The sequence below is a fragment of the Ralstonia sp. RRA genome, from assembly GCF_037023145.1.
In the GTDB taxonomy this organism is placed as follows: domain Bacteria; phylum Pseudomonadota; class Gammaproteobacteria; order Burkholderiales; family Burkholderiaceae; genus Ralstonia.
In genome coordinates this window covers 336525-392470 of record NZ_CP146091.1, presented here as the reverse complement: position 1 = coordinate 392470, position 55946 = coordinate 336525, and the positions used below count along the sequence as shown (strand labels likewise).

General features: G+C 64.5%; 58 protein-coding genes (1 of these 58 only partly in view). 32 read left to right on the top strand and 26 right to left on the bottom strand.

From position 1 onward, the window contains the following. Positions 1–160: 160 nt before the first annotated feature. From V6657_RS01970 to V6657_RS01950, 5 genes are all read right to left on the bottom strand, one after another. On the bottom strand, positions 161–742 hold the full coding sequence (locus V6657_RS01970) for a YqaA family protein (protein ID WP_048933979.1): 582 nt from the start codon (positions 740–742) through the stop codon (positions 161–163). A gap of 57 nt (positions 743–799) precedes the next feature. Further along, on the bottom strand, positions 800–2047 hold the full coding sequence (locus V6657_RS01965; protein WP_048933978.1) for a nucleoside recognition domain-containing protein: 1248 nt from the start codon (positions 2045–2047) through the stop codon (positions 800–802). Between the two features lie 43 nt (positions 2048–2090). After that, the gene (locus V6657_RS01960) at positions 2091–3026 is read right to left on the bottom strand and encodes an ion channel (RefSeq protein WP_048933977.1); all 936 of its coding nucleotides are present in this window, start codon (positions 3024–3026) and stop codon (positions 2091–2093) included. Positions 3027–3116: 90 nt separating this feature from the next. Next, positions 3117–3659 carry an AidA/PixA family protein gene (locus V6657_RS01955; protein ID WP_048933976.1) on the bottom strand — a complete coding sequence of 181 codons (543 nt, stop codon included), beginning with the start codon at positions 3657–3659 and terminating at the stop codon, positions 3117–3119. Positions 3660–3771: 112 nt separating this feature from the next. Continuing rightward, positions 3772–4275, bottom strand: a complete 504-nt coding sequence (locus V6657_RS01950; RefSeq protein ID WP_048933975.1) for an inclusion body family protein — start codon at positions 4273–4275, stop codon at positions 3772–3774. 678 nt (positions 4276–4953) lie between these two features. Between V6657_RS01950 and ilvA the strand changes: the two genes are divergently transcribed. The 3 genes from ilvA to V6657_RS01935 all read left to right on the top strand — a co-directional run bounded on the left by ilvA (position 4954) and on the right by V6657_RS01935 (position 8881). Then, on the top strand, positions 4954–6474 hold the full coding sequence (gene ilvA / locus V6657_RS01945) for a threonine ammonia-lyase, biosynthetic (protein ID WP_021196469.1): 1521 nt from the start codon (positions 4954–4956) through the stop codon (positions 6472–6474). A 20-nt stretch (positions 6475–6494) separates the two neighbouring features. Further along, on the top strand, positions 6495–7331 hold the full coding sequence (gene queF, locus V6657_RS01940) for an NADPH-dependent 7-cyano-7-deazaguanine reductase QueF (protein ID WP_048933974.1): 837 nt from the start codon (positions 6495–6497) through the stop codon (positions 7329–7331). Positions 7332–7555: 224 nt separating this feature from the next. After that, positions 7556–8881, top strand: coding sequence for an acetate kinase (locus V6657_RS01935; protein WP_048933973.1), 1326 nt, complete (start codon positions 7556–7558; stop codon positions 8879–8881). A gap of 29 nt (positions 8882–8910) precedes the next feature. On the opposite strand, the gene V6657_RS01930 is transcribed toward V6657_RS01935, so the two are convergent. From V6657_RS01930 to V6657_RS01910, 5 genes are all read right to left on the bottom strand, one after another. Beyond that, a complete protein-coding gene (locus V6657_RS01930) occupies positions 8911–9471 on the bottom strand; it encodes a hypothetical protein (protein ID WP_048933972.1) in 561 nt (186 codons plus the stop codon). A 27-nt stretch (positions 9472–9498) separates the two neighbouring features. Next, positions 9499–10110 carry a cysteine peptidase family C39 domain-containing protein gene (locus V6657_RS01925; protein ID WP_248694715.1) on the bottom strand — a complete coding sequence of 204 codons (612 nt, stop codon included), beginning with the start codon at positions 10108–10110 and terminating at the stop codon, positions 9499–9501. Positions 10111–10231: 121 nt separating this feature from the next. Continuing rightward, a complete protein-coding gene (locus tag V6657_RS01920; protein ID WP_048933970.1) occupies positions 10232–10672 on the bottom strand; it encodes a hypothetical protein in 441 nt (146 codons plus the stop codon). 126 nt (positions 10673–10798) lie between these two features. Continuing rightward, positions 10799–12094 (bottom strand): hypothetical protein, encoded by a 1296-nt coding sequence (locus V6657_RS01915; RefSeq protein ID WP_048933969.1) that lies wholly within the window; start codon positions 12092–12094, stop codon positions 10799–10801. Between the two features lie 714 nt (positions 12095–12808). Continuing rightward, positions 12809–14536: an AMP-binding protein gene (locus V6657_RS01910; protein WP_048933968.1), complete on the bottom strand. Its 1728-nt coding sequence runs from the start codon at positions 14534–14536 to the stop codon at positions 12809–12811. 232 nt (positions 14537–14768) lie between these two features. Here V6657_RS01910 and V6657_RS01905 point away from each other — a divergent pair, with 232 nt between their 5' ends. Beyond that, positions 14769–15278: a gluconokinase gene (locus tag V6657_RS01905; RefSeq protein ID WP_048933967.1), complete on the top strand. Its 510-nt coding sequence runs from the start codon at positions 14769–14771 to the stop codon at positions 15276–15278. Positions 15279–15292: 14 nt separating this feature from the next. Here V6657_RS01905 and V6657_RS01900 read toward each other — a convergent pair whose 3' ends face one another. The 3 genes from V6657_RS01900 to V6657_RS01890 form a co-directional block, all read right to left on the bottom strand. Then, the gene (locus V6657_RS01900; RefSeq protein ID WP_048933966.1) at positions 15293–16105 is read right to left on the bottom strand and encodes a hypothetical protein; all 813 of its coding nucleotides are present in this window, start codon (positions 16103–16105) and stop codon (positions 15293–15295) included. A gap of 65 nt (positions 16106–16170) precedes the next feature. Continuing rightward, complete coding sequence (locus tag V6657_RS01895) at positions 16171–17133, bottom strand: alpha/beta hydrolase (protein WP_048933965.1); 963 nt, start codon at positions 17131–17133, stop codon at positions 16171–16173. A 100-nt stretch (positions 17134–17233) separates the two neighbouring features. Then, positions 17234–17926 carry a TetR/AcrR family transcriptional regulator gene (locus tag V6657_RS01890; RefSeq protein WP_048933964.1) on the bottom strand — a complete coding sequence of 231 codons (693 nt, stop codon included), beginning with the start codon at positions 17924–17926 and terminating at the stop codon, positions 17234–17236. A gap of 33 nt (positions 17927–17959) precedes the next feature. On the opposite strand from V6657_RS01890, the gene V6657_RS01885 reads away from it, so the two are divergent. From V6657_RS01885 to V6657_RS01870, 4 genes are all read left to right on the top strand, one after another. Beyond that, positions 17960–19069, top strand: coding sequence for a DUF2855 family protein (locus tag V6657_RS01885; RefSeq protein ID WP_048933963.1), 1110 nt, complete (start codon positions 17960–17962; stop codon positions 19067–19069). A 145-nt stretch (positions 19070–19214) separates the two neighbouring features. Continuing rightward, positions 19215–19649 carry a YeeE/YedE family protein gene (locus tag V6657_RS01880; RefSeq protein WP_048933962.1) on the top strand — a complete coding sequence of 145 codons (435 nt, stop codon included), beginning with the start codon at positions 19215–19217 and terminating at the stop codon, positions 19647–19649. Between the two features lies 1 nt (position 19650). Continuing rightward, positions 19651–20064: a DUF6691 family protein gene (locus tag V6657_RS01875; RefSeq protein WP_048933961.1), complete on the top strand. Its 414-nt coding sequence runs from the start codon at positions 19651–19653 to the stop codon at positions 20062–20064. A gap of 52 nt (positions 20065–20116) precedes the next feature. After that, a complete protein-coding gene (locus V6657_RS01870) occupies positions 20117–20926 on the top strand; it encodes a c-type cytochrome (RefSeq protein WP_048933960.1) in 810 nt (269 codons plus the stop codon). Positions 20927–21035: 109 nt separating this feature from the next. Here V6657_RS01870 and V6657_RS01865 read toward each other — a convergent pair whose 3' ends face one another. Then, positions 21036–21869: a hypothetical protein gene (locus tag V6657_RS01865; RefSeq protein ID WP_048933959.1), complete on the bottom strand. Its 834-nt coding sequence runs from the start codon at positions 21867–21869 to the stop codon at positions 21036–21038. A 144-nt stretch (positions 21870–22013) separates the two neighbouring features. After that, complete coding sequence (locus tag V6657_RS01860; protein ID WP_048933958.1) at positions 22014–22595, bottom strand: SEL1-like repeat protein; 582 nt, start codon at positions 22593–22595, stop codon at positions 22014–22016. Between the two features lie 294 nt (positions 22596–22889). On the opposite strand from V6657_RS01860, the gene V6657_RS01855 reads away from it, so the two are divergent. Continuing rightward, on the top strand, positions 22890–23471 hold the full coding sequence (locus V6657_RS01855) for a TetR/AcrR family transcriptional regulator (protein ID WP_048933957.1): 582 nt from the start codon (positions 22890–22892) through the stop codon (positions 23469–23471). Positions 23472–23484: 13 nt separating this feature from the next. Here the strand turns inward: V6657_RS01855 and V6657_RS01850 are convergent, their stop codons facing one another. Next, the gene (locus V6657_RS01850; protein ID WP_048934173.1) at positions 23485–24255 is read right to left on the bottom strand and encodes a glycosyltransferase family 2 protein; all 771 of its coding nucleotides are present in this window, start codon (positions 24253–24255) and stop codon (positions 23485–23487) included. Between the two features lie 43 nt (positions 24256–24298). Beyond that, positions 24299–24559 (bottom strand): phosphopantetheine-binding protein, encoded by a 261-nt coding sequence (locus tag V6657_RS01845; protein WP_021196449.1) that lies wholly within the window; start codon positions 24557–24559, stop codon positions 24299–24301. A 528-nt stretch (positions 24560–25087) separates the two neighbouring features. Between V6657_RS01845 and V6657_RS01840 the strand changes: the two genes are divergently transcribed. From V6657_RS01840 to V6657_RS01795, 10 genes are all read left to right on the top strand, one after another. Next, positions 25088–25729: a membrane protein gene (locus V6657_RS01840; RefSeq protein ID WP_048933956.1), complete on the top strand. Its 642-nt coding sequence runs from the start codon at positions 25088–25090 to the stop codon at positions 25727–25729. Between the two features lie 33 nt (positions 25730–25762). After that, positions 25763–27478, top strand: a complete 1716-nt coding sequence (locus V6657_RS01835; RefSeq protein WP_048933955.1) for an AMP-binding protein — start codon at positions 25763–25765, stop codon at positions 27476–27478. After that, positions 27475–28437 carry an acyl-CoA synthetase gene (locus V6657_RS01830; protein ID WP_048933954.1) on the top strand — a complete coding sequence of 321 codons (963 nt, stop codon included), beginning with the start codon at positions 27475–27477 and terminating at the stop codon, positions 28435–28437. The genes V6657_RS01835 and V6657_RS01830 overlap by 4 nt, the downstream gene beginning before the upstream one ends. 32 nt (positions 28438–28469) lie before the next feature. Next, positions 28470–29024 (top strand): outer membrane lipoprotein carrier protein LolA, encoded by a 555-nt coding sequence (locus V6657_RS01825; RefSeq protein WP_248694716.1) that lies wholly within the window; start codon positions 28470–28472, stop codon positions 29022–29024. Continuing rightward, complete coding sequence (locus tag V6657_RS01820) at positions 29024–31492, top strand: MMPL family transporter (protein ID WP_048933952.1); 2469 nt, start codon at positions 29024–29026, stop codon at positions 31490–31492. Before V6657_RS01825 ends, V6657_RS01820 begins: the two co-directional genes overlap by 1 nt. Beyond that, positions 31489–32352 (top strand): polysaccharide deacetylase family protein, encoded by an 864-nt coding sequence (locus V6657_RS01815; protein ID WP_048933951.1) that lies wholly within the window; start codon positions 31489–31491, stop codon positions 32350–32352. Before V6657_RS01820 ends, V6657_RS01815 begins: the two co-directional genes overlap by 4 nt. A gap of 74 nt (positions 32353–32426) precedes the next feature. Beyond that, entirely contained in the window at positions 32427–33659 is a 1233-nt protein-coding gene (locus tag V6657_RS01810) for a beta-ketoacyl-[acyl-carrier-protein] synthase family protein (protein WP_048933950.1), read from the top strand. Then, positions 33656–34486 (top strand): beta-ketoacyl synthase chain length factor, encoded by an 831-nt coding sequence (locus V6657_RS01805; RefSeq protein WP_048933949.1) that lies wholly within the window; start codon positions 33656–33658, stop codon positions 34484–34486. Before V6657_RS01810 ends, V6657_RS01805 begins: the two co-directional genes overlap by 4 nt. Then, positions 34483–34956, top strand: a complete 474-nt coding sequence (locus V6657_RS01800) for a hotdog family protein (protein WP_048933948.1) — start codon at positions 34483–34485, stop codon at positions 34954–34956. The genes V6657_RS01805 and V6657_RS01800 overlap by 4 nt, the downstream gene beginning before the upstream one ends. Positions 34957–35030: 74 nt before the next feature. Continuing rightward, on the top strand, positions 35031–35249 hold the full coding sequence (locus V6657_RS01795) for a hypothetical protein (protein ID WP_248694717.1): 219 nt from the start codon (positions 35031–35033) through the stop codon (positions 35247–35249). 76 nt (positions 35250–35325) lie between these two features. On the opposite strand, the gene V6657_RS01790 is transcribed toward V6657_RS01795, so the two are convergent. The 3 genes from V6657_RS01790 to V6657_RS01780 form a co-directional block, all read right to left on the bottom strand. Next, positions 35326–35808, bottom strand: a complete 483-nt coding sequence (locus V6657_RS01790) for a hypothetical protein (protein ID WP_048933946.1) — start codon at positions 35806–35808, stop codon at positions 35326–35328. A gap of 154 nt (positions 35809–35962) precedes the next feature. After that, positions 35963–36871, bottom strand: coding sequence for an OmpA family protein (locus V6657_RS01785; RefSeq protein ID WP_082170208.1), 909 nt, complete (start codon positions 36869–36871; stop codon positions 35963–35965). A gap of 266 nt (positions 36872–37137) precedes the next feature. Further along, positions 37138–37296, bottom strand: a complete 159-nt coding sequence (locus V6657_RS01780) for a hypothetical protein (RefSeq protein WP_171017953.1) — start codon at positions 37294–37296, stop codon at positions 37138–37140. Positions 37297–37594: 298 nt separating this feature from the next. Here V6657_RS01780 and V6657_RS01775 point away from each other — a divergent pair, with 298 nt between their 5' ends. From V6657_RS01775 to V6657_RS01765, 3 genes are all read left to right on the top strand, one after another. Next, positions 37595–37873, top strand: coding sequence for a metal/formaldehyde-sensitive transcriptional repressor (locus V6657_RS01775; RefSeq protein WP_048933944.1), 279 nt, complete (start codon positions 37595–37597; stop codon positions 37871–37873). Between the two features lie 7 nt (positions 37874–37880). Then, positions 37881–39185, top strand: a complete 1305-nt coding sequence (gene dmeF / locus V6657_RS01770; RefSeq protein ID WP_048933943.1) for a CDF family Co(II)/Ni(II) efflux transporter DmeF — start codon at positions 37881–37883, stop codon at positions 39183–39185. 128 nt (positions 39186–39313) lie between these two features. Continuing rightward, complete coding sequence (locus tag V6657_RS01765; protein ID WP_048933942.1) at positions 39314–40267, top strand: hypothetical protein; 954 nt, start codon at positions 39314–39316, stop codon at positions 40265–40267. A gap of 240 nt (positions 40268–40507) precedes the next feature. Here the strand turns inward: V6657_RS01765 and ssb are convergent, their stop codons facing one another. After that, a complete protein-coding gene (gene ssb / locus V6657_RS01760; protein WP_048933941.1) occupies positions 40508–41068 on the bottom strand; it encodes a single-stranded DNA-binding protein in 561 nt (186 codons plus the stop codon). 46 nt (positions 41069–41114) lie between these two features. Next, positions 41115–42278 carry an MFS transporter gene (locus tag V6657_RS01755; protein WP_048933940.1) on the bottom strand — a complete coding sequence of 388 codons (1164 nt, stop codon included), beginning with the start codon at positions 42276–42278 and terminating at the stop codon, positions 41115–41117. Between the two features lie 223 nt (positions 42279–42501). Here V6657_RS01755 and uvrA point away from each other — a divergent pair, with 223 nt between their 5' ends. Beyond that, the gene (gene uvrA, locus V6657_RS01750) at positions 42502–45366 is read left to right on the top strand and encodes an excinuclease ABC subunit UvrA (protein WP_048933939.1); all 2865 of its coding nucleotides are present in this window, start codon (positions 42502–42504) and stop codon (positions 45364–45366) included. A 94-nt stretch (positions 45367–45460) separates the two neighbouring features. Here uvrA and V6657_RS01745 read toward each other — a convergent pair whose 3' ends face one another. Continuing rightward, on the bottom strand, positions 45461–46147 hold the full coding sequence (locus V6657_RS01745; RefSeq protein WP_048933938.1) for an SDR family oxidoreductase: 687 nt from the start codon (positions 46145–46147) through the stop codon (positions 45461–45463). 282 nt (positions 46148–46429) lie between these two features. Between V6657_RS01745 and V6657_RS01740 the strand changes: the two genes are divergently transcribed. After that, positions 46430–46915, top strand: a complete 486-nt coding sequence (locus V6657_RS01740; protein ID WP_048933937.1) for an adenosine-specific kinase — start codon at positions 46430–46432, stop codon at positions 46913–46915. Between the two features lie 48 nt (positions 46916–46963). Here V6657_RS01740 and V6657_RS01735 read toward each other — a convergent pair whose 3' ends face one another. Together V6657_RS01735 and V6657_RS01730 are read right to left on the bottom strand one after the other, a co-directional pair. Further along, a complete protein-coding gene (locus V6657_RS01735; RefSeq protein ID WP_048933936.1) occupies positions 46964–47584 on the bottom strand; it encodes a LysE family translocator in 621 nt (206 codons plus the stop codon). 42 nt (positions 47585–47626) lie between these two features. After that, positions 47627–48235: an adenine phosphoribosyltransferase gene (locus V6657_RS01730; protein ID WP_048933935.1), complete on the bottom strand. Its 609-nt coding sequence runs from the start codon at positions 48233–48235 to the stop codon at positions 47627–47629. 119 nt (positions 48236–48354) lie between these two features. On the opposite strand from V6657_RS01730, the gene V6657_RS01725 reads away from it, so the two are divergent. Both V6657_RS01725 and V6657_RS01720 read left to right on the top strand, forming a co-directional pair. After that, entirely contained in the window at positions 48355–48933 is a 579-nt protein-coding gene (locus V6657_RS01725) for a DJ-1/PfpI family protein (protein ID WP_048933934.1), read from the top strand. Positions 48934–48975: 42 nt separating this feature from the next. After that, the gene (locus tag V6657_RS01720; protein ID WP_048933933.1) at positions 48976–49380 is read left to right on the top strand and encodes a ribbon-helix-helix domain-containing protein; all 405 of its coding nucleotides are present in this window, start codon (positions 48976–48978) and stop codon (positions 49378–49380) included. Between the two features lie 10 nt (positions 49381–49390). On the opposite strand, the gene V6657_RS01715 is transcribed toward V6657_RS01720, so the two are convergent. Next, positions 49391–51370 carry a monovalent cation:proton antiporter family protein gene (locus V6657_RS01715; RefSeq protein ID WP_048933932.1) on the bottom strand — a complete coding sequence of 660 codons (1980 nt, stop codon included), beginning with the start codon at positions 51368–51370 and terminating at the stop codon, positions 49391–49393. Positions 51371–51691: 321 nt separating this feature from the next. Between V6657_RS01715 and V6657_RS01710 the strand changes: the two genes are divergently transcribed. The 6 genes from V6657_RS01710 to V6657_RS01685 all read left to right on the top strand — a co-directional run. Next, positions 51692–52675 (top strand): KpsF/GutQ family sugar-phosphate isomerase, encoded by a 984-nt coding sequence (locus V6657_RS01710; RefSeq protein WP_048933931.1) that lies wholly within the window; start codon positions 51692–51694, stop codon positions 52673–52675. Between the two features lie 16 nt (positions 52676–52691). Then, a complete protein-coding gene (locus V6657_RS01705; RefSeq protein WP_048933930.1) occupies positions 52692–53279 on the top strand; it encodes an HAD family hydrolase in 588 nt (195 codons plus the stop codon). Positions 53280–53283: 4 nt separating this feature from the next. Further along, complete coding sequence (gene lptC / locus V6657_RS01700; protein ID WP_048933929.1) at positions 53284–53916, top strand: LPS export ABC transporter periplasmic protein LptC; 633 nt, start codon at positions 53284–53286, stop codon at positions 53914–53916. Positions 53917–53989: 73 nt separating this feature from the next. Further along, positions 53990–54580: a lipopolysaccharide transport periplasmic protein LptA gene (gene lptA / locus V6657_RS01695; protein ID WP_048933928.1), complete on the top strand. Its 591-nt coding sequence runs from the start codon at positions 53990–53992 to the stop codon at positions 54578–54580. A 28-nt stretch (positions 54581–54608) separates the two neighbouring features. Further along, a complete protein-coding gene (lptB, locus tag V6657_RS01690) occupies positions 54609–55397 on the top strand; it encodes an LPS export ABC transporter ATP-binding protein (protein ID WP_048933927.1) in 789 nt (262 codons plus the stop codon). A gap of 131 nt (positions 55398–55528) precedes the next feature. Beyond that, positions 55529–55946, top strand: the 5' end (the start) of a protein-coding gene (locus tag V6657_RS01685) for an RNA polymerase factor sigma-54 (protein ID WP_048933926.1). 1091 nt of this gene lie beyond the right edge of the window; the window shows 418 of its 1509 coding nt (coding positions 1–418); it begins with the start codon at positions 55529–55531; its stop codon lies off the right edge, out of view.

Below are 55946 nucleotides of genomic sequence, written 5' to 3'. Positions count from 1 at the left end.
AAGCCGCGCGGTCTTTAAAGGGCGATTGTACTGCAAGCTTCAACGTTGATGCATTGCAGCAACGGTATCCCTGCCAGGAGCATGGGCGCGAAAAGCGCCGCGTTTTCAATGGCTTGCGAAAACATTGACCCGAGAGAGTGACCCAAAAGTCATGTAAACGTCACATCAGGAGGCCCTTGATCCAGCCGAAGATGCCCTGCCAGAAGCTGTCGGGCAGGTACATGAGCGCGGTGGTCATGGCCACGTAGCGCAGGAACTTGCCAATGGCCATGTACATCACGCTGGGCCAGAACGACAGGCGCAGCCAGCCGGCGAGCGTGCAGAGCGGATCGCCAATGCCCGGCAACCACGACACCAGCAGCGACACGGGCCCGATGCGGCGCATCCAGCGGAAGTACTTTTTATCCAGCGGCGGCTCACGGTGGCGCTGCGGGTGCGCCACGTGCTGGGTGTGCTCCGCATCGTGCTGGCGGCGGCGACGCGCGAGGTGGTACTTCACCAGGGCCAGCTTGGCCGCATAGCCCATCCACCAGTCCACCACACCGCCCAGCGTGTTGCCGATGGTGGCCACGATGATGGCCGGCCAGAACATGTCAGGGTTGAGCTTGATGTAGGCGAAGACCGCAGGCTCAGAGCCCAGCGGCAGCAGCGTCGCTGAAACGAAGCTGACGATGAAGATGGCGGGCAGCCCTACGTTGGGCAGAGCCAGGGTGGTGAGAAGCCAATTGATCGACTGTTCCATGTGGTCGATTGTAGTGGGCGCGCTACCGTGAGGTCCCTTGGGGGCCGCCCTACTGCGTCAGCCGAAGAACAGATAGGCGATGAACACGGCGCCGATCAGTCCGATCAGATCGGCCCACAGCCCGCAGGCCAGCGCGTAGCGCGTGTCCTTGATGCCGACGCTGCCAAAGTACACCGCCAGCACGTAGAACGTGGTTTCGGTGGAACCCTGGATGATGGCGGCCAGCTTGCCCTGGAAGGAGTCGACGCCGTAGGTGGTCATCACGTCCACCATCAGGCCCCGCGCGCCGGCGCCGGAGAGCGTCTTCATCAGCCCCACGGGCAGCGCCGGTACAAAACGCGTGTCGATGCCGAGATGCGAGAACACGGCCGAGAGCCCCTGCATCAGCACATCCATGCAGCCGGCTGCGCGAAACACGGCGATGCCTACCAACACCGCCACCAGGTACGGCACGATGCCGATGGCGACCTGGAAGCCGTCCTTGGCGCCATCCACGAAGGTCTCGTAGACGTTGATGCGGCGAATTGCCCCGCACGCCAGGAATGCCACCACGATGGCGAGGATGGACCCGGCGCCGATCAGCCCGATCCAGGCCGCCATCTGCTGCGGCGGAAACTGGTGCAGCCAAGCAAACATCAACCCCATCGCCACGACAAAGCCGCCGAAATACGCCAGCAGCGTCGGCTTGAACAGGTTGATGCGCTGGTACCACGCCACCGCCGCGATGCCCGCGCAGAAGCCAATGAAGGTGGACAGAAGCGTTGGCAAAAAGATGTCTGCCGCGTTGAAGCCGACCAGCCCCTGCTTGACCGCCATGGCCTGTCGGATGGCGATGACGGACGTCGGCACCAGCGTCACGCCCGCCGTGTTGAGCACCACGAACATCAGTTGGGCGTCACTGGCGCGCTGCGGCTGCGGGTTGACCTGCTGCAGCTCGCGCATGGCCTGCAGGCCGAGCGGCGTGGCGGCGTTGTCCAGGCCCAGCACGTTGGCCGACACGTTCATCATCATCGCGCCGTTGGCCGGGTGGCCGGCGGGTACAGAGGGGAACAGATGCCGCATCAGCGGGTTCACCAGCCGGGCAAACAAGTCGACCACCCCGGCACGTTCGCCCACGCGCATGATGCCCAGCCACAGCGCCATCATGCCGGTCAGGCCGAGCGCGATCTCGAAGCCGGTGCGTGCGGCATCAAACATGGCGGTCAGCATGCGGGAGAAAACGTCCATATCGCCCTGCACGACCTGTACGCAGGCCGTGACGAAGGCAACGAGGAAGAAAGCCAGCCAGACGAGGTTCAGAGCCACAGGGGTTGTGCGTTGGCGCGTTGAGGTGATTCGGACAAGCCGCTCATTGTGCCTGGGCCGGCTCCTCGGCTGGCACATCCACCGGCACGATCTTGTGGAAGTTGTCGTAGTTCACATGCGTGACACCGTTCTCGTCATCACGCATCAGGTCGACGTAGCGGTAGCCCCAGCGGATCTCGTCGTGTCGCCAGGCGTTGCGGGCCTGCAAGGTTTGCGCGGCGGTTTCGTCCGAGCCCGAGATGGTGAGCATCAGCAGTGCATCGCCGGCAGCGAGGGACTCGGGGGTGGCGTTGTACAGCGGGCTCGTCTCGTCGATCACGTGCATCATGACCCAGCCGAGCAGGAAGATCGGATGCTCGCTGCGCTCCAGATGCAGATCGCGGATGCGGTAGATCGAGTAGCCCTCGGGCGAGCGCTCATCCTGCAGCAGACGCAGCTTGGCGGTGGCCTCGGCGATGACGTTCTGGCGCGCATTGGCCGCCCGCACCATCAGCGTCATCTTGCCGTTGAGCGGCCGCACGACGGCGTTCTGCGCAAACATGATCTTGGCGCGCGGGCGCGAGAACCGTGCAAACACCAGCCCCGTTGCCATGGCGATGCCCGACATGCCGATGAAGATCTCCAGCGTGGCGATGACGTGTGCGTACAGCGTCTGCGGGTGCATGTCGCCATAGCCCACGGTGGCGAGCGTTTCGACACTGAAGAAGAACGCCCCCGCAAAGCCTGCTGGCGATTGATTGGCGATGGCCGCGTCGCCCAGCGAATACAACCCCGCAAACACGGCGTTGAGGGTCAGGAAGAGCCCCGCCAGGATGCCGAAGAAGGTCGACCAGTTGACCTCCAGCGCATGGTGATAGATATCGCGCCAGCCCAGCGACGGCATGCCATAAGCGATGACCTGCTGGGTGCCGGACCAGACTTTGCGGCCCCGGCGCCCGCCCGTGCGCGGCAACCGGGAAAAGAACGCCTTGGTGCCCATGATGCCCTGCCCTCCCCCGTGATGGATCGCGGGGCAGTGTACCGACTGCAACGCCCGGCACACAAGGCGCGGCGGCCAGCACTCGCCGGCTCAGGGCGCGGTGACGTCGACGACGATGCTCCAGCGGAAGCAACCGATGGTTTCGCCGGCACGGTCGGTCAGGATGGCATCAAGCTGGGCGTCTACCGTGCCATGCGCACGCACGCGGCTCTGCCAGTAGTAGTCGATCGCGGGGCGGCGCACGAACGCGCCGGTCTCGCTGGAAGGCGGCACCGTCAGCTCCACATCGTCTTTGATGACCAATCTGGCATCCGACAGCACATCTTCATCCGCCGGATGAAAACCCGAGACCACGGCAAGATGTTCTGCGCGCATGGCCAGCGTGGACGAGCGCAGACGCACGTGCGCCCCCACGGGCGCAATGATCCGCAGGCGGCCGTCATTGCGGGCGGTCAGTTCATCCACAGCGGGCGCGAGCAGGTAGCAGCCGTCAGCGTCGGTCAGCGTTGGCGCCTCTGCACGCAAGCTCGCGTCGGGATGGCGGGCGAGCAGCATGGACGTGTCGAACACGAGCAGCACATCCACCACGGGGGCAGATGCGTCATGGTGGGAAGACGGTTCCGAGACAGACATCGTCGCTCCTGGCACAAAGGCGCGAGCGCAGCCGCCGCACTGGCGGGCTGCGTCTCGCATGAACGGAACGGCGCCGCAGGACTCGACACGAGATGCGGCGCACAGTCCATGCTTAGGCGTTGCGGATGGTGATGAACGGATCCCACTGATAGCAGCCGCACAGTGCGCCGCTGCGGTCCACGATCATGAACTGGAAGTGGTACGTCACGTGGCCCACCTTGAGCGTGTCGCAGGTCCAGTAGAAGTTCGACACCTTCTGCGTCTTGTACTTGCTCGGATCCCCCGGGTTCGGCACAGGCACCACCACTTCAGCCTCGCGCAGTGCCGGCGGCGAGATCAGGTCGCCGCCCTGATTGCCGACGAACTTGTAGAAGATGCAGCTCTGCTCGAAGCTCAGCGACAGCGACGTCTCGCGCCAGCGGATCACGTCACCAACGGCCGCCGCGATGTTCAGCTCGCCGCCCGCCTGGCCGCTGATGGCCTGGCCTTGCGTGACCGTCATGTAGACGTAACGGGCGTCGATGTTGGGCGGATTGCCCTGGCTGTTGTTCTTGCCGTACTGCTTGAGAATGGCTTCCGTATCAATGCTGACCAGCACATCGGTAATTCGAGACATGGCTGCTCTCCTGAAAGGGAGGGTTGGTTGGCGCCGGAATTTCACGCCGGCTCGTGAACAACTCCGCTGCAATTCGATTCAGAAGGCAAAAGCGTCCCCGCGCCGATCAAAATCAACGCAAATCCCTGGACTCTGAATCGAAGAGTTTCTGTGCTCGCCTGCCTATGCGGAAAAACAGCGCGCCGCGCGGCCGGTCATGGTGTGTCCTGCACTGCAATGACGAGGGGAGCGCTGCGGTTCCCGCGCAGCCGAGGGCTTTGCCCCGCAAAATCGCCAGGTGCCGTGGTGTCTCCTGGGCGCCACTGGCGATACCCCGCCCCGTCTACAGTTGCTGCTGTGAATCGATTGATTGCTTTGAATCCCCCTGGTTCATTATCCCGTCACTTAACATCGGAACGATTATGTGCACTGATTTGCAGCCACCTGACATCGATTAACCAGAAGACTGCATCGGCAAAATCATATTAATCAGCGCTCCGGCCGATTACCCACAGCAAATCAAAAAATCGATGCTGTTATTTTCTAAGCTCAGACGTAATTCGCATCAAACTCGGCACCCCATCCAGTAGGGGCGCTGCACCATCGGCAGCAAGCGTGCGGCTGCTTTGCCTAGACATGCAGGCAAGAAGGCGCGTGTTAGGCTTACGGGCTCTCCCCACGTCCAACCCGGTCCGCACCATGGCCATCGATTACCTCAAGAAGATCCTGACCGCGAAGGTCTATGACGTCGCGCTGGAAACCGAGCTCAAGTTCGCGCCCAACCTGTCGGCGCGCACCGGCAACCGCGTCTACCTCAAGCGAGAAGACGACCAGCCGGTGTTCTCGTTCAAGCTGCGCGGCGCCTACAACAAGATGGCCTCGCTCACGCCGGCCGAGCGCAAGCGCGGGGTGATTACGGCATCGGCCGGCAACCACGCGCAGGGCGTGGCCTTCAGCGCGGCCCGCATGGAATGCAAGGCCGTGATCTGCATGCCGGTGACCACGCCGCAGCTCAAGATTGACGGCGTGCGTTCGCGCGGCGGTGAGTGGGTCGAAGTCGTGCTGCACGGCGAGAGCTATTCCGATGCGTACACGCACGCCGCCAAGCTGCAGGAAAAGCACGGCTATACCTTCGTGCACCCGTTCGATGATCCTGAGGTGATTGCCGGCCAAGGCACCATCGCCATGGAAATCCTGCGCCAGCACCCCGCACCGATCCACGCCATCTTCTGCTCGATTGGCGGTGGCGGGCTGATCTCGGGCATCGCGTCCTACGTGAAGGCCGTGCGGCCTGACATCAAGGTGATCGGCGTGCAGAGCGTGGATTCCGACGCGATGGCGCGTTCGGTGGCTGCAGGCAAACGCGTGGAACTGAAGGACGTGGGTCTGTTTGCCGACGGCACCGCCGTCAAGCTGGTGGGCAAGGAGACCTTCCGCATCACGCGCGAGTTGGTCGACGAGATCATCACCGTGGATACGGATGCCATCTGCGCGGCGCTCAAGGATGTGTTCCAGGACACTCGCAGCCTGCTGGAGCCCTCGGGCGCGCTGGCGCTGGCTGGCCTCAAGCAATATGCCGAGACCCACAAGCTGAAGAACGAAGCGCTGGTGGCCGTGGCCAGCGGCGCCAACATGAACTTCGACCGCCTGCGCTTCGTGGCTGAACGCGCCGAGGTGGGCGAGGCACGCGAAGCCGTGTTTGCCGTGACGATTCCGGAAGAGCGCGGCAGCTTCAAGCGCTTCTGCGAGCTGGTCGGCTGGTCGCGCAACGTGACCGAGTTCAACTACCGCATTGCCAGCAAGGACGCCGCGCACATCTTTGTGGGCGTGCAGATCGCGTCGCGCGCAGAAGGCGACAAGATTGCCGACAACTTCCGCAAGCACGGCTTCCCGACGCTGGACCTGTCGAACGACGAACTCGCCAAGCAGCACATCCGCTACATGGTGGGCGGACGCTCGCCGCTGGCCGAGAACGAACACCTGTACCGCTTCGAGTTTCCGGAGCGGCCGGGCGCGCTGATGAAGTTCCTCTCCAGCATGAGCCCGAACTGGAACATCAGCCTGTTCCACTACCGCAACCAGGGCGCGGATTCGAGCAACATCCTCGTCGGCATCCAGGTGCCGAAGAACGAGAAGCGCGAGTTCAAGGCGTTCCTCACCACGCTGGGCTATACCTATTGGGACGAGAGCGAGAACCCGGTCTACAGCTTGTTCCTCTGATCGCCCGCGGAGCCTTTGTCATGAGCAACCAACCTGAACACTCGCCGCTGGGCAAGACGTCTGCCTACAAGACGGAGTACGACCCCAGCCTGCTGTTTCCCATTCCGCGCCAGGGCAAGCGCGACGAGATCGGCCTGCCCACCGGCAGCGCGCTGCCGTTCTTTGGCGTGGACCTGTGGAACCTGTATGAACTGTCGTGGCTGAACCTGCGCGGCAAGCCGCAGGTGGCCATCGGCACCGTGATCGTGCCGGCGGATTCGCCCAACATCATTGAATCGAAGTCGTTCAAGCTGTACCTGAACTCATTCAATCAGACCAAGGTGGCCTCATACGAGGCGCTGCAGCAGTTGATCCACCACGATCTGTCGGAAGCCTGCGGCGCACCGGTGCAGGTGCGTATCGTGCCGCAAGAAGAGTTTGCACGGCAGAAGATGCACGAGCTTGACGGCCTGCTGCTCGATCGCCTGGACATCGAAACCGATGTCTACCAGCCCACGCCCGAACTGCTGCATGCGGACGAAGAAGAGAGCCCGGTGGAGGAGACACTGGTCTCGCATCTGCTCAAGTCCAACTGCCTGGTGACGGGTCAGCCGGATTGGGGCAGCGTGCAGATCCGCTATGTGGGTGCGCCAATCAACCAGGAGGCGCTGCTCAAGTACCTGATCTCGTTCCGCGAGCACAACGAGTTCCACGAGCAGTGCGTCGAACGCATCTTCACCGACATCCTGCGCCAGTGCCGCCCGGTCAAGCTGGCGGTGTATGCACGCTACACGCGGCGCGGCGGGCTGGACATCAACCCGTTCCGCACGAACTACAACACGCCGTGGCCGGATAACCTCCGGAATGCACGTCAGTAAGTACTGACCCTTGGCAAGACACGCAAGGCGCCTTCGGGCGCCTTTTTTTGTGCCGAATCGATCAGCCAAACGAACACGCGCGCCTCCTCCATTTTGGGTACGCGATGGCCCTATCGTTTCACGCCCGCTCGCCTATAGTGATACCGCAGTAAAGCCACCCGGGGGAATCGTGAAGGGCCCATCCGCTTTTCGTGGAGAGGGCGCTCTCGACGGGGGACATAGCCATGAAGAACGCACCATGGGGGCCGCTACGTGCGGTTACGTGCGCGTGCCTGCTGTTATGCGGCAGGCCGGTCCTTGCACAGACAAACGCGCCGATGGATGACAAGCCACCCAGCCTTGAAACCCTGCAACGGCAATTGGCCGATGAGCAGGAGCGGTTGATCGAACTCAAGCATTCGATCCAGCAGCAGGAAGCTCGCCTGAAGAGCATGCGGCGCGCGCTCGGCATGAGCGAGCTCGACACCGTGCGCGGTGCCGGTGCGCCTGGCGCAGGCGGAGACGCCTCCTCCGGCGAAGCCGCCGCCCAGATGGCACAGAACAACGGCCAGCCCGGCAACACACCGGTTGGCAAGCCGCCAGAACCTTCCGACCAGCCACCGCGCATCGCGCAGATCTTCGACGAGCCCAGCGCGCTCACGCCGCCGGGCAAGTTCGTGGTCGAGCCCTCGCTGCAGATGGCGTACTCGTCGTCTGACCGGGTGGCATTGGTGGGCTACACCATCATCCCCGCGCTGCTGATCGGGCTGATCGACGTGCGGCAGGTGAAGACCACCACGCTCACCAGCACGCTGGCCGTGCGCTACGGCCTGGCCAAGCGCTGGGAGCTGGAACTGCGCATGCCCTATGTCTACAGCTCGAGCGATACGGTCAGCCGCGAGCTGTTCACCGGCACGGCGACGGACAGAGCCTTCAGCTCGCACGGCCACGGCATCGGCGACGTGGAAATGACCGCCCGCTACCAGATCAGCGCGGGCGGCGTCGACAAGCCGTTCACCATCGGCTGGATGCGCTTCAAGACGCGCACCGGCAAAGACCCGTTTGAAGTCACCACCGACTGCGTGACGCGCTGCGTGAGCAACACCACGGGCACCGGCCTGCCGCTGCAGCAGCCGACAGGCTCAGGCTTCTTTGCCATTCAGCCGGGGCTGACGTGGCTGTATCCGACCGACCCGGCGGTGTTCTTCGGCAGCATCAGCTACCTGCACAACTTCGAGCGCAAAGACGTCAGCCTGAACCTGGTCGATGGTTCGAAGCAGTTCCTGGGCAACGTCAAGGCCGGCGACATCATCGGCCTGAACTTCGGCATGGGGCTGGCGTTGAACGAAAAGGCCTCGTTCTCAATCGGTTACGACCAGAGCATCATCGGGCCGACCCAGCAGAACGGCCAGCGCGTGCCAGGCTCCGTGCGCACCATTCTCGGCACGCTGCTGGTGGGCTATTCGTACCGCATCTCGCCCAAGATGACGTTGAACCTTTCGGTGGGAGCAGGCCTCACGCGCGACACGCCCGACCTGACAGTCACGCTGCGCTTGCCGATCCAGTTCTGACGCGCTGACGTTCTGACGCGGCTTCGGCTTCAGTGCAAGCCCGTCACAACGTTGGCCAGCGCACTCTGCAGCGCGTTGTTGAGGCTGAGCTGACGGAACTGCGGCAGGCTGTTGACCGCCGCATTGATGGTCGTGATCGCCTGCAGGGTCTGGTTGTTCAGGCTGTTCTGGATGACCGTGGCGGCCGCTGCCGCACCCGTTGCAATGTCGGGCGGCGCAACGTTGTTCGGCCCGTTCTGCACGACGTTGACGGTGTTGACCACGTTGGCGAGTTGCTGCGCCTGCGCGGTGGTCATGCGCGCAATGTCGGGAATGTTGACTGACGCGCTCGCCACCAGATCCCCATTGATGTAGACCGCGCGATCGATGCCGAACGCGATGCGCAACCCCGCCGCCGACGGCACATCAAACCCGCCGCGCATGTCGTCGAGTTGGTCTTCGGATACGGCTTTCCATGCATGGACCGGGTTGTTCATACGCGGGCCATCCACGGTTTCAGTGTCACCGTTCATACCCGCCGCCAGCGCGTGACCCGTCCCAGCCAGCACAAGCGTGCCCGCTGCCCACAGCACCCCGCCAAACCGTCTCATGGTGCCCTCCTGCGCTGCATACCGCTGTCAGAAATCGGACGGACCGTGCTTGGGGATCACGATGTTCCCCAGGCCGGTGCGGTCCACCCCTTCGTCCAGCGGTGCGCGCGGTGCAACGCGCCAATCCGATCCCGCGTTGAACGTCGCACGCTCTTCACGGTTATGGATGACGAACAGCAAATGGTTGTCCCACATGTGCTCGAAACTCGCACGTGGGATCGCGCGTGTGCCCATGGCCGGATCGCCCACCAGCACACGCCCTTCCTGCACGCCCTTGACCACCACGAAGTGGTGATAGCCGTTCTCGCTCAGCAGCACGATGGCCGGCAAGTGGGCGCCGTTCAATGCATCCAGCGGCTGCTCGAAACCATCGGCCTCGAAGCCTTGCGACACCAGATAGCGTTTGATGTCGAGCAGCGAAAAGCCTTCTCGCCGGATCTTCTCCTGGTTGCCATTGAGATACATGGCTTGGAACACCGTCTGCTCACTCACCGGATAGCCGTACTGGTAAGTCAGCAGCGTCGCCACGGCAGCCGAACCGCAACTGAAGTCGAAGCGCTGATGGATCGTGCGCAGGAAACGCGCCTCCCTCATGCTCGTGACCGGCACGTTGTAGGTCGCGCCGCCCGTACCGAGCATGTCGATCGAACCGGCGAATGTCGGCACAGCGGTCGACACAACCGCTAGCCCGCACGCGCCCAGGATCAGCGCCGCGCTCCACATTCGTCGCATCGCCCTACCTCGCATCGCCGTCATCGCATCAAGGCCTGAACTGCACGTTGACGATGGTGGAGTTCTGGATCAGCACGTTCGCTCCGCTGTTCTGGATGACCGTGGGGATCCCGGCAGCGTTGGCGAACGAGCCACCGCCCACGATGTTCGAACCCGTCGCCACGTTGACGGCGGTGTCGTTGCTCACCGTGCCCGAAAGGCGCGCGTCGTTGACGGTCTGGTACAGGTCCTGTGTCCCACCGCGATAGCCTTCGAGCTTGTCTGCATCGACCGCGTGACCAAATCCAGGCACCAACGCGGGCGCGGCGACCGGGGGACGCACCGCTTCCACGTTGGCTGTCTGAAGATCGTTCGCGACCGGCACATCCTCCGCCGCCATCGCCAGCGTTGCCGTTGCTGCAGGCAACGCCACAAGGCCGCATGTCAGGAACCATGCCGCCCATCCTGCTGTTGTTCTGTCGGATCGCATCGAATCTCTCCCAGATGCCCCAACTGCGGTTCCGACGGGGGCCGGACCCTTGTTGCCCGGTCCGGCCCTGTCAGCCGCCGCTACCAACGTAGCGGCGGTACTTCCCCGCTCAAGCCTGATGCCGGTTCAGTGGCCGACATTCAGGTTGGCCTGCACATTGACGCTTTGTTGGATGAGCGATGCAAAGCCGCTGTTTTGGTTTGCGATCATCACCCCGGCAGCCGACTGGCCGACGCTGGTCATGGCATTGGACATGTTGAACGTGCCCGCATCCACCGCCACCGTACCGCCAGCGCCACCCGCACCGCCGACTGCGCCATTGCCAACGCCACCGTTGCCAGTACCGCCGGCACCGCCTGCTGCACCCACCGCGCCCGTTGCGCCCGCAGCACCGTTGCCGGCCGTGGACGAGGCTGAGCCATTGGTTGCGCTGCCGTTGGTTGCGGCACCACCCGCACCGCCGTTGCCGGCAAGGTTGGTGGCTGCGCCACCTGCTGCGCCTGCGCCGCCCGTGCTGGTGCCGGTTGCTGTGCTGGTGCCTGTGCCTGCACCACCGGAAGCCGTCGATGTGCCAGCGGTTCCGCCACCACCTGCTGCGCCGTTGCCACCGACAGCAGCACCCGCGCCGCCTGTAGCCGAGCCGCTGCCATGATGATGGTTGGCATCTCCACCGTTGCTGCCGGCACCACCGCCACTGCCACCGCTGCCGCCTCCGGCCGCGCTGGCACTGCCTGCCCAGCCACCCAGACCTGCGCCAAGGCTGGCCGACAGCGTGCCAGAAGCACCGCCCGCGCCGCCTGCGCCGGCATTGCCATGGGCATTACCGCCCTCGCCACCATTGCCGGCCGTTGCGCTGCCGTTGGTTGCGCTGCCGTGCGTGACGTTGCCCGAGCTGCCGCCCGAGCCGCCGCTGCCGCCCGCGCCACCTGCACCGCCGTTGCCGCCGTTGCCGCCCACGCCAACGCCACCATAGCCATTGCCACCGTGACCACCACCGCCACCATTAGCAGTACCGCCGTTGTTGGTGGCGATGTTGCCGATGCCGGATACGCTGAGGTTGGTCACCGTACCTTCCAGCTTGGAGATGGCAATGGCTTTGCTGGTGTTGAAGGCGTTGGTAAACGTGGCAGTCGCGGTGCTGCCGTTGTTGGCGGCCGCGGTGCCATAGCCATCGGCATCGGCCACACCATGGTTGTTGCGGTTGCTGCCTTGGCTTGAGTTGTTGTGTTGATTCGAGTTGTCTGTTGCTGTGGTCGTTGTCGTTGTTGTGGTGTCTGTGTCGGTACTGGTTTTGGTGATGGTCGACGTCGTGGTCTGGTTGTTGTTGCCCGGACCATGCGTCTCATTCCCGATATCAGCCAGTGCTACGCCTGAGACCCCCAATCCCATGGCGATCGCGGTGGCCAGTAAGGTCTTCTTCATAACGCACTCCATAAAGGTGAGAGGGGCGGTTGGAAGCGCAGCCGACGGGGCCAGCGCGCCTTGCCTGTGGGAAAAAACATCACCCACCCCGGGGTGCCGTGTTCGCATATTCAGTGCCACCTGCCCGCGCGATTGCACGCCGCATCGCCGAAGAATTGAAAACACTGTGAAATCAAGGGCCGGCGCCCGCAGTGCGTGGCCGATCAAGTGGAATCGTGCCAAGGCATACTCTTTTTGGAGTAGCTGTTCACACGATTTGGTTGCAGTACTGAAACAGCAATATTGCGGCTGCGGTGCCAGCGCTGTTCTGCCATCGGGCCAAGACCAAGATCTGGCCGGCGGATTGCGCTCACGCGGGTGTTCGAGTGCGCCCCCTTTCAAGGTGTTTCAACGTAGATACATCGGCGCATCAAGGCTCACATTGCGCGAGCCAGCGTTGATCAGGAGCGTGCATCCCGTCACGCACGTTGCAACGGAATTGACATGTGATCGCAATGAGGTGCAGCGGGTGCGCCAAGCGTGCGCGGCGCTTTCCTGCGAGTGCCCCCTATCGGCAAGACGCACGCAGCGTCAGCGTTTCGGTTTTCGCACTGCGCCTTAGCAGGGAACGCATAAGAAACTGCGCACGGCAAGCATCGTCATGGCAACGACATACCGTGCGCAATCGGTTCACATTTCAGCAGAGAAACCGCACGCAGCGCATGTTCATGCCGCTCAGGCCGTTCTTGCGACGGTCAGCTTGAGCTCTTCGATCATGCGGTCGCGCATGACGAACTTCTGCACCTTGCCCGTCACCGTCATCGGCATCTCGGTGACGAAGCGGATGTAGCGCGGGACCTTGTAGTGCGCGATCTGGCCTTTGCAGAATTCGCGGATCTCATCCTCCGTCGCCTGCTGGCCCGGTTTGAGCACGATCCACGCGCACACCTCTTCACCGTACTTCGGGTCGGGCACGCCAAACACGTTGACGGCCTGCACCTTCGGGTGGCGGAAGAGGAATTCTTCGATCTCGCGCGGGTACACGTTCTCGCCGCCGCGTATGAGCATGTCCTTCACCCTGCCGACGATGTTGCAGTAGCCCTCGGCATCGAAGGTGGCCAAGTCGCCCGTGCGCATCCAGCCGTCGTGGATGGAATCGGCGGTCTTGGCCTCGTCATCCCAGTAGCCGAGCATGACCGAATAGCCCTTGGTCCAGAGCTCGCCCTTCTCGCCCACCGGCACGGTGTCGCCCACACCATCCACCAGCTTGACCTGCAGATGCGGCTGAATGCGCCCAACGGTGGTCACTCGCTTGTCGAGCGGGTCCGTCACGGCGCTCTGGAACGACACGGGGCTCGTCTCCGTCATGCCATACGCAATGGTGACCTCGCGCAGGTTCAACTCCGACACCACGCGCTTCATCACCTCAATCGGGCAAGGCGATCCGGCCATGATGCCGCCGCGCAGGCTCGATACGTCGAAGGTCTTGAAATCCGGATGATCGAGTTGCGCGATGAACATGGTCGGCACGCCGTGCAGTTGCGTGCAGCGCTCTTCGGCCACGGCGCGCAGCGTGGCGAGCGGGTCAAAGGCCTCACCCGGAAACACCATGCACGCACTGGTGGCAGTGCAAGTGAGCACCGACATGACCATGCCAAAACAGTGGTACAGCGGCACGGGAATGCACAGCCGATCGCCGGCCTGCAGGTTCATCGCCATGGCAACAAAGCGCGCGTTGTTGACCACGTTCACGTGCGTGAGCGTGGCGCCCTTGGGCGCGCCGGTGGTGCCGCTGGTGAACTGGATGTTGATCGCGTCATCCGGCGACAGCGTGGCGGTAATCGCATCCAACGCATCAACGGGTACGCCGCCTTTGTCATCTACGCCGCGTGCGATGACATCGGCAAAGTTGATCATGCCGGGCGTTATGGCCTCGCCCATCCGGATGACCCAGCGCAGTGCGGGCAGCTTGGCCGCGTTCAATGCACCGGGTTGTGAGGTCGCCAGTTCGGGGGCGAGCGTCTGCAGCATCTCCAGGTAGCGCGAGGTCTTGAACGCCTCGGCGGCCACGATGGCCTTGCAGCCGACTTTGTTGAGCGCGTACTCCAGCTCCGAGAGCCGATACGCCGGGTTGATGTTGACGAGGATGAGCCCCAGGCGCGCCGTCGCAAATTGCGTGAGCACCCATTCATAGCGGTTGGGCGACCAGATGCCGATGCGGTCGCCCCGCTCCAGCCCCAGCGCATGCAGGCCGGCGGCCAGCGCATCGACCTGCGCGGCAAAGGCGCGCCAGGTCCAGCGCACGCCCTGCTCGCGAAACACCACCGCCTCCGCGTCGGGGTAGCGATTCACCGTCGCTTCCAGCAACGCGGGCACTGTTACGTGCGCCAGCGGCACCTCCGTATCCCCCACCACGTACGACATGCCGTTGCGTGGGCACGGATCAAAACCTTCACCAGCCATGGACGTCTCCTCCAGTCAACGTTGGTCCTTTTGAGACCTTGTTTTGAATGACTTTCTACTGCTTGTTGCTCCGCAATTTGACGCAGCTTGACGCATTTGGCAATCCGTTCCGGGACGAACAATGACGCGGAACAATTGCTGCACCGCAGCAGCAAAAATCGGCGGACGCCACGTTCAACGCGCTAACATGCCAGCCTCATGTTTTGCGCGTTCTTGTACGTAGGGATTGACGATGATCGTAGTAGTGATGGGTGTTTCGGGTTGCGGCAAATCGACGGTGGGCCAGAAGATTGCCGAGCGTCTAGGCTGCGCCTTCCGTGATGGCGACGAGTTCCACAGCGACGCCAACCGCGCCAAGATGCACGCCGGCATCCCGCTCAACGACGACGATCGCAAGCCCTGGCTCGAGTCCATCCGCACCTACATGGACGAGACGACGAGCGGCGGCGGCTCGCTGGTCGTTGCCTGCTCCGCACTCAAGCAGCGCTACCGCGACGTGCTGCGCGGCAAGACCGGCAACACCGAGTTCGTCTACCTGAAGGGTGACTTCGATCTGCTGCAAGGCCGTCTGGCCGCCCGCAAGGACCACTTCTTCAACCCGAATCTGCTACGCAGCCAGTTTGACGCGCTGGAAGAGCCGACTGACGCCATCGTCGTCGACATCGCCCTGCCGCCCGAGAGCATCGTCAACGAGGCTGTCACGCAACTGCAGGCACGCGCCGCGCATCGCCCGGCGGCCTGACCGTCGGCAGCGCGCTAGCTGCGCACAAGCTGCTGCAGCACGGCTTGCACTTCGCCGTTGCAGACGCGGCTCATGCGATCCTGCTCCTGCGGCGTATCGATCTGCTCGTGCGCCTGCAAACCCAGTTGGATCAGCGACCGCGCGCGCGGCAGCCAATGGCGCGTCAACTGCGTCTCCAACTCGGCGGCAATGCGGTCCGGGTCGCCAAAGTAAAGCCGCCCGCCGTATTCGCGCTGGATCTCCTTGCGGATCACCTCTGCCGCACGCGGCAGCACGGCGCGGTTGACGGCCACATGACGCAGTTCGTGTTCGCGGATAGCGTTGTAGGCACAGCTGCCGGGCGCGAACTCACGCGCCACCGTCACACGAAAATCACTCAGGACCAACTCCACATCCACCGAAGGCCGCAGGCACGTGGTGGGCGGCTGCGTCGGCAATGCGATGTAGTGCGTGGTGACGTCAAACTGCGCACCGAGCGTGGCGTAGGTCTTGCCCAGAACGCGGGCAGCACGATCGTAGGGCGGCGCCTCTGCAGTGAGTTGGCCGACGGAGCGGTCATTGGAAAACGTCAGTGGGGTTTCGTTGGCGTGTACCGTCACGCTCATCGGCCCGAGCTTCTCGTCGCAGATCTTCAGCCAGTAGCTCTTGGGGGCAGATGTGCTGACCGGCACGGCCGTCCCAACGATCCGTCCGCCACCCGTTGCTGCGGCAACCGTCTCGATGGGCGCAAACCGGACATCGGCCAACCGCGCACGGTAATGCCGCGTCCATACACCCGCGCCGACAACGCATGCCAGCGCCAACCCCAAAACCAACACCCGACGCATGCTGGGCTCCCCGTCTGCGCTTGGCTGACTGGGGCGCGAGCATTCTTGCGGGGCCTCCAGTCAGATCATGCCGGCGTCAGTTCCACCGGTTCTCGGTTCTCACGTTGGGCGGCGACCAGTCGTCTGATCTGCTCACCCGATCGTTTGAGCGCAATGCGCGCCTCTGGAAGAAAAGGATAGAAGATCGGCCACACGTGCGGAAGCCGGCGGCCCATTTCTACCGAAACGGATACCCCGGCCGCCCGCGCACGCTCGGCCATTCGGAGAGTGTCGTCGCGCAGCACCTCGCTGGTGCTCACGTAGCAATGCAGTGGCGGCAAACCGGTGAAGTCGGCATACAGCGGCGACACCAGCGGATGATCCACCGGCGTGCCCGAATCGCCCAGGTAGATCGTGGCGCCATAGGCCATCCACGCTCCGCGGAACATCACGTCGGATTCGTCGTTGTCGATCAGGCTCTGGCCGGTGGCGGCCAGGTCCGTCCACGGCGAGTAGAGAATCGCGCCGGCTGGCAGAGGGTCCCCCGCGTCGCGCAACGCTACCAGCAGCGCCAGCGCCAACCCGCCTCCTGCCGAATCCCCCGCCACCACGATCTGCGCGGGCGACACCCCATGCGCCAGCAGCGTGCGATAGCTCGCCAGCGCGTCTTCAATGGCAGCAGGAAACGGATGCTCGGGCGCCAGGCGGTAGTCCGGCACGTGCACGCGCGAGCGCGCATGCGTGGCCAGGCCGATCGTGATGGGGCGATGCGTGCGGGGGCTGCAGAAGAAGTAGCCGCCGCCGTGCAGGTAGAGCACCACCGGTGGCGGGTCGTCCAGCATGTCGAGGTCGGCGGGTTCGATCCACTCGCCGGTCAGGCCGCTCCTGGCAGGCACGATGCGCCAGTCCGACGGCAACTCCACCGGCGACGGCATCTTCCGCTTCTCCGCGCCGATGCGCGTGGCGACTGGGTCGAAGGGCTCCCGTTCGGTCGGCCTCTTGATCTGCCTGCGCACCTTCCATGAGACGACCCAGTTCTGCCAACTCATCGCGCGGCCCTCAACAGCAAAATCCCAGCCTAGCGAGGACGCGTTGCCCAGACAATCGGTTCGCACCCTTGTTTGCGCACAATGTCGGCACCATGCGACATCAAGCGACGTCTTGCGTGGCAGCCAGGGCAACGAGGCAGAGCCGCTCCATCTCGCCGATCCACACGTCGGGTGCAGGTGGCGCATCGGGCAACAGCACGCGGTAGCGCCGCGCGCCCCAGATGGCCAGCAGCAGTGTCTGCAGCAAGGCGTCCTCGGGCCGGGCTGGCAGGTCGGCGCAGGCATCCAGCGCCTGACGCCAAGCGGCGCTCAGCTCGTCGAAGAAACGCCGGTGGTGCTTGGGCTCGGCGATGCGGTCTTCGCGCATCAGCATGGCATGGTCGAAGTACGGCGGATCGAGGGCCGGATCGCCGCAGGTGAGGCGCACGAGATGACAAACGCGGTCGCGCCAGGGCAGATCCATGCGATCGATCACCTCGCGCTGAATGCGCCCGAGCAGCACCTCGATGGTGTGCCGCACGTAGCCGGAGAGCAGTGCCTCCTTGTTCGGGAAGTACTCGTACAGCGTGCCGACTGAGCAGCCGGCCTCCAGTGCCACCGCGCGCGTGGTGGCAGCCTGTGCACCATCGCGCTGCCAAATCCGAACAAACGCCTCGTAGATAGCCTGCACGGTGAACTTCGCACGGCGCTGCGACGGCCGTTTCAGCGGCTTGGCGGGGCCTGCCGGTGCGGTGTGTTCCGTCGGCGCGTTTCCGAACCCGGTGCCGGATTGCCGGCGATAGAGTGAAGCCATCAGCCCATCGATCCCGAAAATGGAGGAGACACCATGAACGCCCCCAAGAACGCCCCATACGAGCGGCTCTTCACGCACAAGCATGCCCTAAACGAAAGCCGACTGGAAAGCGCCGATGCGCCCCCCGTGGCCGCGCCCGGCGAGGTCGTCTTGCGCTTGGACCGCTTCGCGCTCACCACCAACAACATCACCTACGCGGCCTTTGGCGATGCCATGCAGTATTGGTCGTTCTTCCCCACCGGGCAGGAAGGCTGGGGCCACATGCCAGTGTGGGGTTTTGCCGATGTGGTGAGCTCCACCGTGGAAGGCATCGACGTGGGCGAGCGCTTCTACGGCTATTTCCCGATCGCCACGCACCTGCGCATGCAGCCCGAACGGGTGACGCCGCGTGGCTTCTACGATGGTGCCGCACACCGCCAAGCGCTGGTCTCCGCCTACAACCAGTACACGCGCGTGGCGCAGGATGCCGCCTACGACGCCGCGCTGGAGAACTACCAGATCCTGTACCGGCCGCTGTTCATCACGTCGTTCATGCTGGCGGATTTCCTCTCGGACAACGCCTTCTTTGGCGCGCGGCGGCTGGTGTTCTCCAGCGCGTCCAGCAAGACCGCGTACGGCACCGCGTTCTGCGTGCAGGACACGCCGGGGCTCACGCTCACCGCGCTCACCTCCACCGGCAATCGCGCCTTCGTCGACGGCCTGGGCTGCTACCACGACAGCGTCACCTACGACGCACTCGATACGCTCGCCACCGACGTCCCCACGCTCTACGTCGACTTTTCCGGCGATGCGGCGCTACGCCGGCGTGTGCACGAGCACCTTGGCAATGCGCTGGTGTACGACTGCTTTGCGGGTTCCGCGCAGAACACGGATTTCATCCAATCCGAAGATCTGCCCGGCCCGGCGCCGCAGTTCTATTTCGCGCCGGTACAGATCCGCAAGCGCAACGCCGATTGGGGCCCCGCCGTTGTCACCGAGAAGTTCAACGCCGCACAGCGACGCTTCATCGACCACGTGCGCGAACCCGCGCGCGGCTGGCTCACGCTGATCGAGGAGCACGGCATGACGGCTGCACAAGCGCGCATTGCCGCGCTGCACGCCGGGCGTACGCACCCGCGTGAAGGCTATGTGATCCGCCTGTAACGAATACGCTGGCGGTAGCTCACGCGCGCGAAGACACGGTATTGCTCGCGCGTGATGCTTTCGTATCCCTGGGGGGATCCAACAAACAATCTACAAATTTATATATTATTTGAGACCTAATTAATTTCGCCTCACCCCTGCTCCCATGTCGATTGACTTTGCGCATTTCACGCCAGGCGCGGCCACGATTGGCGGCCTAATCATCGGGCTGGCCGCAGCCGTGCTGGTTCTGGGCAACGGACGCATAGCCGGCATCAGCGGCATCGTCGGCGGGCTGCTGCAGCGCGCGCGTGGCGACGTGGATTGGCGTATCGCCTTTCTTGTCGGGTTGATCGGGGCGCCGGTCATTGCGGCGCTGCTCGGTCAGCCGGTGGTGCCCGACATCGCCGCCGGCTGGGGCGAGGTCATCGCCGCCGGCTTCCTGGTCGGCATCGGTACGCGCTACGCGGGCGGCTGCACGAGCGGCCACGGCGTCTGCGGTTTGTCGCGCGGCTCCGTGCGCTCGCTGGTGGCAACCCTCACCTTCATGGCCGCGGGCATCGTTACCGTGTTCGTGATGCGACACGTGGTGGGAGGCTGATATGCCGATCGTGATCGCGTTGATCGCGGGCCTGCTGTTTGGTGCGGGGCTCATCGTGTCGGGCATGGCCAATCCGACCAAGGTGCTCGGTTTTCTGGATCTGTTCGGCCACTGGGACCCATCGCTGGCCCTCGTGATGGCCGGGGCGATTGCGGTGGGCGTGATCGCCTTCTTCATCGCGCGGCGACGCGGGCGCTCGCTGCTTGGCACGTCGATCCAATGGCCGTCGGCCACGGGCATCACCACACGACTGGTGCTCGGCAGCGCAGTCTTCGGTATCGGCTGGGGCCTGGCAGGGTTCTGCCCGGGACCGGCACTGGTGGCGCTGGGCGCGGGCGTGCCCAAGGCCATCGGCTTTGTTGTTGCCATGCTGGCGGGCATGGCCGTCTTCAGCGCGATCGAGCGCAAGCGCTAGCCGCGCAACCTCGACCTCTAGAACAACACACAACCAACCCACAGGGGGCCACATGACGCTTGGCAAACTCGGCGCCGCATTGGCGCTGGCTGTCAGCACATCCGCATTCGCACAAACCACGCCGGGCACGCTGCCGGTGCCCGACGAAGCCACCATCCCGGCCGGCCCCGTGGGCGACGCCATCAAGCGCGGCAAGCTGATCCTCACCGACACGAAGCGCCAGTTGCCCCACAACGTCGGCAACGGCCTGAACTGCACGAGCTGTCACCTGAACGGCGGCACCACGCCGTACGCTGCGCCGTGGGTGGGGCTGACTGCCGCGTTTCCGGAATACCGCGCGCGCAGCGGTGCCGTCATCTCGTTGCAGCAGCGCGTGAATGATTGCTTCCAGCGCTCGATGAACGGCAAGCCGATCGCCTTTGACGGCGAGGACATGAACGCCATCCTCGCGTACATGAAATGGCTCTCGAGCGGCGTGCCCGTGGGCACCAACGTGAACGGTCGCGGCTTCGAGAAGATCGACACCACGCTCGTGCCGAATCACGAGAACGGCAAGGCCATCTATGCGCAGCGTTGCGCAGCCTGCCACGGCGCTGAAGGCCAGGGCATGCCGAACCCGCAAGGCGGCTACTTTATGCCGCCGCTGTGGGGCAAGGATTCGTTCAATGTCGGTGCGGGCATGGCACGCCTGTACACGGCGGCCCCGTTCGTGAAGCACAACATGCCGCTGGGTCAGGGCGGCACGTTGACGGCGCAGGAGGCCGTGGACGTGGCCGGGTTCTTCACCCAGCAGCCGCGCCCCGACTATGCCGAACGCGTCAAGGATTGGCCCAAGGGCGACAAGCCGAAAGACGCGCGTTGACACCATCGCATTCAACAAAGGAAAAAGCCTGCGACGTCACCGCCGCAGGCTTTTTCTTTGACACATCAGGACGCTAGACGCCTCTTCTGTGTGAATCCCCGCTCAATACTCAGTTGACCTTGAGCTGACCGCCACGGCCCAGACCGCCCTTCACGTCTTGTGCCTTGTAGTTACGCAGCGCAACGACCATCTTGTTCCAGGCGTCGATGAAGGCGACCACCGTGGCCTTGCCTTCCGGCGTGCTGGAGAAGCCAGCCAGGCCGCCGCCCACGCCACCGCCAAAGCCGGCCAGCACAGCGCCGTAGTTGGTGGCCGTCGAGCTGCCTTCAGCTGCGGCGATCTGCACGGCCGAGCGCACGTCAAACAGCGTCAGCGTCACGACCGATGCCTTCGACTTCACGCTGCCGGCCAGCGCGGCAATCGCGCTGTTGCCCAGCAGGCCGCCCACGGCACCCGCCACACCGCCGACCGGCGAGTCGTTGATGATGATCTGCGGCTCCATGTAGTAGTCAGCCGCCACACGCTGGCCCTTCTGCTGCTTGGAGCCGGCGCGGTATTCGCCGGAGTTGCGCTGCAGATCGGTGATGCGCGACAGGCGTGCATCGGTCTTCTGGTTGCCGATCGACGTGATCACGAAGCAGTTGGACTGCTGCACAGCCATGCGCAGCAGCGGGTCGATCGTCGTGACCTTGGTGGCGCTGCCGAACTGGCCGTACCAGTCGGCATTGCGGCCGTCATCCATGGCGATGGTGCCCAGCGGCGCAGCGCAGCGCTCCAGCGTCGGATCTGCCCCCACGCTGGAGCCACCGGCAGCAGCACCGCTCACGCCGGCGTTCTGGCCGCCGGGGGTCACAACGCCGCCGCCAGCACATGCGGCGAGGGAAGCAGCGATCACTGCCACACCTGCAAACTTGGCAGTGCGGCTAAAGAGATTGGTTTTCATATTGTTTTGTGGCTCGAATTGAGTCGATTTCCGGCTTACGCGTCCTTCGACTCGATAAGCCCCCCTGGCAAGGCGCGCGACGAGTTTTCCCCCTCCCCAAAGCGCCTTAAAAACGCGATAACGCTTTCGCTATGTGGTCACCGGTCAATACCAGTACCAAGTCGTCTGACGCCAGACGCCCAGATACGGATAACCCGAATACCAATAGTTGTAATAGGTCGTGCGCCACTGCGAGCGCCACTTGTAATCGTCCTGCTCCGATTGTTTCGCCCTGCGCGCTTCGTCGAGCAGTTTCTTGGATTCCTTGTCGCCGCGGCTCACCGCAATCGAGAGCCATTTTTCGGCTTCGGCCGGGTCGGAGCCCATCTCTTCAAGGCCGAACAGATAGAACGCGCCCAGTGCCTTTTGTGCCTGCAGGTTGCCGTGCTCGCCAGCCTCGCGCATCCACACCAGCGCCTGGTAGCTGTCCTGGCGCACGCCGTCGCCGCGGAAATAGCGCAGGCCCAGGTCATAGGCGGCCTTGGGTTCTCGCTTGGCAACTTCTTTAAGGGCAGTAATGCGCGGGTCTTCGTCCGGGATATTGGCCTGGTCAAAGGACACTTGAGCCTTCGGCCGATCGGCACACCCACGATCGTCGCAAACTCGTACCACGTCGCTGGGTGGTTGAGGCTGGGCACAGGCGGCCAGCCACACGACGGCCCCCAGCATCAGCAAACGATTACGCATTCGTCTGACCCCTAGTTTCTTATTGTTGCTGTTCGATTGAGAGAGGCTCTGTCTGCCCCGGGTGGGTGTGCCCCAGCCGATCGCGCAAAGCCTTCTATTCCCCGCGCCACACACGAATTGCGGGCACATGATATAGATCGGTCTACTTTAGCGTCAACCATGTGCCGTTGTGTTACCAAAGCGTAAAGCTGACAGGGCAACAACAGTCTGCGCACGGTTTGGCCGCAGCCCAATCCACAGGATGCGGCAAGGGGCCGATGCTAAGATGCAAGCCAGCAATCAAGAGAGGGTGCAATGCGCGCAAGCAAGCGCCAGCAAGTGGTGGACAAGGCCAGCGAGCTGTTTTCCCGGCACGGCTTCTACCCAGTCGGCGTCGATTGGATCATCAACGAATCCGGCGTTGCGCGTATGACGCTTTATCGGCACTTTTCCGGCAAGGAAGACCTGATCAAGGAAGTGCTGGAGCAGCGCTATACCTTCATCATGAACAGCATGGCCGAGCAGCTTTCGACCATGCCTGACGTCACGGCCCGCCTGAAGGGCATCTTCGACTGGTATGAGGCGTGGTTCCGCAGCCCGGAGTTTGCCGGCTGCCTGTTCGAGCGCGCACTGGCCGAGTTTGGCGCGACCTGCCCCAAGGTGACCGACGTGGCGGTACGCTACCGCGACGACCTGCTCAACATGATCGAGACGCTGCTCGCGGAGGTCGTGCCCGCCGATGCGGCGCGGCAACTTGCGGGGGTCTATGTGATGCTGCTTTCCGGCGCCACGGCCGATGCGCGTGCCGTGGGCGATCCGACCGCCGCCACCCGGGCATGGCTTGCAGCGCAGACCTTGCTGAACCAAGCCAAAGCCGGCACTCGCACCATCGCGTAAGCCGGCGTCGTCTCTACCAGCCCCGCTGCAAGCGTCGGGCGATCTGCCAGGGCAACCGCAGCAGCCCACCCGCCGTCAGGCGCAGGTGCATGCCCACCAACAGGATGTTGTCGCGCAGATATTGGAAGTGCGACACGCCGCCTTCGCTCACCCGGAAGTAACGCACCGGCGCATCCACCCGAATGGGGCGCACGCCGGCCCAGCACAGGCGCACGGCCGCTTCAGGGTCGAAGTCGAAACCGCGCATCCAGGTGTGCCGGCGCATGATGGCAAGCAGCGGCGCGATCGGATACACACGGAATCCGAACAGCGTATCGCCAATGCCCGCCCATAGCGTTTCGAGGTTGGCGCACACGTTCGACAGGCGCCGCCCCTGCACGCGCAATTGCGGTGCACTTGCGTCGAATACCGGTTGCCCGAGAATCATGGCATCCGGCGCCGCCTGTGAGGCGGCCATGAAGGCGGGGATCAGGTCAGCGGGGTGCTGGCCGTCGGAGTCCATCGTCAGCACGTAGGTGAAGCCGCGCGCGGCAGCCGCTTCGAGCCCGGCCTGAATGGCCACGCCCTTGCCCCGATTGCGCGGCAGCACGATCACGTGCAGCCCCGGGTCTTGTGCGGCCATGGCCTGCAGGCGCTCGGCGCTGCCATCGGTGCTGCCGTCGACCACCACCCACACGGGGTTCCATTGCGCGCGGGCGCTGCGCACGGTCTCGTCAACCTTGACGCCCGGGTTGTAGCTCGGGATCAGGACGAGGTGCGTGGAAGATGCGCCAGTCATCGGCATGGCGTCATGCGTGTGCGGCAACGTGCGGGCAACCAGCGCGTGCCTATCGCGTGCGGTGCGCGGCGACGTAGGCGGCCAGCGAGCCCAGTGAAGCGAAGATCTTGGCGTTGTCCGGATTGCCCGAACGCAGTTCGAAGCCGTACTTCTTGGAGATCAGCAGCGCGACTTCAAGGATATCGATGGAGTCGAGCGCAAACCCTTCACCGTACAACGGCGTATCGGCGCTCAGGGTATCGAGTTGGATGTCTTCGAGATTCAGCTCGCCAATCATCAGGGTGGCGAGTTCTTTTTCCAGATCGTTCATCGGTCTTGCTCACACGGGCAGCGTAGCGTCTGCGGACAGACCCTGTAGCGAGGGAATGCGGCCAGGAATGTGGCCTGAAGCGACGACGTCCTCCTCGCCCGAAACCCTGCCTTGCCCTGCCCCCGCCCGTGCGGTATGGGGGTGTTTAAGCTACGCGGATTCTAGTCGAAGGGTCCCCCCTCGTATAGCGCGAAACCGTGACAAAAACCTCGCGCGCCACACTGGCATTTGTGACGCAAACGATTCAATGGCGGGGTCAACACCGCGTGGTATCGCGAATCGGCTACCGGGCGCTGTCATTGCGCTTTCGACAGGATGTACATCCGGTTACAAACACGGCATCGGCCAGTCGGGCGAGACACGTGCGGGCCACTAGAATGTGGCCCGCTAGAACAACCGTCTGGCGAGGTCCGGACCGCACCAACCGGCCCGCTGTGCCGTGCGTATGATGAAAGCGCCCGGCATCACCGGCAACCGGACAGCCCCCACACACCTGATGCACCGCAGCTTCTTACGCGCCCCTCTGACATGGATCGACTGACCGGCATCGTGCGCGCCGCGGCTGGCGTGGCTGCAGTCGTCGCCTATCAGGTGGGCGCGCATTACGCGGTGGCGACACCGGGCATGCATGGCTTGGGCCTGGCGATGGCACTCGTGCCGCCGTTGGCCATTGCGCTGGTGGCCGCAGCACGCGCTGCGCAGCGCGCCTGGTTGCTGCCGCTGTGGTGCGTTGTCAGCGGGGCACTGTGGATGCTCCACGAACCGCTATCGCGCCATTTTGAATGGGGCCTGTATCTCGAACATGCGAGCTTCAACCTGATGATGGCTTACGTATTCGGCCGCACGCTCATCGCTGGACGCGAGCCGCTGTGCACGCGCTTTGCCACCATGGTGCACGGCACGCTCACGCCACGCATCGCGCGCTATTCGCGGCAGGTGACGGTGGCATGGACGTTGTTCTTCCTGGCAACGGCGGGGGTATCCACACTGCTGTTTGCCGCGGCATCGATCGTCACGTGGTCGACGTTTGCCAACTATGTATCGCTACCGCTGGTGGGCGTGATGTTTGCCGCGGAATACCTCTGCCGGCGCCTCGTGCTGCGTGGCGAGCCGAGCTCCAGCCTGTTCGACGCCGTACGTGCCTATCGGCAAACCCGGCAATCCCGCTGAACCCATACCGACCGCATCACCCGAGATTGCTTCATGCCGACTTACCCGCTGGTCTCCCACACATCGCTGGACCGCACGCTCGCCTGGCGCGACGGCGTACCGGTTTCCGTGCGTACGTTCCTGGCCGACGTGAAGCGATTGGCAGCGTTGCTCCCGCCGCGCGGCCACGTCTTCAACGCCTGTACGGACCGCTACCGCTTTGCCGTCGGCCTGTGCGCGACGCTGGTGGCGGGCAAGATCAGCCTGCTGCCGCCGATGCAGACACCGCAGATGGTGCGTCAACTGGCAGCGTTCGCACCCGATGTGTTCTGCCTGCATGACGCAAATGCATGCCCCGTCGACCTGCCCGGCTTTCACTACGCAGATGATGCAACGCTGGGCGACGCGCTGGCCGAGGTGCCGCTGCATGTGCCGCAGATTGATGCGTCGCAGGTCATGGCCTACCTGTTCACCTCTGGCTCGACCGGCACGCCGGTGCCGCATCGCAAGACATGGGGTGCTCTCGTGCGATGCATGCGCGCGGGGGCCACACGGCTTGGGCTGGACGATGGGCGTGCATTCACGCTGGTTGGCACGGTGCCGGCGCAGCATATGTATGGCTTTGAGGTCACGGTCCTGCTCGCGCTGCAGGCCGGCCTGGCGTTGAGCAACCGGCAACCGTTCTATCCGGCGGATATCCGCGAGGCGCTCGAAGCCGTACCGGAGCCGCGCGTGCTGGTGACATCGCCGGTGCACCTGCGGGCGCTGCTGGCGTCGGAACCCACCTTGCCGGCCGCAGCGCTGGTGCTGTCAGCCACTGCGCCGCTGTCGGAAGCGCTCGCGCGCGAGGCGGAGGCACGCCTGGCCGCACCGCTGCTCGAGATCTATGGCAGCACCGAAACCGGCCAGCTCGCCACGCGACGCACGGCGCAAGACACCGCGTGGCATGCGTACCCCGACGTTCATCTGGAGTTGCGCACCAGCACGACCGATGACGACGGCCCAACCGTATGGGTGTCCGGTGGGCACGTGGAAACCCCGGTGCCGATGGGCGACACGCTGGAGCTGCTGGACGACACGCACTTCCTGCTGCAAGGGCGCAAGGCCGATCTCATCAACATTGCTGGCAAGCGGTCTTCGCTGGCGTATCTGAACCATCAGCTCAATGCGATTCCGGGCGTGGTGGACGGCGTGTTCTTCATGCCGGACGACGCACCGCCCACGCCGCATGCATACGGCGGGTTACCGGTCACGCGGCTGGTGGCGCTGGTTGTTGCGCCAGGGCTGAGTGCGGCGGCAGTGCTGCGCGCACTGCACGAGCGCATCGACGCGGCGTTCCTGCCGCGCCCACTGCTGTTTGTGGAAGCCTTGCCGCGCAACGGCACCGGCAAGCTGGCGCGAGAAGTGCTGGCGACGTTGGTGGCACAGCAATTGGAACGCCACCACCGGAAGCCCGCCATGCGTTTCACCATCCCCGCAGATCACCCTGCACTGCCCGGCCACTTTCCGGGGCGCCCGATCGTGCCGGGCGTGGTGCTGCTCGATCATGCGATCCACACGATCGGCATGGCGCTGGGCCGTTCGCTCGATGCCTGCCAGCTCGGTTCGGCCAAGTTCCTGAGCCCTGCGGCGCCGGGTGAAGCGCTGGATCTTGCGTTCGAAACGGCGGCCAGTGGAGCGATCCGTTTCACAATCCGCGCGGGTGAGCGTGAAGTCGCCAACGGTGTGCTCAGCGCACAGGCGAGCGCGCCAGAAGGTGTGCCCGCATGAAACGCCCGGAATGGGCCGAGCGCCCGGAGCGGAGCAATCTCGCGGCACTGCGCGCGATGACCTGGGCATCGCTGCGTCTGGGCCGACCGTTTGGCCGGCTCCTGCTGCGGCTGGGCACGCTGTACTTCGTGCTGTGCTCACCCATGGCATGCCGTGCGTCGCGCGACTATCTGCAGCGCGTGCTCGGCCGGTCTGCCAGCCTGCGTGACGTCTATCGGCATATGCTGACCTTCGGCACCACGATCCACGATCGCATCTACCTGATGCATGCGCGGTTCGACCTGTTCGACATTCAGTTGCAGGGGCAGCAGCACGTGCACGAAGCTCTCGCGCAGGGGCACGGCGCGTTTCTGCTGGGCGCGCATCTCGGCAGCTTCGAGGTAGTGCGCGCGCTGGGCCGCACGGTGCCCGATCTACGTGTCGCCGTTGCCATGTACGAAGACAACGCACGCAACATCAACGCCGCTGTTGCCGCCATCAACCCGGCGGCGGCGCCAGAAATCATTCCGCTGGGGCGCGTCGATGCCATGCTGCAGGTGCGCGAGGTGCTCGATGCCAACGGCTTGGTGGGCATGCTGGCTGATCGTACGTTGCTGCGCGATGCTGGCCCTTCCGTGCAGCGTGTGGACTTCCTCGGTGCCCCTGCTGCGTTTCCGCTTGGGCCGCTGCACATGGCGGCCATACTCAAGCGGCCCGTGCTGTTCATGACCGGCCTGCACCTGGGCAGCAACCGCTATGCCGTGCAGTTCAACAAGCTGGCCGACTTCACGGACCTGCAGCGCGAGGACCGCGCCGCCGCAGTCCAGGCCGCGCTGGCACGCTATGTAGAGCACGTCGAACACGGCTGCCGCACGGCGCCCTACAACTGGTTCAACTTCTTCGACTTCTGGCACGATGCCAGCGCGACGGAACGGCAACCCGCCGGACACTCGGAACGCCAGGAAACCCCGATGCCATGACACCACGCTCACTGTTTCGCGCCTGCGTTGCCATGCTCGCGGCCAGCCTGCTGGCCAGCACCGTCCATGCCGCCGACGTTTCGGGCTGGACGCTCGACCGCCTGATGTCGACCCTCGCCCACAACAAATCCGGGCGCGCCACCTTTACCGAAACGAAGACCCTGTCGATTGCCGCGCAGCCCATAGAGTCCTCCGGCGAACTCGTCTTCGTCGCGCCCGACCACCTGGAGAAGCACACGCTGCGCCCCAAACCCGAGCATCTCGTGATTGACGGCAACACGCTGACCGTCGAGCGCAACCAGCGCAAGTTCTCGATGCCGCTTGGGCAGTATCCGGAGCTTGCCGCGTTCATCGAAAGCATCCGCGCCACACTGGCCGGCAACCGCTACGCACTCGAAGCGGTGTACAAGGTCGCCATCAGCGGTCGGGGCGATGACTGGACGCTCACGCTCACCCCCATCGACGCACGCATGCAGAAGGTGGTCAGCACCATCACGCTCGATGGCACGCGCGATGTGCTGCGCAGCGTCGCCATCCGCCAGGCTGACGGCGACCACTCGCTGATGCGCCTGCAACCGGTCAACTGATGTTGATGCCGATGCGCGAGCCCGCCAACAACACGCGCGCTTACCGGCAGCCCGCAGTGCTGCTATGGCTGCTCGGCCTGCTGCTGTGCACCCTCGTCATCGGCCGCACGAACTTCACGGCGGACCTCTCCGCCTTTCTGCCGCGTTCGCCCAGCGCCGAGCAGCGCGTGCTGGTTGATCAACTGCGCGAAGGGTTGGTGTCGCGGCTGATCCTCATCGGCATCGAAGGCGGTGGAGGGGATGATGCGGCCACCACGCGCGCAGCGTTGTCCAGGCAACTCGCGGCCACGCTGCGTACGGATGCGCAATTCAGCGCCGTCAACAACGGCGAGCCCGTGAGCGAAGCGCGCGACAGGCAGTTCGTCTTTGAGCACCGCTATGTGCTGAGCCCGGCCGTCACACCACAACGCTTTTCCGCAGAGGGGCTGCACCAGGCGCTGGGCGAGAGCCTCGACCTGCTGGCATCGTCCGCCGGCCTCGTCGCCAAAAACATGCTGCCGCATGACCCGACCGGCGAAGTGGCCGCGCTTGTCAGCCAGCTGGACAGCGCAGCACTGCCCTCCCTATCGAACGGCGTCTGGGCCTCGCGCGACGGCAAGCGTGCCGTGCTGGTCGCGCAGACCTCCGCCGCCGGCTCCGACACCGATGCGCAGGCGCGCGCCATCGACACCGTGCGCCGCGCGTTCGATGCGGCCGCGCACACCACACCGAACGCCGCATCCGCCAAGCTGCTGATGACCGGCCCCGGCGTCTTCTCGGTCGATACGCGCGACACCATCAAGCACGACGTGGAACGGCTCTCCGCATTGAGCCTGGTGTTGATCGTGGCGCTGCTGCTGACGGTGTATCGCTCGCCGCGCACGCTGGTGCTCGGGCTGCTGCCGGTGCTCTCGGGGGTGGCGGCCGGCGTGGCGGCGGTCAGCATTGGGTTCGGCTCGGTACACGGGTTGACGCTCGGATTCGGCACCACGCTCATCGGCGAGGCCGTCGACTATTCGATCTACCTGTTCGTGCAATCTGCAGGCACTCGCACGGCACGTCCAGCCGATTCATTGCGTGCGTGGATTGCCACGTACTGGCCGACCATCCGCCTGGGCGTGCTGACCTCGGTGTGCGGTTTTGCGTCGATGCTGTTCTCCGGCTTTCCGGGGCTGGTGCAACTGGGGCTGTATTCGATTGTTGGGCTGGTGACGGCGGCGATGGTTACGCGCTATGTGCTGCCGCATCTGCGCGGTGCGCACGTGGAGATTCGCGACGTTGCCAAGCTTGGTGCGTGGTTGGCACGCGCTGCGCAAGCTGCACCGCGCCTGCGTTGGGCGCTCGTGCTCACGCTGGTGGGCGCATGCGCCGCACTAGCGCTGCAGCGCGACGGCCTCTGGAGCCGCGAGCTTGCAGCGCTCAGCCCCGTGCCGGCCCAAAGCCAGGCACTCGACGCCAGTCTACGAGCCGACGTGGGCGCACCGGACGTGCGCTATCTGGTGGTGATTCCGGGCGCGAGCGAACAGGCGGCGCTGCAAGGCGCGGAGAAGGTGGCCGCACAACTGCAACCGCTGGTGGATGCCGGCGCGCTGGCCGGGTTCGAGAACCCTGCACGCTATCTGCCAAGCGATGCCACACAGCGCGCGCGCCTGGCCAGCCTGCCGCCCGCTGACGTGCTGACCGCGCGCATGCGTGCCGCCGTTGAAGATCAGCCCATCCGTGTAAAGCCGGAGCTCTTCGCCCCGTTCATCGCCGATGTGGCCACCGCGCGCGCGCAAGCGCTGCTGCGTCGCGCTGATCTGCAAGGCACATCGATGGCACTGGCCGTTGATGCACTGCTCACGGAACGCGACGGCCAGTGGAGCGCCATGCTGCCGCTGCGCGCACCCCCCATCGACAAAGCAGACGCTCAGACCGCAAATCCACCTAGCTTGAATGCCGCAGCCATTCGCGCTGCTGTCGAGCACGCCAACCTGCCCGGCGCACTGTTCGTCGACCTGAAAGCAGAAGCCGACCGCCTCTACGTCAACTACGTGCGTGAGGACATCCACCTCTCCCTGGCGGGGTTCGTGGCGATTGCGTTGCTGCTGTGGGTCGCGCTGCGTTCTGCACAACGCACACTGCGCGCGCTGGCGCCACTGGTGGCGGCGGTGCTGGTCGTCACCGCCGGCTTTGCGCTGGAGGGCGTCCAACTCACCATCCTGCATCTGGTGGGCATGCTGCTGATCGTGGCAGTGGGTTCGAACTACGCGTTGTTCTTCAACCAGCGCACAGGCACGTCACAGCCCTCACAACCAGCATCGCAGACACTGGTATCCCTGCTGGTGGCCAACCTGGCGACGGTGGCCGGCTTCGGCCTGCTGGCATTCTCACGCGTGCCGATGCTGGAAACGTTCGGGTTGACCGTCGGCCCCGGTGCCATGCTGGCGCTGGTGTTTTCCGCCATCCTCGCGCCAAAGGCTGCCCCCGATCAGCACACTGCCGCATGAACGCCCCACTCACCTACCCCCTCGGTCTGGCACGGCGCTGGAAACCCACCCCGCTCATCAACGGTGCGCTGGCACTGCACGCGGGCGCCGCCGTGGCGGTGGTGGCACAACCATCGTCCTGGCCGTTGGCGGGTGGTGCCGTCGTTGCCTCGCACCTGGCGCTGATGGCCGCCGGGCTGTGGCCGCGCAGTTCGCTGCTCGGGCCCAACTGGACGCGCCTGCCGGCAACCGCCGGTCAGCAGATCGCGCTCACCATCGACGACGGCCCCGACCCCGAAGTCACGCCGCGCGTGCTCGATCTGCTGGACGCATACGGCGCCAAGGCAACGTTCTTCTGCATTGGCGATCTGGCGCGCCGACACCCGCACTGTGTCGAGGCCATCGTCGCGCGCGGGCACGCAGTGGAAAACCACAGCCAGCGCCATCGCCACAACTTCTCGGTGCAAGGCCCCGGCGCACTGCGGCGGGAGATCGAAGCCGCGCAGAACACGCTGACGGAGATCACCGGTACGCGCCCGCTGTTCTTTCGCGCGCCCGCCGGGTTGCGCAACCCGTTTCTCGAACCCGTGCTGTGCCAGCTCGGCCTGCAACTGGCGAGCTGGACCCGACGCGGCTTTGACACACGCTCGCACGATGCGGCTACCGTGGCGCGGCGCTTGCTGCACAACCTGGCAGCACAGGACATCCTGCTCGTTCACGATGGCCACGCGGCGCGCGATGCCCACGGCCAGCCCGTGCTGCTAGCCGCGCTGCCGATGGTGCTGCAAGCCGCCGCCCAAGCGCAGTTGCGGTGCATCACCCTGCGCACGGCGCTGGCATCGGAAGCTTCACAACCGGGCGAGCCGCAAGTGACCGTTTGATAAAATTTGTGTATGCAGCCGAGACACCCGCCAGCCAGCCCCAACCCCATCAACTGCCCCGATCCCGCCTTCCCGTGAAGCCTTTACTGCTCACGCATTTCACCGCCACGAGTTGTATTGGACGTGGCCTGGACGCCACCCTCGATGCGCTGCGCAGGCAGCGTGGCGGCCTGGCGCCCTGCGACTTCCCACGGGCAGACCTCGACACCTGGATCGGTGCAGTGGAAGGCGCAGATGCGGAACGCCTGCGCCCTGACCTGTCCGACTTCGATTGCCGCAACAACCGCCTGGCGCGGATCGGCCTGACACAAGACGGCTTTGCCGCGCACGTCGAGGCCGCCAAGGCACGCTACGGCGCCAGGCGCATCGGCGTGTTCATCGGCACCAGCACGTCCGGCATCCTGCAAGCCGAACACGCCTACCAGCATCGCGACGCGCAAACAGGTGCGCTGCCGGCTGATTTTCACTACGCACACACGCACAACATCTACTCGCCCGCCGCCTTCGTGCGGGCGTATTTCGGGCTGGGCGGGCCGTCGATGGCGATCTCGTCGGCGTGCTCGTCGGGCGCCAAGGTGTTTGCCTCGGCACGGCGCATGCTGGCCGCCGGCCTGATCGACGCGGCCGTGGTGGGCGGTGTGGATTCGCTATGCCTGACCGCGCTGTATGGCTTCAATTCGTTGGAATTGCTATCGCAGCAGCCATGCCGGCCGTGCGATGTCGCGCGGGATGGCATCTCCATTGGCGAGGCCGCTGCCTTTGCGCTGCTGGAACGCGCACCCGATACAGAGCAAGACCTTGAGGGCGACGCGATTCTGCTGCTCGGCATTGGGGAATCGAGCGACGCGCATCACATGTCGACGCCGCACCCCGAGGGCCTGGGCGCACGCGCAGCGATGGCCCAAGCCCTGACCACCAGCGGCCTCGACGCCAAGGACATCGACTACATCAACCTGCACGGCACCGGCACGCACAGCAACGATGCGGCCGAGGGCCACGCCATCCACGCGCTGTTCGATGGCACGCCATGCAGCTCGACCAAGGGCGCGACCGGCCACACGCTGGGCGCGGCGGGCGCACTGGAAGCGGTGATCACCGCGCTGGCGCTGCGCCACCAGATCCTGCCGGCTGGCATCAACACCACGCAGCCGGACCCTGCATTGGCCCTGAACTACGTGACGACCGGCTCCCCGCGCGACGCAAGTCGCATGTACACGGCGCTCAGCAACGCCTTCGGTTTTGGCGGCACGAATTGCAGCCTCGTCTTCGGTCGTGCAGACCGGGCCCGCCACGGATCCGCACCATGACCCGGCTGAGCGCATTCATTGAAAGCATCGGCCTGCTCGGGCCTGGCCTGCCGGATTGGACGCAGGCAACGGAGGTTCTTGCCGGGCGCGCGGCCTACGCGCCCGAGCGCACCGTCCTGCCAGCGCCGACAAGCCTGCCGCCCGTCGAGCGGCGCCGCACCGGGCCGGTCGTCAAACTCGCCCTGGCGGTTGGCCATGAAGCCGTGGCCGCCAGTGGACGCGATGCCGCCACACTGGCCACCGTGTTCAGCTCGTCCGGGGGCGATGGCCAGAACTGCCACGTGATCTGCGAAACGCTGGCGAGCGACGACCGCAAGCTGTCGCCCACACGCTTCCACAACTCTGTGCACAACGCGCCCGCGGGCTACTGGAGCATCGCCACGCATGCCACGGCACCGTCCAACGTGCTGTGCGCACACGACGGCAGCTTTGCCGCCGGCCTGCTGGAAAGCCTCTGCCAGGTCTCGGTCGATGGTGCAGCCAACCTGCTGATCGTCTACGACAGCGACTACCCCGAGCCGCTGCGCGCCGTGCGGCCGGTGCCCGATGCGTTTGCCGTGGCACTGGTGCTGGCACCTGAGCCGAGCACGCACACGCTTGCCCGTATCGATGTCGCGCTGACCGATGCCCATGCCACCACGCTGGCGCACGCCGAGCTCGAAGCACTGCGTGGTGGCAATCCCGCCGCACGCGCACTGCCGCTGCTCGAAGCGGTGGCGGCACAGCGGTCGCACAGCGTGGTGCTCGACTACCTGCCCGACACGCGCCTGCACGTGGATGTCGTTCTGCGGGGTGCCGATGGCGTCTTCAGCACAGGTGCGCCATGACGCTGAATACGCCGCTTTCGCCGCCGCTTGACCAAAGCTGGATCGCCGCGCGCATTCCGCACAGCGGCGCGATGTGCCTGCTCGACACCGTGCTCGCCTGGGACGACGCGCGCATCCATTGCACGGCAACGAGCCACCGTGATCCAGCCAATCCGCTGCGTGCGCATGGCCGGCTGGCAGCCGTGTGCGGCGTTGAATACGCCGCGCAAGCGATGGCCGTTCACGGTGCCCTGCTTGATGTCGCACATGAGATCGCACAAGCGCGCCCACGCGCAGGCTTTCTTGCCAGCGTGCGCGGTGTTGAAGCCCACGTCGCGCGGCTCGATACGTTCGACGCGCCGCTCGACATTGAAGCCGAGCGCATCAGCGGTGACGGCAACAACGTGCTGTACCGCTTTACCGTGCGCTGCGCCGAGCGCACGCTGCTCACTGGCCGCGCCGCCGTTGTGCTCGACGCGTCCGCCGTATGAATCTGCTTGAGAGGAATCCCGCTGTGAAAGGTCGCCTGTTCCCGCTATTGCCGATTGCCGCGCTACTGCTGGCAATGCTCAGCCCCATCGCCCATGCCGATCTGTCCGAAGTAAAGGAGAACATCAAGCAGGACTCGAAGGAAGCCGCCAGGAAGACCGGGCACGCCGCAAAGGAAGCCGGCCATGCCACGGCCAATGCCGCGCGTGCGGTTGGGCATGGTGTAAAGAACGCCGCGCATGCCACCAAATGCGGCGTGAAGCACGTGTTCAAGAAGCCTTGCGAGAGCGACTGAAGCCATCGCCTAGGCAGGTTGAAAAAACCCGGCACTCCACCGCGAACGCCGGGTTTTTTGTTGCGCAGCCGATGGCCTATTGCGCGGGGGCCTCATCCATTTCTGCGTTTTCTTCGGTCCCCTCTGGCAATCGCTCCACCAGCGGCTTGGGCTGGCCGCGGCGCGTCATGCCCTGCATGATTGGGCCGGTACATGTGAGGTCCACCTCTTCGAACGGCGAGTTGATCTGCTTTGCGTGGCGTGCCTTGTTGATAAAACGCACAACCCACGTGATCCGGGCCTTGTAGCGCGCTGTCTCTGGGCCGGTCCGCTGCACACCGTCAGTCCTGAGAAATTTCTCGCGCGTGCCGCCATTCTCCAAGCGCGTGGGTGGGCCATCCGTGCCTTGCAGATCGTCGGCATGACGCTGGTTCAGGTACGCCTCGCACGCAAGAAAGCTATCGAACTGTTGCGGCCCGACAGGCTGAGGCGGCAGCTGGAGGCTGGCAACCGCACCGACCGAGACGGCCATGGCAGCAAAGCCGATCACCCGTTGATGCAGGTTCTTCTTGTTCGTCATAACGCGTCGGCGGGCTCGCTGGCCGATTGGTTGGATACGCCCATTCTTGCAAACGCCGCCGCCTGCCGCCAGTTGCGAGGACACCCACAAAGAAAAACGGCGTCCGCGATGGAACGCCGTTCTTTTGGAACCGACCGCGGCATGCGACCGCGATCTACTTTGCGGCCACCGCAAAGGTAATGCGACGGTTGCGCTGACGCCCCTCGGCACTTGCGTTATCCGCCACCGGCACGCTGGACCCGGCCCCCGCTGCCTGCAAACGCGCCTGCGGCACCCCTTGGCCCGTGAGGTAGGCGCGCACCGACTCGGCACGTTCAAGCGACAGCTTCTGGTTGGCAGCCTCATCGCCCTGATTGTCGGTGTGGCCGGTAATGACGATTGTGCGGTCGTCATCCTTCAGCAACCCGGCGATATCGTTCAGGCGGCTCTTTGCCTCGTCCGGCAACGTCGAGGAGCCGGAAGCAAACTCGATGCGCTCATCGAGCAGGTTGTCCGATGCGGCGGCCGTGCCGGCATTGGCATCGGTGGTCAGCGCCACGTCTGACTTCAACTGGCTGGCGATCCAACCTGGCGCGGCGGCGCCGGTGGCAGAACGCACCGCTTCGCTCGGCGCCACGCCGGTCAGCTTCATGCCCTCCGCGCTGGACTGCAGATCAAAGCTGCCCAGTTGCTTCAGGCGGGCCAGCACATCGACCGGGCGGGACTGCCACCACACTGCCGGCGCACCCGCGGCAACCGTCAACTGGTCGACCACGTTGTCCTTGCCCCACAGCACACGTGCAGGCTTGAGCAGGCGCGCCTTGGTTGCCTCATCAGGCACGGCACCGCTGAGGGTGATCTTCTGCGCGTTACCGGCCAGCCCAATGGCGCCCGGTGCAGTGGCGTGCTCACCCGCTGACGAACCTGTGGACACCCCTGCCGGTGCAGCGCCCCGGCCCGCCGATGCGGCATCCTGGCCGCTGATGAACCGCACCGCGTAAATGACCACGCTGATCAGCAAAACACCGACCACCGTGGCAACGACGGCAAGGGAAACACGTTCTGACTGGTCTTCCATAGACATGCGAAACACTCCCAAGTGGTGCCGCGCAGCCCGATATGGGCCGGAGCAGATGACGAACCGGCAATCTGACAGATCAGGGATGACTTGTCGACCGCATCACCGTGTTCAACTGTCTGTGTACCGCGCAGGAAACGCAAACGACAAAACAGCCCGCAACCCCAAGGGCTGCAGGCTTGTGTGTTTGCCACGCTACAAGTACCCGCCAGAACGAACAGAAGCGGCCCCCTTGGGCAAAAAAAGAACTGGTCGCGCTCGATGGTCTTCGGCTAGGGCCGGCTGCCGCCACCGCCCTCCGGATACCCACGGCCGCCGCACGGCTCAGCATGCGCTGACGATGCGCAGAGGGCGGCAAAGGTTCCAACGGTGCCGCCAGCGACTGTCAGCAGTGCAACCGCAAACAGAAAATGCTTCATCACGCGTTGCATGGTTCCTCCCTTGGGCGGCGGGCATCGCCCCCTAAAGTCTAGTTCGCCAGTTGCACTGCAGCCTTCATCAAAAGCGCTGCGTATCGAGTGCTTTCTGACGTAGCTGCTACCGTACAAAGGTGCGGGGTAGAACACGTATCCAACAAACCCTGTGCGCATCCCTCTTCTAGCAACGACGGCACTGGTTTCGCTTGCCTTGCCTCCACATCGGCACCCGCCGAAACCGTCGACGTATTCCCCACCAATGAGACGAACTCATTTACTATACTCCCCTATAGTATATCTGTTGGAGCAATGGATGAGCCACACCATCCGCGAGAAGCAGAAGCTACTCAGCCGCGTTCGCCGGATTCGCGGCCAGCTCGATGCCATCGAGCGCGCATTGGAAGAGGAGCAAGGGTGCGCCCCTGTCCTACAGCAGATCACGAGCTGCCGCGGTGCCATGAGTGGCCTGCTGGCCGTCGTGCTGGAAGACCACATCCGCACCCACCTGACCGAGGTGGATGACGAACATGAGCACGCCGACGGCAGCGCCAAGGAGCAGCTGATCGAGGTCGTGCACAGCTATTTCAGGTGAGCCGGCTATGAGCAATTTCTACGACACGCCGTTCGGCGCCAGCCATGACCACGTGTTCCTGGGCGAGGGACACGAAAAGAACGAGCGCAAAACCTGGGCCGTGATCGTGCTCTGCACGCTCATGATGGCCGCCGAGATCATCGGTGGAAGCGTCTTTGGTTCGCTGGCACTGGTGGCCGATGGGTTGCACATGTCGACGCACGCAGGCGCCATGCTGATCGCGGCGCTGGCCTACACCTATGCGCGACGTCACGCGAACGACCCGCGCTTCGTGTTCGGTACCGGCAAGCTTGGTGACCTGGCCGGCTTCACCAGCGCCATCATCCTGGCGATGATCGCGCTGTTGATCGGCTACGAGGCGGTGGTGCGGTTCCTCTCGCCGGTGCCCATCCACTTTAGTGAGGCGATCCCGATTGCGGTCGTCGGGCTACTGGTGAATATCGCCAGTGCCTGGCTGCTGAGCGGCGGCGACCACGGTGGTCACAGCCATGGCCACAGTCATCACCATGGTCACGATCACGGACACGACCACGGCGCGGCCGGACTTGGCGACACACATCCGCATGGCAAGGAAGTGCAGCACATCGACGCGCCGGCGGGCGTGTTTGCGCTGTCGATCTTCGAAGATGGCGTACCGCCAGTGTTCCGATTGGCTGGAGAAACCGCTCCGCTGCCCGGCGATGTGGCGACGGTCACCACCATCCGGCCAGACGGCAGCCGCCAGGAATTCCTCCTGGTCCGCAAGGCGAACTATCTGGAATCCACCACAGAGATTCCGGAGCCACATGCCTTCACTGCGATAGTCGGCATCGGTGGACAGGAGTACAGCGTGGCCTTCGACGAGCATGACCACGATCACGCCGACGGACACGGGGCACACCACCGCGACCACAACATGCGCGCGGCCTACGTGCACGTCCTGGCGGACGCCGCCGTCTCCGTGCTCGCCATTGTCGGGCTGTTGTTGGCAAGAACATTTGGCTGGCTATGGATGGACCCTCTTGCAGGCGTCGTCGGTGCACTGGTCATCGCCAACTGGGCGTACGGATTACTGCGCGACACCGGCGGCATCCTGGTCGACATGACCCCAGACAAGCATATCGGCAGGCGCATCAAGACGGCTCTGGAATCCGATGGCGACACGCTGCTCGACCTGCACGTCTGGCGCATCGGCCCTGGCCACCTGGGCGCGGTGGTCTCTGTGAGCACACGACAAGCGCACCGCGGGCCGCAGTTTTATCACCAACGGTTGCGGCGGCTTCAGGCACTGTCGCATATCACGGTGGAAGTTCACGCGTCGCCGGGCAACTAGCCTAACGGGCGACTCGGACATTTCCTCCGCATCACCAGCATGGGGCGCGGCACCTTGCCAAAGGGATGCCGCATCCGCCCGACCACAACAAAAACACATTCGCGGTCTGACCGCCGATTCTCTCGACCATGTACCGCCCATCCGCATTTGTTCGCATTTGCGCAGCAGCACTCGCCTTTGCTGCGTGCGTTTCCGGCCCATCGCATGCGCACGGCATTGCGGGCAACCGCTTTTTTCCGGGGACACTCAATCTCGATGATCCGGCTGTTGCTGACGAACTCTCGATCACCGCGGGCGCTGTAAAACACCCTGATGACAGCGGAAACGTCACGGATCGCGGTGCAACGATCTCGTTCGCGAGGCTGCTGACGCCCGAGGTCTCGATCGGTTTTGACACGGGCTTCGTCCGGCGCGATTGGGGCGGCACGCGTCAGCGCGGCGCAACCGGTTCCGACGTGGTGCTCAAGTCCAGGCTCTACGAAGATGACCTGAACGAAACGCTTGTTGCCGGCTCGCTCATCTATGGACTGCCCCATACCGGGGCCAAACGGCTCGGCGCCAACACTTCAGCGACCATCGCCCCCAGCCTTTACATAGGCCAGGGGTTCGGCGCCTTGCCTGACGCATGGTCGTGGTTGCGGCCGGTGGGCATCACGGCGGGCGTCAGCGTGGCCGTGCCGACCAGCAAAACGTCGGACAACTTGAGCTATGACCCGACGACGCGGCAGTTCAACACTGTGAGGACAGCCAATGTCACCACCGTGCACTGGGGATTCGCGCTGGAGTACAGCACGCTCTATTTGACGGATCGATTTGTGCCAGGCGTGCTCCCCAAGGAGGAACCCCTCCACCAGTGGATTCCCTTGATTGAGTTCGCGTTCGACTCGCCACGGGGGCAACGCACGCGCGGCACCGTCAACCCCGGGGTCGCCTATGTCAGCGATACGTGGCAGGTGGCGGCGGAACTGGTCCTTCCTGCAACCCACGGATCAACGCGAGGTGTCGGCGCAAATATTCAGGTGTTGTTCTTCCTGGATGATTTCCTGCCGTCGCTGTTCGGCAAGCCGATCCTGGCTCGCTAGGGGGGGTGCCCTGATGTACGTGACCAAAGTGGCGGTTGTCTCTCCGCCTTGACGCCTCGACCAACGCCCGATTCCCGGACAGCAACGCACTCGATCTCAAGCATGAACTCGGGATTCGGCAATGGGATGCAACCGTAAGGCTTCGTGGTAGTGATCCACCTCCAGAAAACGTAAACAACAAAAAAGCCTGCAACCCAAAGGGCTGCAGGCTCGTTGTTTACACCGCTCTAAAAGTACTCGTCAGAACGGAATATCGTCGTCCATATCCTCAAAGCCATTCGACGGGGCTTGCTGACGACGTGCACCGCCGCCCTGGCCACCACCTTGACCGCCGCTTTCACCGCCGCGCGAATAGCCACCGCCGCCTTGTTGGCTGCGGCCACCACCATAACCGCCACCACCACCGCCGCCGCCTTCGCCGCCGCGCGAGTAACCACCACCGCCGCCACCCTGCCCGCCACCGCCTTCACCGCGGCCGCCGAGCATCTGCATCTGGTCTGCAACGATTTCGGTGCTGTATTGCTTCTGGCCGTCCTTCTCCCACTGACGGGTCTTGAGGCGGCCCTCGATGTACACCGACGAACCCTTCTTCAGGTATTCGCCAGCGATTTCGGCCAGGCGGCCGAAGAAGGCGATGCGGTGCCACTCGGTGGCTTCCTTCATTTCGCCGCTGGCTTTGTCCTTATAGCGGTCGGTGGTCGCCACACGGATGTTGGTGACGGCGTCGCCGCTGGGCATGTAACGCGTTTCAGGATCGGCGCCGAGATTGCCGACGATGATGACTTTGTTGACGGACGCCATGATGAGTTTCCGAAGGTAGGTTGAGTGATGCCGCCGTAGGCCCGGTTTAGTGTCGGCGCAATGCCGGCATCCGCATGGGGCTCGCGATTATAAGCCAAGCCAAGGCCAGCCCGGCGCATGTGAAGAACACGGCGCTCTGGCCCGCGTGCAGCAGAATCCAGCCACCGCCCGCACCGCCTGCAAACAGCCCCAGCGCCTGCGTGGTGTTGTACACGCCCATGGCCGCGCCCTTGCGCACGCCCGGCGCGTACTTCGACACCAGCGACGGTTGCGAGGCCTCCAGCACGTTGAAGCCCAGGAAATACACCAGCAACGCAATCGCCAGCGCAGTCAATGTCGGATGCACCTCGCCCAGCGCCAGTTGCGCCACCATTACCAGCGCCACGGCCGACAGCAGCACCGCCTTCATCTTGCCGCGCTTCTCCGCCGCAATGATGGCCGGCACCATCAGCACAAACGACACGCCCATCACCGGCAGATAGATCTTCCAGTGCGAATCGACTGGCAGGCCGGCGGCTTCCAGCATGTGCGGCAGCACGACGAACAGCGCCGTCTGCGTGGCATGCAGAGCGAACACGCCAAAGTTCAAACGCAGCAACTCGGGGTTGTGCAGGACTTCGCGGAACGGGGCTTTCACGTGTTCGGGCGGGCGCGGCGCATTCGGCACCACCCACAGCACCACGCCGATGGCGACCACGGCCAATACGCCAATCGCCAGGAACATGCCCGGCATGCCGACCCATCGAAAGATGACCGGCGCGCTGACGATGGCCACGGCAAACGACACGCCAATGCTGCCGCCGATCATGGCCATGGCCTTGGTGCGATGTTCCTCACGCGTGAGGTCGGCCACGAAGGCGATCACCGCCGAGGAAATCGCCCCGGCACCCTGGATGGCCCGCCCCACGGCGATACCCGCCACGCTGTGCGAAAACGCCGCCACCAGGCTGCCCACCGCAAAGATCACCAGCCCCGTCACGATGACGGGCTTGCGCCCGAAGCGGTCCGATAGCCAGCCGTAGGGGATATAGAGCACGGCCTGCGTGAGGCCATACACACCGATAGCGAAGGCAACGAGTTGGGTGTTGTTGCCGTCGGGCAGCGTTTTTGCAAACACTGCAAAGACCGGCATGATCATGAACAAACCGAGCATGCGCAGCGCAAAGATGCCGGCCAGCGAGGCAGCCGCGCGCAGCTCAAGGCCGGTCATGCGGCCGGAAGCGGAAGTCATGGATGGGGAGTCGGAAACAGGGTGCGGAAACCGCCGCAAAAAAGCGGCGGCAAGAACACTTGAACGATCTTTCGGACTGCCCCATCTGGGGCCGGGTACCCGCAAAACCGAAGTTCGGTATATTAGCAGGCTTACCCTTTTCCACCCCTCTGCCTATTGCCGCACATTGCTCGGCTGGCGGACCGCGAGGCGCAAGCCGCACATGGAAGAAATCAAGATTCGTGGGGCTCGTACCCACAACCTGAAGAACATCAACCTCGACCTGCCACGCAACCAGTTGGTTGTGATCACCGGGCTGTCGGGGTCGGGCAAGTCGTCGCTCGCGTTCGACACGCTGTATGCGGAGGGGCAACGGCGCTATGTGGAATCGCTCTCGGCGTATGCCCGGCAGTTTCTGCAGCTGATGGAAAAGCCGGACGTCGACCTGATCGAAGGGTTGTCACCAGCCATCTCCATTGAACAGAAGGCAACGAGCCACAATCCGCGTTCGACCGTCGGCACCGTCACTGAGATTCACGATTACTTGCGTCTGCTGTACGCCCGCGCCGGCACGCCCTACTGCCCCGACCACGGCCAGCCGCTGGAAGCACAAAGCGTGTCGCAGATGGTCGACGCCGTGCTGGCGCTGCCGGCCGACACCAAGCTGATGATCCTGGCGCCCGTGGTGGCCAACCGCAAAGGTGAACACGTCGACCTGTTTGAGGCGATGCAGGCGCAGGGTTTCGTGCGCTTTCGCATCCGCTCGGGCGGCGGCACCGCGCATGAGGCCGAAGCCAAGGTCTACGAAGTCGACAACCTGCCCAAGCTGAAGAAGAACGACAAGCACAGCATCGAAGTCGTGGTCGACCGCGTGAAGGTCAACCCGGAACTCAAGCAGCGCCTGGCCGAATCGTTCGAAACCGCGCTGCGCTTGGCCGACGGCCGCGCCATCGCGCTGGAAATGGACACCGGCAAGGAGCACGGCTTCAGCTCCAAGTTCGCCTGCCCGATCTGCTCGTATTCGCTGCAGGAGCTGGAGCCGCGGCTGTTCTCGTTCAACAACCCGATGGGCGCCTGCCCGCACTGCGACGGCCTGGGCCAGATCACCTTCTTCGATCCGAAGCGCGTGGTGGCCTTCCCGAACCTGTCGCTGGCCTCGGGCGCGATCAAGGGCTGGGACCGCCGCAACCAGTTCTACTTCCAGATGCTGCAGAGCCTGGCGGCGTTCTATGACGTCGACATCGACGTGCCGTTTGAAGAGCTGCCGCCGGAGATCCAGCAGATCGTGCTGCACGGCTCGGGCAACCAGCAGATTCCGTTCACGTACATCAACGAAAAAGGTCGAACCACGGTGCGCGAGCACGCGTTCGAGGGGATCATCCCCAACCTGGAACGGCGCTACAAAGAGACCGACTCCATCGCGGTGCGCGAAGAGCTGGCGAAGTACCAGAACAACCAGTCCTGCCCCGAGTGCAACGGCACGCGCCTGCGCCGTGAAGCGCGCTTCGTCAAGATTGGCGAGGCCGACCAGGCGCGCGGCATCTACGAGATCAACGGCTGGCCGCTGCGCGATGCGCTCACGTACTTCCTGACGCTGAACATGCACGGCGCCAAGCGCGAGATTGCCGACAAGATCGTCCAGGAGATCACCGCGCGGCTGAACTTCCTGAACAACGTCGGGCTGGATTACCTGTCGCTGGAGCGCAGCGCCGATACGCTCTCGGGTGGCGAGGCGCAGCGCATTCGACTCGCTTCGCAGATCGGCTCGGGCCTGACCGGCGTGATGTATGTGCTGGATGAGCCGTCGATTGGCCTGCACCAGCGCGACAACGACCGCCTGATCGGCACGCTCAAGCACCTGCGCGATCTCGGCAACTCGGTGCTGGTGGTCGAGCACGATGAAGACATGATCCGCGCGTCGGACTATGTGGTCGACATCGGCCCCGGTGCCGGTGTGCATGGCGGCCAGATCATCGCCGAGGGCACACCCAAGCAGGTCGAGCAATCGCCGGCGTCGCTCACGGGGGAATACCTCTCGGGCAAGCGCCGCATCGAGGTGCCCAAGCAGCGCACCGCCCCCGATGAGGAACGCTGGCTGCGCATCATCAACGCCACGGGCAACAATCTGCGGGGCGTGTCGGCGGAGATTCCCGTTGGGCTGCTGACGTGCATCACGGGGGTGTCGGGCTCGGGCAAGTCGACGCTGATCAACGACACGCTGTATCACGCGGTGGCGCGCCATCTGTATGGCTCCACGCCGGAGCCGGCGGCGCATGACCGCATTGATGGGTTGGAGCACTTCGACAAGGTCATCAACGTCGACCAGTCGCCGATTGGCCGCACGCCGCGTTCGAACCCGGCCACGTACACCGGCCTGTTCACGCCCATCCGCGAGCTGTTTGCGGGTGTGCCGTCCGCCAAGGAGCGCGGGTATGACCCGGGCCGCTTCTCGTTCAACGTCAAGGGCGGCCGCTGCGAGGCCTGCCAGGGCGATGGCGTGCTCAAGGTCGAGATGCACTTCCTGCCCGACGTGTATGTGCCCTGCGACGTGTGCCACGGCAGGCGCTACAACCGCGAAACGCTGGAGGTGCTCTACAAGGGCAAGAACATCACCGAAGTGCTGGAGATGACGGTGGAGCAGGCGCACGAGTTCTTCGCGCCGGTGCCGGTGGTGCGCCGCAAGCTGCAGACGCTGCTCGATGTGGGCCTGGGCTACATCCGCCTGGGGCAATCGGCGACCACGCTGTCAGGCGGCGAAGCGCAGCGCGTGAAGCTGTCGCTGGAACTATCGAAGCGCGACACGGGCCGCACGCTCTACATCCTGGATGAGCCGACTACCGGCCTGCACTTCCACGATATCGAACTGCTGCTCAAGGTCATCTACAAGCTGCGCGACCACGGCAACACGATTGTGATCATCGAGCACAACCTCGACGTGATCAAAACGGCAGACTGGCTGCTGGACCTGGGGCCGGAAGGCGGCGCCGGCGGCGGGCAGATCATCGCCAAGGGCACGCCGGAGGATGTGGCGAAGAGCAAGGCGAGCTTTACCGGCAAGTACCTGGCGCCGCTGCTCAAGCGCAAGTAAGCGGCCTCGCTCCAGCGCGCCCAAAAAAATCCCCGCCTGACGTACGCCAGGCGGGGATTTTTCATACAGCCAAACCGTATCGACGCCGCAAGCGTTACATGGTCTGCCCCAGCGCTCGAACAATCACTTCGCTCACGTCAACGTGCTCGGGCTGTTTGAGCACCCACATCACGACACGCGCCACATCGTCCGGCTTCATCCACGCAACGGGGGGTTCAGCCCACAACGGCGTTTCGACATGGCCGGGGGCAATGATCGAGACGCGCACGCCGCTGCCCACGACCTGTTGCCGCAGGCTCTCCGCCAGGCCGGTAATCGCCCATTTTGTCGCGGTATACAGGTTGCCCGGATACGCCTTCCGGCCAGACACGCTGCCGGTGAAGAGGAAATGCCCGCGCCGCTCGGTCAACGCCGGCAGCGTTGCCTTGATCAGCAAGGCAGCGCCCAGGATGTTGGTATTGATCATGTCGCGCCAGCTTTCCGGGTCGCCCGTCAGCAGGTCACCGCGCGAAGAGAAACCGGCGTTGGCAAAGGCGACATCCATCTTGCCAAAGTGCGCGATGCACGCCTGCACCGCACGTTCCGTCTGCTCCCACGACGATGCATCGACGATTTCGCCCGTGATGCGTTCGCGCGCCTCGCCCTCGAACGAGGCCAGGAAATCATCCAGCCGCTGGCGTTGGCGACCGGTGACATACACCTGATGCCCTTCGGCAACCGCATGGCGCGCGGTGGCTTCGCCAATGCCGCTCGTACCACCCGTGATAAACAACGTCTTCACGCAGAGTCTCCTATTCAAAGAAATTGTTCGCTGCGATGCAGCGCTTGGCGGGCGTCCATGGGACATCAATCCGCCACTGATTTGCACCTTGATGCACTGTTGGAAGACTCGTTTTTTAGCCCGCCCCGTTGCCGTTGTTAAGAGGATTTGTCTGAAAACGGCGTGCGTATTGCCGTGCTCTTAGCGACGCGTTAACAGCTGGCCACCCAGCCGGGGCGCGGCTTGCAATCAAGCGACCGCGCCCTACGATGAAGAGCATTCCCACCGCACAGGAGCGTCGCCATGGACCTCACCGTGGTGCCCATCGTCAAGCCGGACGCGACCAACTTCATCTTCGGCCAATCGCATTTCATCAAGACCGTGGAAGACCTCCACGAGGCCCTTGTGGGCGCGGTGCCGGGCATCCGCTTCGGCATTGCGTTCTGCGAGGCCTCCGGCAAGCGCCTGGTGCGCTGGTCGGGCAATGATGAAGCCGCGCTCCAACTCGCGCGCGACAACACGATGGCCATCGGCGCGGGCCATACCTTTCTGATCTTCCTGGGTGACGGGTTCTTTCCCGTCAATGTGCTGGCGGCCGTGCGCGCGGTGCCGGAGGTGTGCCGCATCTACTGCGCCACGGCCAACCCAACGCAGGTGATCATCGCGCAGACGGAGCAAGGGCGCGGCGTGCTCGGCGTGGTGGATGGTGCTTCGCCGCTGGGCATCGAGACTGATGCCGACATCGCATGGCGCAAGGACTTGCTGCGGCAGATCGGCTACAAGCTCTAATGCAAAACGCCCGGGTGATCCGGGCGTTCGCGTGTTAGGTGCGTTGGCTTATTTGGTCAGCGCCACGCGCAAACCCAGACCGATGAAGATGCAGCCGCTCACGCGATCCAGCCACAGCGATGCACGCGGCGTGCGGCGCATCCAGCCGCCCAGTGCAGCCGCGCACCAGCCATACAGGCTGAACACGACGATGGTCTGCGCCATGAACACGCCGCCGAGCAGCAGCATCTGCAGCGCGGCATGCCCCGCGTGCGCATCGACGAATTGCGGCAGAAACACCACGAAGAACAGCGTGACTTTCGGATTGAGCAGGTTGGCGAACACGCTCTGGCGGAAAACCTGCCACAAGTCTGGTGCCGCTTGCGGGCCGCCGTTGCTCAGGCCGAAACCACCCTTGCTGCGCAGCGCCTGCACGCCCAGCCAGATCAGGTAAGCCGCGCCCAGCCAGCGGATCGCCTGAAACGCCACGGGCGAGGATTGCAACACCGCCGCCAGCCCCAGCGCCGCCAGCGTCGTGTGGAACAGGCAACCCGAAGCAAACCCTGCCGCCGCTGCCAGCCCAGCCTTGCGGCCCTGGCTCGCGCCACGCGCGATCACCTGCAGGTTGTCCGGCCCGGGCATCACCGTGATGGCGATGGAGGTCAGCAGAAACAGCAGCACATGGGGCATCGGTTTGTCTCCTCTACTGTCAATCGAACAATCCGCGCGAGCTCAATGGCCCGCAAAATTGCACACGGTAAAGAGCGGCAGACCGCCCTCGATCAGCAAGCGCGAGCCGCCCAGTTCCGGCAGGTCGACAATCGCCGCGCCCTCCACCACCGTCGCACCCAGGCGCTCCAGCAAGCGCTTGCCCGCCATCATGGTGCCGCCGGTGGCGATCAGGTCGTCGATCAGCAAGACACGGTCGCCGGGCTTGCAGGCATCGGAATGGATTTCCACTGTCGCGCTGCCATATTCGAGCTGGTACTCCTCCGCCACCGTGGTGAACGGCAGCTTGCCCTTTTTGCGGATCGGCACGAAGCCCAGGTTCAGTTCATACGCCACGATCGAGCCGAGGATGAACCCGCGCGCATCGATACCCGCCACCAGGTTCAACCCCTGCCCCATGTAGCGATGGATAAACACGTCCACCAGCACGCGCAGGCTTTTCGGGTCCTGCAGCAGCGGCGTGATATCGCGGAACATCACCCCCGGCTGCGGCCAGTCCGGCACGGTGCGGATGCGCTCGCGCAGATAGCGCGTCACGTCGCCCAGCTCGGTGGACGCAGGCACGGACGACGGCGTCAGCAAAGCCGCCTGATGGTGAGGAACGTTGGTCATGACAGAAATGGGAAAAGACGATTTGCGCGATGTGCCTGTCGTGTGTAGTAGCCGGCTACCACCCACGGCAGGCGGCGCGTCACCACAATGGGCAGACCGCAACCATACAGGAGACAACCGTGGCGAAGAAGATTCTGATGCTGGTGGGCGACTATGTCGAAGACTACGAGGTGATGGTGCCCTTCCAGGCCCTGCAGATGGTCGGCCACACGGTGCATGCGGTCTGCCCGGACAAGAAGGCTGGCGACTCCGTTGCCACCGCCGTGCACGACTTCGAGGGCGCGCAGACGTACTCCGAAAAGCCCGGCCATCGTTTCACCCTCAACGCCGCCTTTGCCGATGTCGACCCTGCGGCGTATGACGCGCTCGTCGTACCCGGCGGCCGCGCCCCCGAATACCTGCGCCTGAACGCCCGTGTGCTCGACATCGTGCGGCACTTTGCCCGCGCCGATAAGCCCATCGCGGCCATCTGCCACGGCGCGCAGTTGCTGTCGGCGGCGGGGGTGCTGGAGGGCAAGGCGTGTTCGGCGTATCCAGCATGTGGCCCGGAAGTCACAGCGGCAGGCGGCACATTCCAGGACATCCCCGTCGACCAGGCCCATACCGACGGCAAACTGGTCACGGCGCCCGCATGGCCGGCGCATCCTGCGTGGCTGGCGCAGTTTCTTGAAGTCCTGGGGACGCGGGTTCTACACTGATCGGGCCGCCCGCGCGCCGGGCGCTCCCCCCGGAGACCCGATATGTGCGAAATCTTCATCCGCGCCAACCCCCACTCGTACGACACCCTGGCCCGCTCGCTGCGCCTGCACGGCGTGGCGACCAGCGTGCGCCTGGAATGCCTGTTCTGGGAGGTGCTGGAAGAGATCGGCCAGCGCGATGGCCTGACGGTCAGTCAGCTCATCAGCAAGCTGTATGACGAGTTGCTGGAGCATCGGGGCGAGGTGGCCAACTTCGCCTCGTTCCTGCGCGTCTGCTGCCTGCGTTATCTGATGCTGCAGCAGGGTGGGCGCATTCCGGCGGATACCCGCGTGTCGATCCAGTCGCTGGATGCCGCTGCTGTGCTGGCGGGCCTGCCGCCAAGTCTGGCCGACACCCCGCCACCGCGCCGCTCGCGCGGGCCGCTGCTGGAGGCGCTGGCCAAGTAGCGCACCGGATTCAGCGCGGCGAGAGCCGCTCCTCCGCCATCTGCAGCCCCTCGGGGGTGCCGCGCAGCACGACGATATCGCCCAGTTCCAGCACCGTATCCGGGTCCGGATCGAGCGCGCGGATGCCTTGGCGCCGGATCGCCGTCACCGATGTCTTGAAGGTTTCCAGACCCATCGTGCCAAGCTTGCGGCCGATGGCGGGTGACCCCTTGGTCAGCGGTACCGAATGCAGGCGCACAGCATCGCGCTCCAGCATGTCTTCTTCATCGTCCTGGCCGTGAAAGTAGCCGCGCAGCAAGCTGTAGCGTGCGTCACGGGTTTCCTGCACGCGACGCACCACGCGGCGCAACGGCACGCCCAGCAGCACCAGCGCGTGCGAGGCCAGCATCAGGCTGCCTTCAATGATCTCGGGCACGACCTCCGTAGCACCGGCCTGCTGCAGGCGGTCCAGATCAGCATCGTCAATCGTGCGGACGATCACAGGCAGGGTCGGCTCCAGCGCCTGCACGTGGTGCAGCACCTTCAGCGCCGAGGCCGTATCCGCATACGTAATGGCAACCGCCGCCGCACGATGGATACCCGCCGCCACCAGCGACTCACGCCGCGCCGCATCGCCATAGACCACATGTTCGCCGGCCGCCGCCGCATCCCGCACGCGATCCGGGTCCAGGTCGAGCGCCATGTAGCCGATGCCCTCCTGCTCCACCATATGCGCCAGGTTCTGCCCGCTGCGCCCGTAGCCGCAGATGATGACGTGACGCTCGGTGGCGATGCTCTGCGCGGCGATCTTGGTCATCGCCAGCGATTGCAGCAGCCAATCCGTGCGCGAGAACCGCATGGCGATCACATCGCTGTACTGGATCAGGAACGGTGCAATCAGCATCGACAGCAGCATCGCCGCCAGGATGGCCTGGCCGAGCAGCGGGTCGATCAGGTGCATGCCGTCGATCTGGTTGAGCAGCACGAAGCCGAATTCACCGGCCTGCGCCAGCCCCAGCGCCGTGCGGATCGCCGCGCCGCCGCCCGAGCCAAAGCCGCGTGCCAGAAAGGCGATCAGCACGAACTTGAACAGCACCGGCCCGGTCACCAGCACCAGCACCAGCGCCCAGTGCTCGACCACCACGCGCGGGTCCAGCAGCATGCCCACTGTCACAAAGAACAAGCCCAGCAGCACATCGCGGAACGGCTTGATGTCTTCTTCCACCTGCAGCTTGTACGGCGTTTCTGACACCAGCATGCCGGCCAGGAACGCGCCCAGCGCCATCGACAGGCCCAGCCGCTCGGTCAACGCCGCCATGCCCAGCGTCACCAGCAGCAGGTTCAGCATGAACAGCTCCTGCGAGCGGCGCGCCGCCACCAGGTGGAACCAGCGCGACAGCAGCTTCTGTCCCAGGAACAGGATCAAGACCAGCGCGACGGTGATCTTCACCGCGGCAATGGAGAGTGTCAGTACCAGATCGGTCGGGTTCTTGCCCAGCGACGGCACCACGATCAGCAGCAGCACCACCGCCAGATCCTGGAACAGCAGCACGCTGATGATGTTGCGGCCGTGCTCGGTTTCAAGCTGCAGGCGCTCGGCCAGCATCTTCGAGACGATGGCCGTGGACGACATCGCCAATGCACCGCCCAGCGCCAAGCCCGCCTGCCACGACAGCGGATACCAGTGCGACAGCAGCATGGTGATCGGCACGGTCAGCAGCATGGTCAGCGCCACCTGCGACGCGCCCAGCCCGAACACCTGCCGCCGCATCGAGCGCAGCTTGGAGAGGTTGAACTCCAGGCCGATCGAGAACATCAGGAACACCACGCCAAACTCGGCGAGGTAGCGCGTCTGCGCAGAATCGGACTCCAGCCCCGTCGCCTTCGGCCCGATCAGCACGCCCACCACCAGGTAGGCCAGCATGGGCGGCAACTGCAGCATGCGGAACAACACCACGCCGATCACGGCGGCGGCCAACAGCACGAGAGTGAGTTCCAGCGGCGAATGCATGCAGCTCGAAAAACCAGACGAAAGGGGTTGGACAGGGTGGACAGCACCGGCGCATCAGGACGGTGCACACGGCAAACATGCCGCAGGCAGCACGCAGCGCATTGCAAGACCGATGCCAGGGTATAAACGAAGAACGCGATACGCGGGACGCCGCAAAGCAAAAAATGACGGCGTGGCGACGGGAAGGAAAGTGGTTCGAAAGAGAATTGCCGCGGCGCAGCAAAACGAAGCGCCCGTACGCTCCGCGACTCCCCGCAAGCCCAGCCCCAACGTGCGGCAAGCGGCCGGGACCCGTGTCAATCGTTGTTATACTTCGCCGCCATGATAGCGAATTTCAACCCAGATCGAGCGCTTGCGCTGGCGCAGCAAACCTTCGACATCGAAGCGCAAGCCGTACTCGGTCTCAAATCCCAGGTGTCCGCCGACTTTGCGCGCGCGGTCGAGATGGTGCTCGGCTGCACGGGGCGCGTGGTCGTCTCGGGCATGGGCAAGTCCGGTCACATTGCGCGCAAGATCGCGGCCACGCTGGCCTCGACCGGCACGCCGGCCTTCTTTGTCCACCCGGCTGAAGCCAGCCATGGCGACCTCGGCATGGTCACGCGTGACGACGTCTTCATCGGTTTCTCCAATTCCGGCGAAGTGTCGGAGCTGAACGCCATCCTGCCGCTCGTCAAGCGGCTGGGCGCCAAGCTGATCGCCGTAACGGGCAACCCGGAATCCTCCCTCGGCAAGCATGCCGATGTCGTGCTGAATTCACACGTCGACGTCGAAGCGTGCCCGCTGAACCTGGCGCCGACCGCCAGCACCACCGCCCAGATCGCGCTGGGCGACGCGCTGGCCGTGGCCGTGCTCGATGCGCGCGGCTTTGGCGCCGAAGACTTCGCCCGCTCGCACCCGGGCGGCTCGCTCGGCCGCAAGCTGCTGACCCACGTGCGTGACGTCATGCGCGCCGGCGATGCCATCCCCCGCGTGCAGGAAGACACGCCGCTGTCGCAAGCGCTGATGGAAATCACCCGCAAGGGCATGGCGATGACCGCCGTGGTCGACGCTGACGGCCACGCCGTGGGCGTCTTCACCGACGGCGACCTGCGCCGCCTGCTGGAAACGCCGCGCGACTGGCGTACCGTACCGATGACCGAGGTCATGCACCACAATCCGCGCTCGATCGGCCCCGACCAACTCGCGGTCGAGGCCGTCGAGGTCATGGAAACGCACCGCATCAACCAGCTTCTGGTGGTCGATGCCGCCGGTGTGCTGGTCGGTGCCCTGCACATCCACGACCTGACGCGCGCCAAGGTCATCTGAGCCTGACACTTCGCTGATGTCCGCGCCGGCAGAATCCCCCGTCCACAGCAACATCGACGCCCGCTTTCCGCAAGCGATGGAACGCGCCGCGCGCGTGCGCCTGATGATTTTCGACGTGGATGGCGTGCTGACCGACGGCCGCCTGCTGGTTGGCCCCGAGGGTGAGATCAGCAAGGCCTTCGACACACTCGACGGCCACGGTATCAAGTTGCTGGCCCAGGCGGGCATCACGTCGGCCATCATCACCGGCCGGCAATCCGAGATCGTTGCCTGGCGTGCCGGGGAACTCGGCATCGAACATCTGTACCAAGGCGTAGCCGACAAGCGCGAGGCGTTTGCCCACCTGCTGGCCGCGGCCGAACTGCAACCGCAGGATGCCGGCTACATGGGCGACGACTGGCCCGACCTGCCGGTGATGACGCTGGTGGGCTTTGCCGCCTGCCCGGCCCAGGCCCACATCGAGCTGCGCAACCGCGCCCATTATGTCGCCCAGGCGACAGGCGGCCGCGGCGCCGTGCGCGAAGTGGCCGACCTGATCCTCAAGGCTCAGGGCGCCTACGACAACCTGCTCGCACAACTGCTGCAGGCCCCGCAAACTTTCTGACCCCATGGCCAGCGAACGCTCCCAACGCCTCGTCTCCACCGTGCTGCAGATCATGCTGCGCGGGCTGCCGATCCTGCTGATGGCAATCGTCTGCGGTGTCACGTTCCTCCTGGTGCAGGTCAACACCCCGCAAACCGACGAAGCCGCCAACCAGCCCAAGCGCCACGTGGCCGACTATATGATGGACGGCGTCTCGGCCACCGCGCTGGACGAGAAAGGCGTGACCAAATACCGCTTCACCGGCGTCCACATGAATCACTACGAGGACGACCTGACCTACGACGTCACCTTCCCGGCGCTGCGCGTGTATGCGCCCGACCGCCCACAAGTGACCGCCCGTGCCGACCTCGGCAAGATGAACGGCGAAGGCACCATCATCGATCTGTACAACAACGCCAAGGTCGTCCGCGCGCAGGGCCCTGACCCGCACCAGGACCCGCTGATGACCGCCGACTCGACCTACTTCCAGGTGCTGCTTAACGACGACGTCGTGCGCACCGACAAGCCGGTCGAACTGCACCGCGGGCCGTCGATCATGAACGCCAACGGCCTCACCTTCAACAACGTGACCCGCCAAGTACAATTGCTCGGCAATGTGCGCGGCCGAATCGAAGGGCTGGGAGCGCCGAAGCAGTAGACAGTAAACTGCGTTCACCCCCGCCCCTGACCATGCCCATCGACCGCGCTCTTCTCTGTCTGAATTGATCTCCATGACCGACTCTCTCCGTGCCGCCGGCCTTGCCATCGCTGCTGCGCTGCTGCTCCCGGCTCTGCCCGCACATGCTGAGCGCGCCGACCGCGACAAGCCGCTGGTGCTCGAAGCCGACAACGCCAGCTACGACGATCTGAAGCAGGTCTACCACCTGACCGGTAACGTTGTGCTGACCAAGGGCACCATGGTGCTACGCTCCGACGAGGCCGATCTGCGTACCGACCCGGAGGGCTACAACTACGCCATTGCCACCTCCAAGCCCGGCAATCTGGCCTTCATCCGCCAGAAGCGCGACAACGTCGACGAGTTCATCCAGGGCTGGGGCGAGCGCATCGAATACGACGGCAAGCAAGAGATCTCCAAGCTGATCAGCCGCGCACGCATGGAACGCCTGCAGGGCGCCACGCAGCTCGATGAGATCCGTGGCGCGGTCATCACGTACGACGGCCAGAAGGAGTTCTACACGGCCTCGGGCGGCCCGGAGAACACCACCGCCGCCAACCCGTCGGGCCGCGTGCGCGCCATTCTCGCACCGCGCACCGGCACACCGGGCGCGCCGGGTACGCCCACGCCTGCCGCCAAGCCCTGATCCGCACGCCTGTCTTTCCGTATCGTCTATGTCCGCAACTACCCTCGCCCCCAAGACCGTCGCTCCGCAGGCCACGACCTCCAGCACGCTGGTCGTACGCCATCTGAAGAAGCGTTACGGCACGCGCACGGTGGTCAAGGACGTATCGCTCGACGTGAAGAGCGGTGAAGTGGTCGGCCTGCTCGGCCCCAACGGCGCGGGCAAGACCACGTCGTTCTACATGATCGTGGGCCTCGTAGCGCTGGACGCTGGCGACATCGTGCTCGACGGCGAGCACATCAGCCGCCTGCCGATCCACCAGCGCGCGCGCATGGGTCTGTCGTACCTGCCGCAGGAAGCCTCGGTGTTCCGCAAGCTCAACGTGCAGGAGAACATCCGCGCCGTGCTCGAGTTGCAGGAACAGGATGGCAAGAAGCTCTCGCAAGACGAGGTCAACCGCCGCCTCGACGGCCTGCTCGACGATCTGCAGATCGCCCACCTGCGCAACAATCCCGCACTGTCGCTTTCGGGTGGTGAGCGCCGCCGCGTGGAAATTGCCCGGGCACTGGCCTCGTCGCCGCGCTTCATCCTGCTCGATGAACCGTTTGCCGGCGTGGACCCGATCGCCGTCGGTGAAATCCAGCGCATCGTCAGCTTCCTGAAAGACCGCAACATCGGCGTGCTGATCACCGATCACAACGTGCGCGAAACCCTGGGCATCTGCGATCACGCCTACATCATCAGCGAAGGCACAGTGCTTGCCGCAGGCATGCCGGAGCAGATCATCGAAAACGAGGATGTGCGCAAGGTGTATCTGGGCGACAACTTCCGGATGTAAGCCACCGATTGATCGCACACGGCGCTTACTCCGTAAGGACGTGTGAAGGGGCGTGCGAATGGACGTGGTAAGGGCGCACCTTAAAGCAAAATCCGTTCCATCGACTGACTGTTGGGCATAGAATAGCCCGCATGAAACAGTCGCTCCAGCTCCGTCTCTCTCAGCATCTTGCGCTCACGCCGCAGTTGCAGCAGTCCATCCGGCTGCTGCAGTTATCGACCATCGAACTGCAGCAGGAAGTTGAACAGGCGCTGACCGAGAACCCGCTGCTGGAGCGGGAAAACGAGTGGCTCGACACCTCCGCGCGCATCGGCGCGGACGGCTCTGTCAACGCGCTGCAGAACAACAACGCCACGCCGCTGCCCACTGAATCGCCGCCGCCCTCGCCCAACGGCGCGGACAATTCCGACACCGCCGACAACAGCTACGACGGCCACGACAGCAGCGCCGATTTCGACAGCGATTACGGCTCCGACCGCTCTGACTGGAGCCTCGACGACTTCGCCCGCAAGCCGCAATCCGACGAAGACGACCGCGCCCCACTGCAGT

Coding starts and splice junctions, on each gene's coding strand:
- V6657_RS01970 (WP_048933979.1), bottom strand. CDS start 742: ATGGAACAGTCGATCAATTGGCTTCTCACCACCCTGGCTCTGCCCAAC.
- V6657_RS01960 (WP_048933977.1), bottom strand. CDS start 3,026: ATGGGCACCAAGGCGTTCTTTTCCCGGTTGCCGCGCACGGGCGGGCGC.
- V6657_RS01955 (WP_048933976.1), bottom strand. CDS start 3,659: ATGTCTGTCTCGGAACCGTCTTCCCACCATGACGCATCTGCCCCCGTG.
- V6657_RS01950 (WP_048933975.1), bottom strand. CDS start 4,275: ATGTCTCGAATTACCGATGTGCTGGTCAGCATTGATACGGAAGCCATT.
- ilvA (WP_021196469.1), top strand. CDS start 4,954: ATGGCCATCGATTACCTCAAGAAGATCCTGACCGCGAAGGTCTATGAC.
- queF (WP_048933974.1), top strand. CDS start 6,495: ATGAGCAACCAACCTGAACACTCGCCGCTGGGCAAGACGTCTGCCTAC.
- V6657_RS01935 (WP_048933973.1), top strand. CDS start 7,556: ATGAAGAACGCACCATGGGGGCCGCTACGTGCGGTTACGTGCGCGTGC.
- V6657_RS01930 (WP_048933972.1), bottom strand. CDS start 9,471: ATGAGACGGTTTGGCGGGGTGCTGTGGGCAGCGGGCACGCTTGTGCTG.
- V6657_RS01925 (WP_248694715.1), bottom strand. CDS start 10,110: ATGCTCGGTACGGGCGGCGCGACCTACAACGTGCCGGTCACGAGCATG.
- V6657_RS01920 (WP_048933970.1), bottom strand. CDS start 10,672: ATGCGATCCGACAGAACAACAGCAGGATGGGCGGCATGGTTCCTGACA.
- V6657_RS01915 (WP_048933969.1), bottom strand. CDS start 12,094: ATGAAGAAGACCTTACTGGCCACCGCGATCGCCATGGGATTGGGGGTC.
- V6657_RS01910 (WP_048933968.1), bottom strand. CDS start 14,536: ATGGCTGGTGAAGGTTTTGATCCGTGCCCACGCAACGGCATGTCGTAC.
- V6657_RS01905 (WP_048933967.1), top strand. CDS start 14,769: ATGATCGTAGTAGTGATGGGTGTTTCGGGTTGCGGCAAATCGACGGTG.
- V6657_RS01900 (WP_048933966.1), bottom strand. CDS start 16,105: ATGCGTCGGGTGTTGGTTTTGGGGTTGGCGCTGGCATGCGTTGTCGGC.
- V6657_RS01895 (WP_048933965.1), bottom strand. CDS start 17,133: ATGAGTTGGCAGAACTGGGTCGTCTCATGGAAGGTGCGCAGGCAGATC.
- V6657_RS01890 (WP_048933964.1), bottom strand. CDS start 17,926: ATGGCTTCACTCTATCGCCGGCAATCCGGCACCGGGTTCGGAAACGCG.
- V6657_RS01885 (WP_048933963.1), top strand. CDS start 17,960: ATGAACGCCCCCAAGAACGCCCCATACGAGCGGCTCTTCACGCACAAG.
- V6657_RS01880 (WP_048933962.1), top strand. CDS start 19,215: ATGTCGATTGACTTTGCGCATTTCACGCCAGGCGCGGCCACGATTGGC.
- V6657_RS01875 (WP_048933961.1), top strand. CDS start 19,651: ATGCCGATCGTGATCGCGTTGATCGCGGGCCTGCTGTTTGGTGCGGGG.
- V6657_RS01870 (WP_048933960.1), top strand. CDS start 20,117: ATGACGCTTGGCAAACTCGGCGCCGCATTGGCGCTGGCTGTCAGCACA.
- V6657_RS01865 (WP_048933959.1), bottom strand. CDS start 21,869: ATGAAAACCAATCTCTTTAGCCGCACTGCCAAGTTTGCAGGTGTGGCA.
- V6657_RS01860 (WP_048933958.1), bottom strand. CDS start 22,595: ATGCGTAATCGTTTGCTGATGCTGGGGGCCGTCGTGTGGCTGGCCGCC.
- V6657_RS01855 (WP_048933957.1), top strand. CDS start 22,890: ATGCGCGCAAGCAAGCGCCAGCAAGTGGTGGACAAGGCCAGCGAGCTG.
- V6657_RS01850 (WP_048934173.1), bottom strand. CDS start 24,255: ATGCCGATGACTGGCGCATCTTCCACGCACCTCGTCCTGATCCCGAGC.
- V6657_RS01845 (WP_021196449.1), bottom strand. CDS start 24,559: ATGAACGATCTGGAAAAAGAACTCGCCACCCTGATGATTGGCGAGCTG.
- V6657_RS01840 (WP_048933956.1), top strand. CDS start 25,088: ATGGATCGACTGACCGGCATCGTGCGCGCCGCGGCTGGCGTGGCTGCA.
- V6657_RS01835 (WP_048933955.1), top strand. CDS start 25,763: ATGCCGACTTACCCGCTGGTCTCCCACACATCGCTGGACCGCACGCTC.
- V6657_RS01830 (WP_048933954.1), top strand. CDS start 27,475: ATGAAACGCCCGGAATGGGCCGAGCGCCCGGAGCGGAGCAATCTCGCG.
- V6657_RS01825 (WP_248694716.1), top strand. CDS start 28,470: ATGCTCGCGGCCAGCCTGCTGGCCAGCACCGTCCATGCCGCCGACGTT.
- V6657_RS01820 (WP_048933952.1), top strand. CDS start 29,024: ATGTTGATGCCGATGCGCGAGCCCGCCAACAACACGCGCGCTTACCGG.
- V6657_RS01815 (WP_048933951.1), top strand. CDS start 31,489: ATGAACGCCCCACTCACCTACCCCCTCGGTCTGGCACGGCGCTGGAAA.
- V6657_RS01805 (WP_048933949.1), top strand. CDS start 33,656: ATGACCCGGCTGAGCGCATTCATTGAAAGCATCGGCCTGCTCGGGCCT.
- V6657_RS01800 (WP_048933948.1), top strand. CDS start 34,483: ATGACGCTGAATACGCCGCTTTCGCCGCCGCTTGACCAAAGCTGGATC.
- V6657_RS01795 (WP_248694717.1), top strand. CDS start 35,031: ATGCTCAGCCCCATCGCCCATGCCGATCTGTCCGAAGTAAAGGAGAAC.
- V6657_RS01790 (WP_048933946.1), bottom strand. CDS start 35,808: ATGACGAACAAGAAGAACCTGCATCAACGGGTGATCGGCTTTGCTGCC.
- V6657_RS01785 (WP_082170208.1), bottom strand. CDS start 36,871: ATGTCTATGGAAGACCAGTCAGAACGTGTTTCCCTTGCCGTCGTTGCC.
- V6657_RS01780 (WP_171017953.1), bottom strand. CDS start 37,296: ATGCAACGCGTGATGAAGCATTTTCTGTTTGCGGTTGCACTGCTGACA.
- V6657_RS01775 (WP_048933944.1), top strand. CDS start 37,595: ATGAGCCACACCATCCGCGAGAAGCAGAAGCTACTCAGCCGCGTTCGC.
- dmeF (WP_048933943.1), top strand. CDS start 37,881: ATGAGCAATTTCTACGACACGCCGTTCGGCGCCAGCCATGACCACGTG.
- V6657_RS01765 (WP_048933942.1), top strand. CDS start 39,314: ATGTACCGCCCATCCGCATTTGTTCGCATTTGCGCAGCAGCACTCGCC.
- ssb (WP_048933941.1), bottom strand. CDS start 41,068: ATGGCGTCCGTCAACAAAGTCATCATCGTCGGCAATCTCGGCGCCGAT.
- V6657_RS01755 (WP_048933940.1), bottom strand. CDS start 42,278: ATGACCGGCCTTGAGCTGCGCGCGGCTGCCTCGCTGGCCGGCATCTTT.
- uvrA (WP_048933939.1), top strand. CDS start 42,502: ATGGAAGAAATCAAGATTCGTGGGGCTCGTACCCACAACCTGAAGAAC.
- V6657_RS01740 (WP_048933937.1), top strand. CDS start 46,430: ATGGACCTCACCGTGGTGCCCATCGTCAAGCCGGACGCGACCAACTTC.
- V6657_RS01735 (WP_048933936.1), bottom strand. CDS start 47,584: ATGCCCCATGTGCTGCTGTTTCTGCTGACCTCCATCGCCATCACGGTG.
- V6657_RS01730 (WP_048933935.1), bottom strand. CDS start 48,235: ATGACCAACGTTCCTCACCATCAGGCGGCTTTGCTGACGCCGTCGTCC.
- V6657_RS01720 (WP_048933933.1), top strand. CDS start 48,976: ATGTGCGAAATCTTCATCCGCGCCAACCCCCACTCGTACGACACCCTG.
- V6657_RS01715 (WP_048933932.1), bottom strand. CDS start 51,370: ATGCATTCGCCGCTGGAACTCACTCTCGTGCTGTTGGCCGCCGCCGTG.
- V6657_RS01710 (WP_048933931.1), top strand. CDS start 51,692: ATGATAGCGAATTTCAACCCAGATCGAGCGCTTGCGCTGGCGCAGCAA.
- V6657_RS01705 (WP_048933930.1), top strand. CDS start 52,692: ATGTCCGCGCCGGCAGAATCCCCCGTCCACAGCAACATCGACGCCCGC.
- lptC (WP_048933929.1), top strand. CDS start 53,284: ATGGCCAGCGAACGCTCCCAACGCCTCGTCTCCACCGTGCTGCAGATC.
- lptA (WP_048933928.1), top strand. CDS start 53,990: ATGACCGACTCTCTCCGTGCCGCCGGCCTTGCCATCGCTGCTGCGCTG.
- lptB (WP_048933927.1), top strand. CDS start 54,609: ATGTCCGCAACTACCCTCGCCCCCAAGACCGTCGCTCCGCAGGCCACG.